General features: G+C 39.5%; 40 protein-coding genes (1 of these 40 cut by a window edge). 31 read left to right on the top strand and 9 right to left on the bottom strand.

Translation table 11 applies throughout. The annotated features are described in order from the left end of the window. Nucleotides 1–1366: 1366 nt before the first annotated feature. The 4 genes from ACS5PU_RS19090 (at nt 1367) to ACS5PU_RS19075 (ending at nt 7416) form a co-directional block, all read left to right on the top strand. Nucleotides 1367–3574: a TonB-dependent receptor gene (locus ACS5PU_RS19090; protein ID WP_439460760.1), complete on the top strand. Its 2208-nt coding sequence runs from the start codon at nt 1367–1369 to the stop codon at nt 3572–3574. A gap of 397 nt (nt 3575–3971) precedes the next feature. Further along, a complete protein-coding gene (locus tag ACS5PU_RS19085) occupies nt 3972–5606 on the top strand; it encodes a two-component regulator propeller domain-containing protein (protein ID WP_439460759.1) in 1635 nt (544 codons plus the stop codon). Between the two features lie 69 nt (nt 5607–5675). Then, complete coding sequence (locus ACS5PU_RS19080) at nt 5676–6956, top strand: erythromycin esterase family protein (RefSeq protein ID WP_439460758.1); 1281 nt, start codon at nt 5676–5678, stop codon at nt 6954–6956. 208 nt (nt 6957–7164) lie between these two features. Continuing rightward, nucleotides 7165–7416, top strand: coding sequence for a hypothetical protein (locus tag ACS5PU_RS19075; RefSeq protein WP_439460757.1), 252 nt, complete (start codon nt 7165–7167; stop codon nt 7414–7416). 41 nt (nt 7417–7457) lie between these two features. Here the strand turns inward: ACS5PU_RS19075 and ACS5PU_RS19070 are convergent, their stop codons facing one another. Beyond that, nucleotides 7458–8486 carry a S41 family peptidase gene (locus tag ACS5PU_RS19070; protein WP_439460756.1) on the bottom strand — a complete coding sequence of 343 codons (1029 nt, stop codon included), beginning with the start codon at nt 8484–8486 and terminating at the stop codon, nt 7458–7460. Nucleotides 8487–9146: 660 nt separating this feature from the next. Between ACS5PU_RS19070 and ACS5PU_RS19065 the strand changes: the two genes are divergently transcribed. From ACS5PU_RS19065 to ACS5PU_RS18990, 16 genes are all read left to right on the top strand, one after another. Beyond that, nucleotides 9147–9740 carry an RNA polymerase sigma factor gene (locus ACS5PU_RS19065; RefSeq protein WP_439460755.1) on the top strand — a complete coding sequence of 198 codons (594 nt, stop codon included), beginning with the start codon at nt 9147–9149 and terminating at the stop codon, nt 9738–9740. 66 nt (nt 9741–9806) lie between these two features. Beyond that, nucleotides 9807–10934 carry a FecR family protein gene (locus tag ACS5PU_RS19060; protein ID WP_439460754.1) on the top strand — a complete coding sequence of 376 codons (1128 nt, stop codon included), beginning with the start codon at nt 9807–9809 and terminating at the stop codon, nt 10932–10934. 117 nt (nt 10935–11051) lie between these two features. Further along, complete coding sequence (locus ACS5PU_RS19055; protein WP_439460753.1) at nt 11052–14414, top strand: TonB-dependent receptor; 3363 nt, start codon at nt 11052–11054, stop codon at nt 14412–14414. Between the two features lie 12 nt (nt 14415–14426). After that, nucleotides 14427–15842, top strand: a complete 1416-nt coding sequence (locus tag ACS5PU_RS19050; protein WP_439460752.1) for a RagB/SusD family nutrient uptake outer membrane protein — start codon at nt 14427–14429, stop codon at nt 15840–15842. Between the two features lie 7 nt (nt 15843–15849). Beyond that, nucleotides 15850–18402, top strand: coding sequence for a zinc-dependent metalloprotease (locus tag ACS5PU_RS19045; RefSeq protein ID WP_439460751.1), 2553 nt, complete (start codon nt 15850–15852; stop codon nt 18400–18402). A gap of 16 nt (nt 18403–18418) precedes the next feature. Next, complete coding sequence (locus ACS5PU_RS19040) at nt 18419–19504, top strand: redoxin domain-containing protein (RefSeq protein ID WP_439460750.1); 1086 nt, start codon at nt 18419–18421, stop codon at nt 19502–19504. Nucleotides 19505–19654: 150 nt separating this feature from the next. Further along, on the top strand, nt 19655–20926 hold the full coding sequence (locus ACS5PU_RS19035) for an amidohydrolase family protein (protein WP_439460749.1): 1272 nt from the start codon (nt 19655–19657) through the stop codon (nt 20924–20926). A gap of 93 nt (nt 20927–21019) precedes the next feature. Next, a complete protein-coding gene (gene abc-f / locus ACS5PU_RS19030; protein ID WP_439460748.1) occupies nt 21020–22654 on the top strand; it encodes a ribosomal protection-like ABC-F family protein in 1635 nt (544 codons plus the stop codon). A gap of 1098 nt (nt 22655–23752) precedes the next feature. Beyond that, entirely contained in the window at nt 23753–24754 is a 1002-nt protein-coding gene (locus tag ACS5PU_RS19025; RefSeq protein ID WP_439460747.1) for a glycoside hydrolase family protein, read from the top strand. Between the two features lie 80 nt (nt 24755–24834). After that, nucleotides 24835–26319, top strand: a complete 1485-nt coding sequence (locus tag ACS5PU_RS19020; protein WP_439460746.1) for a sulfatase — start codon at nt 24835–24837, stop codon at nt 26317–26319. A 120-nt stretch (nt 26320–26439) separates the two neighbouring features. Continuing rightward, nucleotides 26440–27027, top strand: a complete 588-nt coding sequence (locus tag ACS5PU_RS19015; protein WP_439460745.1) for an RNA polymerase sigma factor — start codon at nt 26440–26442, stop codon at nt 27025–27027. Between the two features lie 92 nt (nt 27028–27119). Continuing rightward, nucleotides 27120–28154 carry a FecR family protein gene (locus tag ACS5PU_RS19010; protein WP_439460744.1) on the top strand — a complete coding sequence of 345 codons (1035 nt, stop codon included), beginning with the start codon at nt 27120–27122 and terminating at the stop codon, nt 28152–28154. Between the two features lie 80 nt (nt 28155–28234). Then, nucleotides 28235–31420, top strand: coding sequence for a SusC/RagA family TonB-linked outer membrane protein (locus tag ACS5PU_RS19005; protein WP_439460743.1), 3186 nt, complete (start codon nt 28235–28237; stop codon nt 31418–31420). A gap of 16 nt (nt 31421–31436) precedes the next feature. Beyond that, nucleotides 31437–32837 (top strand): RagB/SusD family nutrient uptake outer membrane protein, encoded by a 1401-nt coding sequence (locus ACS5PU_RS19000; protein ID WP_439460742.1) that lies wholly within the window; start codon nt 31437–31439, stop codon nt 32835–32837. A gap of 66 nt (nt 32838–32903) precedes the next feature. Then, nucleotides 32904–33791, top strand: coding sequence for a glycerophosphodiester phosphodiesterase family protein (locus ACS5PU_RS18995; protein WP_439460741.1), 888 nt, complete (start codon nt 32904–32906; stop codon nt 33789–33791). Beyond that, a complete protein-coding gene (locus ACS5PU_RS18990; RefSeq protein WP_439460740.1) occupies nt 33791–35059 on the top strand; it encodes a hypothetical protein in 1269 nt (422 codons plus the stop codon). The genes ACS5PU_RS18995 and ACS5PU_RS18990 overlap by 1 nt, the downstream gene beginning before the upstream one ends. A gap of 98 nt (nt 35060–35157) precedes the next feature. Here ACS5PU_RS18990 and ACS5PU_RS18985 read toward each other — a convergent pair whose 3' ends face one another. Next, a complete protein-coding gene (locus ACS5PU_RS18985) occupies nt 35158–35880 on the bottom strand; it encodes a class I SAM-dependent methyltransferase (protein WP_439460739.1) in 723 nt (240 codons plus the stop codon). 91 nt (nt 35881–35971) lie between these two features. Between ACS5PU_RS18985 and ACS5PU_RS18980 the strand changes: the two genes are divergently transcribed. After that, the gene (locus ACS5PU_RS18980; RefSeq protein ID WP_439460738.1) at nt 35972–36856 is read left to right on the top strand and encodes a LysR substrate-binding domain-containing protein; all 885 of its coding nucleotides are present in this window, start codon (nt 35972–35974) and stop codon (nt 36854–36856) included. Nucleotides 36857–36886: 30 nt separating this feature from the next. Here the strand turns inward: ACS5PU_RS18980 and ACS5PU_RS18975 are convergent, their stop codons facing one another. The 6 genes from ACS5PU_RS18975 to ACS5PU_RS18950 form a co-directional block, all read right to left on the bottom strand. Then, nucleotides 36887–37129, bottom strand: a complete 243-nt coding sequence (locus ACS5PU_RS18975; protein WP_439460737.1) for a carboxypeptidase-like regulatory domain-containing protein — start codon at nt 37127–37129, stop codon at nt 36887–36889. A gap of 748 nt (nt 37130–37877) precedes the next feature. Beyond that, nucleotides 37878–38438: a DUF4256 domain-containing protein gene (locus ACS5PU_RS18970; protein ID WP_439460736.1), complete on the bottom strand. Its 561-nt coding sequence runs from the start codon at nt 38436–38438 to the stop codon at nt 37878–37880. 22 nt (nt 38439–38460) lie between these two features. Further along, on the bottom strand, nt 38461–39039 hold the full coding sequence (locus tag ACS5PU_RS18965; protein WP_439460735.1) for a YdeI/OmpD-associated family protein: 579 nt from the start codon (nt 39037–39039) through the stop codon (nt 38461–38463). Between the two features lie 38 nt (nt 39040–39077). Further along, nucleotides 39078–39458, bottom strand: a complete 381-nt coding sequence (locus ACS5PU_RS18960; protein ID WP_439460734.1) for a DoxX family protein — start codon at nt 39456–39458, stop codon at nt 39078–39080. Nucleotides 39459–39464: 6 nt separating this feature from the next. Further along, a complete protein-coding gene (locus ACS5PU_RS18955) occupies nt 39465–39929 on the bottom strand; it encodes an SRPBCC domain-containing protein (protein WP_439460733.1) in 465 nt (154 codons plus the stop codon). Between the two features lies 1 nt (nt 39930). Further along, complete coding sequence (locus ACS5PU_RS18950) at nt 39931–40260, bottom strand: ArsR/SmtB family transcription factor (protein ID WP_039476848.1); 330 nt, start codon at nt 40258–40260, stop codon at nt 39931–39933. Nucleotides 40261–40762: 502 nt separating this feature from the next. Between ACS5PU_RS18950 and ACS5PU_RS18945 the strand changes: the two genes are divergently transcribed. Together ACS5PU_RS18945 and ACS5PU_RS18940 are read left to right on the top strand one after the other, a co-directional pair. Continuing rightward, the gene (locus ACS5PU_RS18945) at nt 40763–41806 is read left to right on the top strand and encodes an NAD(P)-dependent alcohol dehydrogenase (RefSeq protein ID WP_439460732.1); all 1044 of its coding nucleotides are present in this window, start codon (nt 40763–40765) and stop codon (nt 41804–41806) included. A gap of 261 nt (nt 41807–42067) precedes the next feature. After that, on the top strand, nt 42068–42859 hold the full coding sequence (locus ACS5PU_RS18940) for a DUF4350 domain-containing protein (RefSeq protein ID WP_439460731.1): 792 nt from the start codon (nt 42068–42070) through the stop codon (nt 42857–42859). Between the two features lies 1 nt (nt 42860). Here ACS5PU_RS18940 and ACS5PU_RS18935 read toward each other — a convergent pair whose 3' ends face one another. Further along, nucleotides 42861–43427, bottom strand: coding sequence for a DUF1543 domain-containing protein (locus ACS5PU_RS18935; RefSeq protein WP_439460730.1), 567 nt, complete (start codon nt 43425–43427; stop codon nt 42861–42863). 267 nt (nt 43428–43694) lie between these two features. Between ACS5PU_RS18935 and ACS5PU_RS18930 the strand changes: the two genes are divergently transcribed. The 8 genes from ACS5PU_RS18930 to ACS5PU_RS18895 all read left to right on the top strand — a co-directional run. Next, nucleotides 43695–45410: an FAD/NAD(P)-binding protein gene (locus ACS5PU_RS18930; protein ID WP_439460729.1), complete on the top strand. Its 1716-nt coding sequence runs from the start codon at nt 43695–43697 to the stop codon at nt 45408–45410. Between the two features lie 895 nt (nt 45411–46305). Then, nucleotides 46306–49302, top strand: coding sequence for a TonB-dependent receptor plug domain-containing protein (locus tag ACS5PU_RS18925; protein WP_439460728.1), 2997 nt, complete (start codon nt 46306–46308; stop codon nt 49300–49302). Nucleotides 49303–49305: 3 nt separating this feature from the next. Then, nucleotides 49306–50925, top strand: a complete 1620-nt coding sequence (locus ACS5PU_RS18920; RefSeq protein ID WP_439460727.1) for a RagB/SusD family nutrient uptake outer membrane protein — start codon at nt 49306–49308, stop codon at nt 50923–50925. A gap of 14 nt (nt 50926–50939) precedes the next feature. Continuing rightward, the gene (locus tag ACS5PU_RS18915; RefSeq protein ID WP_439460726.1) at nt 50940–51614 is read left to right on the top strand and encodes a hypothetical protein; all 675 of its coding nucleotides are present in this window, start codon (nt 50940–50942) and stop codon (nt 51612–51614) included. Between the two features lie 10 nt (nt 51615–51624). Continuing rightward, nucleotides 51625–52665 (top strand): DUF5007 domain-containing protein, encoded by a 1041-nt coding sequence (locus tag ACS5PU_RS18910; protein WP_439460725.1) that lies wholly within the window; start codon nt 51625–51627, stop codon nt 52663–52665. A 35-nt stretch (nt 52666–52700) separates the two neighbouring features. Beyond that, nucleotides 52701–55874: a SusC/RagA family TonB-linked outer membrane protein gene (locus ACS5PU_RS18905; RefSeq protein WP_439460724.1), complete on the top strand. Its 3174-nt coding sequence runs from the start codon at nt 52701–52703 to the stop codon at nt 55872–55874. Nucleotides 55875–55886: 12 nt separating this feature from the next. After that, nucleotides 55887–57428, top strand: a complete 1542-nt coding sequence (locus tag ACS5PU_RS18900) for a RagB/SusD family nutrient uptake outer membrane protein (RefSeq protein WP_439460723.1) — start codon at nt 55887–55889, stop codon at nt 57426–57428. A 70-nt stretch (nt 57429–57498) separates the two neighbouring features. Then, on the top strand, nt 57499–57671 hold the start of the coding sequence (locus ACS5PU_RS18895; protein WP_439460722.1) for a fasciclin domain-containing protein. It continues 571 nt past the right edge of the window; 173 of the gene's 744 nt are visible here — the first part of the coding sequence; it begins with the start codon at nt 57499–57501; the stop codon falls past the right edge of the window.

The raw sequence follows: 57671 nt of genomic DNA, 5'->3' as shown, positions 1-57671 counted from the left end.
GTGACCCCTCCGTTTCGGACCAAACTGGCCGCAAATTTGATTGCCGGGCTTTGGCATAAAAGTTCCTTTCCCTCTGAACAAATATAGGCCGACGGTTTTCAAATTTCTTTCTGATGCTAAGCCTTCCAGGCTATCTCTTTTCAGAGATGTTCATCCTCTTAAATTTCAGCTAACCAAAGAATCTATCCAAAACACCTTAAAAAGTGCTTAAAAGCGTTCAAAATCGCCTCATGACCAAAAGCATAGCTGATGCTTGTGTTTTTGAACCTATGGCTTTAAACTAGCTTTAAATAAAAATGTGATCAGAAAATGCTTTGCTAAGAAAATCTGATCAAGTGATCAGCGCGGCCAGCTTGCTCCGAAACAGGCGGCCACCATGAAGCGAAACAGGATGACACTTTAAAAGCGAAACGCGCGGACATTGACATATGGAAGAGAAGATGAATACAAGAAGCCGGCTAATCTAACTTCTTGGATTTTATCTCGGCTTCAAGTGATTTAATCCGAAGATAGATCGGAAGAAAAACTACGATTAAAGTAAATAAAGGGATAAACAAGGCTATATTATCTTTTTTGTAATAAAAGTAAAAGGCAGCAACTAAGATAAAAAGCCATAATATACAGGCACCGATGAGCAGGCCTTTGAAAAAATCTCTGTTTTTAGTTAGTTTTTTGAGCTCCTGTTGGTTGGATAGTTGAGTAGTCATAATGTATGTTTTCTTAAAGGATAACTTTTATAAATCGCAGACAAATATATCAAATAGAAATAAATTATATCACAGTATTGTGGTTTAATTTATTGTTAAATTTTATCACTCCAGAAAGATAAAGGCTGCTTTAGTAACCAGATTTCTTCTCAGTACTTGCGTATCAAAATGTATGGCTTAATTATTTTTTAAAATGTCAAGTTTTTCGGTTCAAATTTTCCCGGCGAAGGTATTTTGTAAGTTATTATGGTAAAAATTTGCTGATTATTTTATAAAACCTTTCAACTTTAAATCGTCCACTATAGGTTCAATTAGCAATAAAAAGGCTTTCAAATATTGAAAGTAGTCCCGTTGATCGGTACAAAGAGTAAATTAAAAGCCTTAACATGTTGAAATTAGAGGCTTTACTCTTTTAAAAATAGCTTTAAACCATTGCAAAACCCATAATAATTGGTATGCACAGGATCACAGGTGGAAAAATTGTGTAACTGGGACTTTGTTGTGAAGCTATCACCATACATACCAATCTACCGCTATCTGTAGATGAAGAAACCATGCAGTGTCATTACTATGGAAGTTCCATTCCTGTAATATTATAGCTTCCGGTATTTGTCGCGCAGGTTATTGTTTTTTATCCGGCAATGGCTAATTTCGCAGCGATGAAAATATATTGCCTTATCCTGCTCAGCCTATTGTGTTCAGCTGCTTCTGCACAGCATCTAAAAGGAAAAATCTCAAACCCAGCTGGTTTGCCGCTTGAAGATGTATATCTGCAAAACCAACGCAGCCGGAAGCATGCCCATACCAATGAGCAGGGTCTGTTTGCAATGAAAGATGTTAAAACAGGCGATTCTATCCGCATCACCCTTTTAGGCTACCAACCACAGTTGATTGTTGTTGGAGGAAAAGACCTGAACATTGTTCTAAATCCATCCAGCTTTCAACTGGATGAAGTGGTGGTATCAGAGGGAATAAATCACCTCTCATCCGTAGCGGCAATAGATATTGCCACCAATCCTGTTAATTCTTCGCAGGAGCTATTGAGAAAAGTACCTGGGCTTTTTATCGGCCAGCATGCAGGAGGCGGCAAGGCAGAGCAATTGTTTCTGCGCGGTTTTGATCTCGATCACGGAACCGATATCAATATTTCTGTTGATGGGATGCCGGTAAATATGGTTGGCCATGCACATGGCCAGGGTTATGCAGACCTGCATTTTCTGATTCCCGAGCTTGTAGAAAAGATCGATTTTGATAAAGGTCCCTACCATACCGATAAAGGAAATATGGCAACGGCAGGTTATGTATCCTTCCAGACCAAGGAGCGGTTGGATGATAACGTGATCAGCCTTGAAGGTGGGAAGTTTAACACCTTCAAAGGGCTCGGTATGTTCAATTTGGTAAATGACGGCAAACAGTCTGCTTACTTGGCAGGGAGTTATATCAAAACTGATGGCCCATTTGAAGCCGCTCAGGATTTTAAGCGCTTAAACCTGATGGGAAAATATACCAGGACCTTTGCCAACATGGATAAAATTTCTATATCCTTTATGCATTTCAACAGTTCTTGGCTGGCATCAGGGCAGATTCCACAGCGAGCTGTTGATGAGGGATTGATCGGCAGGTTTGGGGCGATAGACAGCAATGAAGGGGGCAAAACCGCACGCACCAATGCAAACCTGCAGTTTGATAAGCTGATCGGCGAAAATACCTCCATAAAGACCAATGCCTTTTACAGCCGCTACCGCTTTGAACTATACAGCAATTTTACCTTCTTTCTAAATGACCCGGTAAATGGGGATCAGATCAGGCAAAAAGAGAACAGAAACCTCTATGGCGTTCAATCGGTGCTGAATAGAAAATTTAATACTGATGCAGCAGATTACGGTATCCAGTTCGGTGCAGGCCTAAGGGGAGATGATATAAACAACATCGAACTTTCACATACTTTAAACCGCGATGTTACGCTCGAACGTATCCAGTTTGGCAATGTGAACGAACTTAATGCCTATACCTTTTTAAATGCCGAAATCGATCTGGGCAAGCTGCTGATCAATCCTTCGCTTCGTTTAGATTATTTTAATTTCAGGTATGTTGATCATTTGAACAATGATGCAAATGCTTCAACCGGAAAAGCCACTTTAAGTCCAAAACTGAATTTCCTGTACAACCATAGCAAAGATTTACAGTTCTTTTTAAAGCTGGGTAAAGGTTTTCACAGCAACGATTCGAGAGTAGTATTGGCGCAAACAACCAAACAGATTTTGCCTGCAGCTTACGGTGCCGATCTTGGTATGAGCTGGAAACCGGTGCCACGGTTGATCTTGAATGCAGCCCTCTGGTACCTGTATCTGCAACAGGAATTTGTGTATATTGGCGATGAAGGCGTAATTGAACCCAGTGGCCGTACTGCAAGGAAAGGAATAGATTTTGGCCTGCGTTATCAGCTCAACAACTGGCTTTTTGCGAATGGCGATATCACTTATAACCATGGCAGGGCACTTGATGAGCCTACGGGTGCAAATTACATACCGCTTGCCCCGCCATTTACCTTTACCTGGGGCTTAAGTGTAAAAGATCTTGATCATTTCTCGGGAAGCCTAAAAGCAAGATACCTCGCATCGCGTCCTGCAAACGAAGACAATTCTATCGTTGCTAAAGGTTATTTTATTACCGATGCGAATGTAAACTACACCTGGAAACGCTTCACCCTGGGGCTGATTACCGAGAATATTTTCAACAGGGCCTGGAACGAAACACAGTTTGCCACCGAATCGAGGCTTCAAAATGAAACTGCCCCGGTAGAGGAGATTCATTTTACCCCCGGAACACCTTTTAATATCCGGGCATCACTTTCGGTAAGTTTTTAATTTATAGAACTTGGCTCAAGGCCCGGAGTGTGTTTTAGTTCCACCAATCTACACCAGGTAGATTGGGGTCGGACTATGCAGCTGAGGGATGAGTTCAAAAATAAGTGTATAGAGTATCCTGCAAAAGGCTACGTAATTGGAACGGAATCCGGTTTCAACTATAATTAAAATCCCACCCCTACCATAATGGCCGATTAATTACATCAATGTCAACCTAGCAAAATCAGCCTCTACACCATCCACCTGCCTTCGATAAGGCATTTAAGGCACCACGCCTAATGTCAAGGCATTATTTACAAAGTTTACATTTTTATTTACAATCCAAATTCGTTGCGGCGAAAAATATCAGGGTAGATTCGCTGAGTCAATTTTAGTAGGATCAATAAATACAAAAATTATGAGATACATACACGTATATGCTTTGTTCTTAATGTCTGCATTTCTCACTTCCTGTGGGCAAAGCCAAACAAATGTTTCAAAAGATAGTATTGGGTCGGAAATTAAAAACATTGGACCTAACATCATGGTGCGTAATATCAAAAAAGGCAGAAATGGTACCATGCTGTTTGCTGGACCGAACAACTCATCATTTGGTGATGTTTTTCGGTACGATGGGAAATCTTTTATTAACCTTAGCAATAAAATAGGTCAGCACCGATTTTGGGATGCACTGGAAGATCAAAAGGGGAATTTTTGGTTCACGACTACCGATTCAGGCGTTTACTATTACCGTACATCAGCTCCGCTCAATGCAGGCGCTAAATCCGTTCAACATTTTACTGCCAAAGATGGACTTGCCAGTAATCGGGTGATGTCTGTTTATGAAGATAAAGCCGGAATAATCTGGTTCGGCACAGGAGGGGGGATAAGTCGTTACGATGGGAAATCTTTCCGGAATTTTACCTCGCCGAACGCTCCGCTTTTTTATAAAGACGGGCATTTGAATAATGATATTACCACAATTATTGAAGATAGAACAGGAAAATTGTGGGTTGGTACTAGGGGCGATGCTTTTGTTTATGACGGGGAAAAATTTACAACCTTAACCCATAATGGCGAACCCTTTCTCGACGTTTGGGCGATAATGGAAGATAGAAAAGGCAATATCTGGCTCAGCGGTTTCAATGGCTTTAAAGTGAGCCAAACTGGTGGCTTATGGCGCTATATGCCTTCAACTTCGGCCGGCACAGGCAACGGAACTTTTACCAAGGTATCGCAGAGGGCTGCTTATGCCATTATGCAAGATAAAGAAGGAAACATTTGGACTACTGGTTCAGTAAATCCGGCTAATCCGCATACCCAGGCACTTTCCCGTTATAATGCAAAATCCTTGTATAGCGAGAAGCCCAGCGTAACCGAAATAATGTCTGGAAAAGCTTTTTTTGGGCTTTCGGAAGCTAGCGATGGAAGTGTTTGGTTTGGAGATGCTACCGGCGTGTACCGTTATAATGGAAAAACCATTACTGACTTCTATAATAAACGTGGGCAGAAAAAATATAGCATTGATACGAAGCAAAGTGCAGTGGTATGGAAAGGTTATATGGTACTTGGTGCGTGGGAGGGTTCCAAGTTAGTTAGTGATGGTTCCATAACGGGGGGCATCGATATACATAAAGGAGAATTGTTGATCGAAAACAGTCAGCTGGTTGGTGGTAAAGTTGAAGCGGACATGCATACGATTAAACTAAAATTTGATGGTGATGGGCCGCACAATAAGTTTCCTGAATTTTTCGATGTTAAAAAGTTCCCTATTGCTACATTGGTAATTACAAAGGTTGATACAGGGAATAATGGAAATGTAAAAGTGACCGGTAAGCTAACCATCGAAGGTATTACGAAGGCCGTTGCTTTTCCGGCCAATATGCAATTTAAGGATGGAATGGACGGAACTGTTGTGCTGAATGGAACGCTGATCATGAATAGAATGGATTGGAGCGTAAATAATACATTAGAGAAGTTCTTTGGTAAGTCTGCTGATCGTGCTATTGCAGACGACCTTAAACTCTTTATCAAAATCGTAGCGAAGAAATAATGATGTTTGATTTTTGTTAAATGAAGTTAAATCATTGTATAAGTAGTAAAAATAATTTTACTTTCAGTTATGCATGCTTTCTCTCCAAAGATCCAAATATTACTTCTTGTTATCTCTCCATTGTTGTGCTTTGGGCAACCATCAACCGGATTAAAAAATTGGTTAAGCAACAATGCGATAGCAGTTGGTCAGCAGGAAAACGAAAGTTTTAATTTTAACAAAGAACGTTTTAACGGAAAAACAATAATTGCTTTGGGCGAACCTACTCATGGAACGTCTGATGCACAAATTAGCAGATTTAAGCTTTTTAAATTTCTGGTAAAAAATTGCGGCGTTAAATTATTGGCACTCGAAGCTGTTTCAAACTGCGAAGTGGTTAATGAATACCTCCTCTATGGAAAGGGAACTGCAAAATCTGCCTGTAAACAACTTGGTATGTGGATGTACAATACCACAGAAACAGAAAAGCTGATCGCTTGGATTAGAAATTATAATCTTTCAAAACCAGCAGAAGAAAAAATCAAGTTTTACGGGATTGATTATGCCATGAGCAGTATCCCTGAAAGCTATTTAGCAGATTCTTTGGTTGGCAAAGGTATTTTGTCGGCAGAATCAGTAACTGCCATAATAACAGCCAACAGAAAAAGCCTCGATCAAAAAGGATTTAATGTAGAGGAGCTGAAAACCTGCAGAAATAACTTAAAAGTGGTTAGTGATAGTATTAGTCTATTAAAGCCTATCATTCAATCCAAACGCTCTGATCATTATTTTAATTACATCAGTTTTCTATGTAAAGTTGTGGCGCAAACTATTCAAGCCAAAATACTGGGTAAAAATATTACACCATACTACAGGGATAGCTGCATGGCCGAAAATGTTAGGTTTCTATCGCAAAATAATAATGAACAAAAAGTATTTGTAGGTGGGCATAATGCACATGTTAGAAAGATCGAAAATGCGACAATGGGTTTTTTCCTCAAGAAAATTTTTGGGGACAGCTTCTATAATATTGGCATTTTTACTGGGGCAGCAACATTTAATGCATTTGTTTTAAATAAGCGAGATTCACGCTATTACCTCAAAGCGAATGAAGTTCAAGATCTGCAAAAGCAATCGTTGGGGGCAGCGTTAAAATCAGCGGGCTTAAATTCTTTTTACCTAGATTTTAGTTCAGCGGATAAAAACTCAATCTATCAACAACTGTTCGTTAAGCCATCATTTAATCTTTATGCAGGATGGTTGTTTGAGCCCGAAAACCCGAAGAAATATTTTTTATGGGATATATTGGCAAAGAATTATGACGCAATACTCTATTTCAACCAAAGCTTTAGTGCCACACCGATACAATAATTAATAATGTGATTCTTGGAACCGGCTACCGTACTGCCTATAGATTTTGGGCGCTTGCCTATTTACAACCATTTGAGCCGGCAAAACAGAAAAAAGCAGATCAATGGTTTTCCTTTTTACAATAAATAAGTCTATTGTTTATATTTGAACATTGGCTCCCATAATGAATAATGCATCCAAATATTAACGTAATCACCCAATATTGAACATGGAACAAAAAGCACTAGCCGAACTAACAGACGAAGAGTTGCTGCAGGAAGCAAAAAAAATGAAATCAGCGGCCATCATGAATGGTTTCTTGATCGGTTTTCTTGCAGGCGTTATATTTTACAGCGTTATTAAAAACACCTGGGGCTTCCTTACCATAATTCCATTATTTCTTATTTATAAGCTGGTTAATCAACCGAAATATAAAAGCGAAGAATTAAAAAGTATGTTAAAAGTGCGGAATCTGAAGTAAGCTATCTCCGAAGATGCCAATTGCATACCAAACGGATTTCGCTATCCAGCACGCATAATAAATTTGATGGCCTCTTGAATATTTTTGTCCAGCAGCAGGTCATCAAAATTATCTTGTTTAGAAACAGCAATATCTGGAATAAGCTGTTCGTAATAATCGCCATTCCGATCACAGTCGTAAGAACTGGTCAGCGCCATGGTACTATCAAAAGGTAAAGGCCAAGAAATATTTCCAGTAGTAAAGCCAGCAGTATTTTCTCCGATGAAAGTAGTATTGGGACGGCCCTTGAATGCCATTGCCGTTACCTCTCCTGAGCTTCCGGTTAATACACCGGTAATTAGAGCAACCTTTGAGGTATCCAGCAATGCTCCATTAGGGGTAATGTACGATATTGATTTCGCATTGTCGATATACTGCCCCTTACTTAATTTAATTTTATTTACCTGCCTTTTATTTACATTTAGCGAACCGCCAATATCATGGTCTCCTAAAAAATCGTATAAGGCGAGCAACATGGGCCATGAGTTTCCACCTGTGTTAAAACGCAAATCAATAATCCATCCTTCAATTTTATTTTTGGCCTTAATCTGCGCAATCTGATCGTATAGGGGCTGCGCTATTTTATGGATGTTATCTGAACTTGTATCGAAAAATACCATACCCGGCATTAAAATATAGCCATACTTTCCATCAATTACTTTGGCTTCAAAACCTGGCTTGGTATCATATTTCTCTTTCCACTGCTCGCTGTAATCATCTTTCGATATGGTTTTCCGCGTTGCAGAATATTTATCCTGTTTATGGTATACCAGGCAATGGTTCGCTTTTATCTTGTCAAATAAAGGCTTTATTTCATTTAGCGAATTTTTAAAACTGCTGTATTGTGTTAGGTTTTGTTTAGTTTCCGATTCAACAACTCGCCAGTTAACCGCTTTTTTATGTAAATACCCAATTTTTAGTGCAGAGAAAAGCTTGTCGTAAAATACTTTTATACTATCCTGAGTGGTAATTTTTTGTGCATTCGTGGTAAAGGTTAATAAAACAAATAAAAGCAGTAGTGGATATTTCATGGATAGGGTTTTTATTAGGATGCAGATTTTGGGTCGAAGGTTGCAAAGTGATAAAATAAAATCATTAATTAGGACATTGGCCATTCATCACCAAAAGCATTTTTGAATTAGCAATCAATAAGTATAAAACAAGTAAGAGGCCCTTAATTGCCATTTAAAAGTAGCTCTGAAGATCAACTTAGTGCTCAGGGTTACGAAAAGGTATCTAAGGGGTAGGTGAGCGGAGCTTTTAGGTTCGCTCGCGAGGCTTTCAGGTAGGTCAGCGATGCTAATAGGTAGGTGAGCGGAGCTTCTAGGTTCGCTGGCGAAGCTTTTAGATAGGTCGACGGTACTTAGAGGTAGGTGAGCGGAGCTTTTAGGTTCGCTCGCAAAGCTTTTAGGTAGGCCGACGGTGCTCAGAGGTAGGTGAGCGGAGCTTTTAGGTTCGCTCGCAAAGCTTTTAGGTAGGTCAGCGATGCTTCTGGCTTCGGCGACGGGGTTAGAAGGTACAAAAAGGTATCTCGGAGCTAGATTGGCGATAGTTTTAATAGGAACTATTCAATAAACCGTGTCAGAAATTGTTGAATTACATTAAATAGGTGTAACAATTATGTTAAATATTTCTATTTTTGATTATTCATCTACCTATCCCTAACTATTTGATACTTTTTAACCCCTGAAATGACCAATACTGGCATCTCATACGCAAATTTAACCGACGATGATCTTTTACATCATTTAAAAAATGATGATCATGCAGCATTTACCGAAATATTTAACCGGTATAGCAATTTATTGTACGCACATGCTTTCAATAAACTTCGGAACGAGAGCGATTCGCGCGATGTGGTTCAGGAAATGTTTATGAAAATCTGGCATAAACGCGAAACCATCGAACAGGGGAATAATTTATCGGGTTATTTATTTATTGCACTGCGCAACAGCATTTTCAACCTCATTAAGCACAAGAATCTGGTAAACGCCTATGCCGATCATTTTTCGAAAGCAAATGCCGATAGCGGAATTTACACCGATACGCTGGTACGCGAAAAGCAGTTTGCAGCAATGATAGCGGCAGAAATTGCCAATCTTCCGCCCCGTATGAGGGCCGTTTTCGAATTGCGCCGGCACGAAAATCTATCCAATAAAGAAGTGGCCGCCCGCCTGGGCATTACCGAATCTACTGCGGCCGATCAAATGAAAAAGGCATTACGGATACTAAAAAGTAAAATTGGATTAATACTAATCGTTGTACATTACCTTAATGTAAAATAATTTTTAATTCTATATCCCCAATCTGTCTTTCACAGTTGTATTACTTATATCAAGCTTAATACTCAAATGGAAGAAGAAAAATTCAGGCAGATTTTAGATCGGTATATTGCAGGCGAAGCTACTCTTGAAGAGGAAGCCTGGCTGGAGTCGGCCTATATTAACCTGAACAGCAAGAAACTTCCAGCGTATACGGAGTCGTTCTTAGCTACTGAAACGCAGCAGATCTGGAAATCGGTAGAAGCCAATACCAAACCGGCCCGGAAAATAAAATTACACCCGCTGTTTTATGCTGCAGCTGCGCTGCTGGTTATTTCTTTGGCCGGTATTTTAATTTACAATCAAAACCATCAATCATCCTATCTGGCTAGTCTTCCGGCCAGCAAAGATATTAAGGCAGGTAAAGACCGTGCTATTTTGGTGCTGGATAATGGGAAGCAGATCGACTTGGATCAAATTGATAATGGCCGTTTGGCCGATCAGGCCGGGGTTAAAATTTCGAAAACTGCCGATGGACAAATTGTTTACGAAATGCCCAACCAACCGGTTGTTGGCAACAAAATAGCCTACAATACCATTCAAACGCCTGCCGGTGGCCAATATCAGGTTAACCTGCCCGATGGAACCAAGGTGTGGTTAAACGCATCATCATCGGTAACTTTTGCCACTTCTTTTGCAGCCGAAAGAAGTGTTAAACTTAAAGGTGAGGCTTATTTTGAAGTAAGTAAAATATCTGTTGAAGACAGGAGGGTACCGTTTACTGTAGAAACCGAAAATCAGAAGATTGAAGTGCTGGGTACGCATTTCAATGTAAACGCTTACGCTGATGAAATAACAACGAAAACAACCTTACTGGAAGGGAGTGTTAGGGTAAACAATGCCGTAATGTTGAAACCGGGCCAGCAAGCCCATGGAAATGGCGAAGCGGTAAAGGTTTTAAATGTAAATGCGGGCAATTTTATCGACTGGAAAAATGGTGATTTTATTTTGGAGCACAACGATTTTAGATCAATTATGCGAAAAATAGCCCGCTGGTACGATGTGGAGATTGTTTATAGTGATGATGCCCCTAAAAAGTTAAATCTTGGCGGTTGGATTTCGAGATCAAAAAATATTTCTTCCGTTTTAGAAGTAATGGAAGAAACTGGAAAAGTTCACTTTAAAATTGAAGGAAGGAGGATCACGGTAACCAGATAACACCAAATTATACGTGGCCCTAAAATAAAAAAACCAGGGGTGGTGGAACACCTCTGGCTAAAGATTTTTAGTGCTAATAAATCAATCGACTGACTATTCAACTTAAAAACCAAACAAATGTACAAATTTTACCCAAACAAACTGGGTGGGTCTTCCGGCCGTATCCCAAAAATTCTGCTGATTATGCGTGTAACTACGTTTTTATTATTGGCTGTAATGATGCAGGTAAGTGCAGCAACACTTGCTCAAAGGGTTACAATTAATCAAAAAAATGCAAATTTAACCGATGTATTCAAAACCATAAGAACACAAACTGGTTACGATTTTATATACGACCAGGATTTAATTGCTAAATCTTTTCCGGTGAGCATTAATGTGAGCAATGCCGAGCTTAGCGAAGCGCTAAAGCGTTGTTTATCTAACCAATCGCTTACTTTTATTATTGAAAACAAAACGGTAATTATTCAGGAAAAAAGCTTTCTGGACAAGGTTACCGGTTATTTTGATCATATTACTGTTACTGGTACTGTGCTTGATGAAAGGGGCCAGCCTTTTCCGGGGGTAAGTGTAAAAGTCAAAGGTACCAACCGATCAACTGCTACAGGGAACAACGGTAAGTTTTACATTTCAGCCACTGACGAAAATCCGACGCTTGTCTTATCATACGTTGGTTACAAAACCATTGAAGTTACAGCAACAGCTACGTTAACAGTTAACATGGTTTTGGATCCGGCTAAACTTGATGAAATAATGGTAATCGGTTATGGAACAACCACACGCAGGTTAAGCACCGGTTCGCAGGTTGGCATCAGCGCAAAAGATATCGAAAAACAGCCTGTTACCAACGTATTGCAGGCCCTTCAAGGCCGCATGGCTGGTGTAACCGTTGTACAAACCAATGGTTTGCCGGGCGCAGGCATTAATGTTCAAATAAGGGGTGCAAATGCAATTGGCCTAAACGGTGTGAAGCCGAACCGCCCACTTTATATTATTGATGGGGTTCCGTATTTATCTGAGCCTATCAATACAGCAGCTTTTGCTTCATCGCAATCAGGCGCTGCCTTACCGTCTGCTGAAGGTAACACAAGTCCGATGAATACCATCAATCCATCCGATATTGAAAGTATCGAGGTTTTGAAAGATGCAGATGCAACAGCCATTTACGGTTCTAGAGGAGCAAATGGTGTGATATTAATTACCACCAAAAAAGGCAAGCCCGGTAGAACAAAATTTAATGTAAATGCTTCAACCGGTGCATCAAATGTATCTCACTTTGTAGAAACGGTGGGTACCGAGCAATATCTGGCATTAAGAAGAAAAGCTTTTGCCAACAATACCACAAACCCGGCAACACCAACGGCTACTTCAGCTCCCGACCTGTTGGTTTGGGACCAAAATGGTTATACTGATTTTCAACGTTATATGTTGGGCAATACAGCACATACCAACGATGTAACGGCCAGTTTATCGGGCGGCAATGAGTTAACGAACTTTTTCTTAAGCGGAACTTACCACAAAGAGGGCAATGTTTTTCCAGGCGATCAGGGTTATCAACGCGGCGGCGGTAAGTTAAACTTAAACCACGCTTCGCTCGATCAGCGTTTCAATTTAGCGCTAAGTGCTATTTATTCAACCGATAAAAACAACATTTCTACCACTGATCTGGCCACGTGGGCTTATAGCCTTGCACCAAATTTTCCTTTGTATAAAGCAGATGGTAGCTTAAACTGGGATGGTTTTACCAATAATCCATTGGGATATTTAAGCCAATCAAATGATAACCGTACTTCGAACCTGTTAACCAATTTAGCCTTAAAATACAATGTACTGAAAGGTTTGGATGTTAAGGCCAGCATAGGTTATAGCAAAACAGATATGAACCAGGTGGTTACAAGGCCTTTGTCTTCGTTAAATCCGAATTTTAACCCAACATCGGGTACGGCAAACTACACTTACAATTATACCAATAACTACATCGTAGAACCACAGATTACCTATACCAACAGAATCTGGAAGGGTACACTGAATGCTTTGGTGGGTGGAACCTATCAGTTTAAACAGTCTAAATTGCCTTATAGCACAAGCGCATCGGGATTTACTTCTGACGATTTTTTAAGAACTGTTACCGCGGCTTCGATAGTAAGTACAACAAGCAGCTCTGTTGATTATAAATATGCATCGCTGTTCGGCAGGGTAAATTATAATGTGGCAGATAAGTACATCTTAAACGTTAATTTTAGAAGGGATGGTTCTTCGAGGTTCGGGCCAAACAATAAATTCGGTAATTTCGGATCGGTTGGTGGTGCATGGATCTTCTCAGAAGAAAAATTACTCAAAAATAAATTCAGCTGGTTCAGTTTTGGTAAACTTCGGGGCAGTTACGGGGTTGTGGGTAGTGATGACATAGATAATTATGGCTATTTGGATACTTATACGGCTTCAACTTATGTTTATGCAGGTTCAACAGGGTTAAATCCATCGCGTTTGCCCAATCCTGATTACAAGTGGGAACAGACCAAAAAGCTCGATATTGGTTTAGATTTGGCTTTTTTCAATGACCGTTTATCTTTAAGTGCTTCTTATTACCGCAACAGAACAAGCAACCAGTTAATTAATTTAACAACCAGTGCGCAGGCAGGTTTTACCGGCTACCAGAGTAATTTGCCGGCAACAGTTCAAAACTCGGGCTGGGAAATGGCTATAACAAGTACAAACATCAGAAATAAAGATTTTTCATGGAGCTCTTCATTTAATATCAGTCAAAACCACAATAAATTATTGTCGTTTCCTGATATCGAAAAATCATCCTACTTCGCTACTTATGTAGTTGGTAATCCGATTAGTTCATACTATTTATATCAATATGCAGGCATAAATCCAGCAACCAACTTACCATCGTTTACCGATTTTAATGGTGTTGGGGGTATCAATAATCCAACAACAGGTTTTGCCGCAACAGGCCGCGGCGACCGTTATTACGCAGGCACTTCTTACCCTAAATTTTACGGTGGTTTAACCAACACATTTAGTTATAAGAAATTAACACTTGATTTTACCTTCCAGTTTGTAAAACAGCAGGGCAGAAGTTTACTCTCTTCATCATTCTATCCTCCGGGTTATTTTAGCAATGCAGCCTTAAGTATTGTAAATGATTATCTGGCACTGGGTTCTCAAGATTATTTGGTTACTGCAGGCACACGTGGTACAGCAGGTTCTGCAGCTTATTTGGCCTACAGTTATTATTCTGGTTCGGATGCTTCGTTGGTTGATGCTTCATTTATCAGGTTGAAGAATGTAAGCTTATCTTATGTATTGCCAACTAAATGGATTTCTAAAACCAATGCGCCAAATATCAGGGTATATGCACAGGGACAGAATTTATTTACCATCACCAATTATGAAGGGTTCGACCCAGAATCGCAAGGCGTAGCCACTCCGCCATTGCGCACATTAATTGCTGGTTTACAGTTCACTTTTTAAATCCGGATTATCATGTTAAAATCAAAATACAACATCATTATTTGCTCGCTGGTTTTCATGGTGATGGCCAGTACAGGGTGTAAAAAAATTATCGAAATCGATGCACCATTAAATCAGGTTACAACTGATCTGGTATTTGCATCAGATAAGTTGGCCACCAGCGCCCGTTCAGGCCTGTTCAGCAGTTTATCGCAAGCCTCCACCCAATCGACAAACCTTACTGTTTATAGTTCATTACAGGCTGATGATCTTTTGTACCTTTCTACCGTTGGGGGGTTGCAAGAGTACAATAATAACAGCTATAATGCATTGAGTACGGGGCAGGCCAGTATCTTTTCTGAATGGTATGCCATTATTTATCGTGCAAATGCCATCATTAATGGTCTCGAAACTTCTACGGGAGCTTCGGACGCAATTAAAAAGCAATATATAGCTGAGGCTAAGTTTGTAAGGGCTTACTGTTATTTTAACCTGGTAAACACCTTTGGCGATGTGCCTTTGGTTTTGGTTACCGACCCAACTATTACAGCCTTTCAACCCAGAGAAAGCACAGCAAATATTTACACCAAAATTATTGCCGACCTTAGTGATGCAAAGGCAAACCTACTGGTTGATTACAGTGCCACAGCTGGCGACCGCATTGGCGTAAATAAATTTGTAGCCACGGCGTTTTTGGCCAGGGTATACCTGTTTACCGGTAATTATGCTGCGGCCGAGAGTAATGCTTCGGAAGTGATTGCATCAAGTTTATACAGTTTAATTCCGAGGGCAACCATGGGTACCGGCCTGTTTATCAAAAATAGTGCTGAAAGTATCTGGCAAATGTCGCCACCGATAGTATCCACAAACCAGTATACCAACGAGGCGGCTGCTTTTATCCCAAGTACTACCACTACGGTAACCAGTTTTGTTTACCGCATCGATCCAAGGTTTACGGCGCTGTTTGAAACAACAGATTTAAGGCGGATTAACTGGATGAACCACACCACACTTTCGGGTACGGTTTACACGCTACCCTTTAAATACAAATACAGAACCAATGCCCTGGCAGTAACAGCTGGTGTAACCGAACTTCAAACTGTAATTAGATTGGCCGAAGTTTACCTGATCCGTGCAGAAGCAAGAGCAAGAACCGGAACAAATTTAACAGGTGCCCTGAGCGATTTGAATGCCATACAAACAAGAGCTGCGGCAACATTAAGCACTTCTACCATTCCTGCTACCTTATTAAGTGATATTGCACTCGAAAACAGAAAAGAACTTTTCTGCGAGCAGGCATTCCGCTGGTTCAATTTAAAGCGCACCGGTGAGGCCGATGCTGTTTTAAGTGCAATAAAAACAGGTTACACACCTAAATCAAAGCTTTTACCCATTCCACAGGCGGCTCTCGACGCTAATTATACTTTAACTCAAAACCCAGGTTACTAAAACACAAATGAACACAAAAAACCAATTTAATGTCAGGTATTTTTACCTGGCATTAGCCATCGGCATGCTCGGTGCAACCGCACAGTCGTGCAGTATTTTAAAAAAGAAAAAGAAAGCTCCTGTAGCAACAGCTGTTGCGCCTAAGGCTAAACCAGATTCGTTAAAAAATCCAATAAAGCCATACAGTGAGGTAATTACCGCAAAGGCGGTAACCCAAAAAGGCCTGTTTACAGTCCATAGAATAGCGGATAAATATTTCTTTGAAATTCCGAATACCTTGCTTAAGAAGGAGATTTTGGCGGTAAACAGATTAAGTAAATCAACACCTGGGGCCGGAAATTACGGTGGGGAAGAAGTTGGTGCCCGCATCGTGTACTGGGAGTTAGGACCAAGCAATAAACTGTTCCTAAAAGTTTCGGCAACGGTTAGCATTGCCGATTCTACCGATATGATTTCAAAAGCGGTGGCCAGTTCTAACTTAAATCCGATTATGGCCGCTTTCCCGATCAAGGCAAAAAGCAAAGATTCATCATCGGTTGTAATTGATGTTACGGATTTCTTGATCAGCGAAACGCCCTTATTATCTTTCGATGCAGAAAATAAAAAAGCATACAATTTGGGAGCGCAGGCAGCCGACCGTTCTTACATTGAAAGTGTAAAAAGTTTTCCAATCAATACCGAAGTAAAAAGCATCCGTACATATAATTCTGTTGGGGGCCGTTTGCCTGCTGCCAGCGAATCTGGTGCCATTACTTTGGGCATGAATACCTCTTTTATAATGCTTCCGGAAAACCCGATGAGAAAGCGGATGTACGATGCCCGGGTGGGTTTCTTCGCCAGCGCAAACATCAGGTATAAAGATGATCAGCAGAAAGTAGAGCAAGAGGCCTTCATCCACCGTTGGAGATTAGAACCAAAGGAGGAGGATATTGAAAAATTTAAAAGGGGAGAACTGGTAGAGCCCAAAAAACAGATTGTTTACTATATCGATCCGGCGACGCCAAAAAAATGGAGACCATTCCTCATCGCTGGCGTAAACGATTGGCAAAAAGCCTTTGAACAGGCGGGTTTTAAAAACGCAATTGTTGGTAAAGAATGGCCAGAAGCCGATACAACCATGAGTTTAGATGATGCGCGCTTCTCTGTAATCCGCTATTTTGCATCACCTCAGCAAAATGCCTACGGACCAAATATTGCCGATCCACGTACAGGCGAAATTTTGGAAAGCCATATTGGCTGGTACCACAATGTGATGAACCTGGTGCACCGTTGGTACATGATCCAGGCTGGTGCAATAGATCCGAAAGCCCGCAAAAATAAATTCGATGATGAACTGATGGGGCAATTGATCCGGTTTGTTTCCTCACACGAAATAGGCCATACATTAGGCTTACGCCACAACATGGGCGCAAGTAGTACCGTGCCGGTAGAAAAATTAAGAGATAAGAAATGGGTGGAGGCACATGGCCACACACCATCAATTATGGATTATGCGCGATTTAATTATGTAGCACAGCCAGAAGATAACGTTAGCCAGGCCGGAATTTTCCCGAGAATTAACGATTACGATAAATGGGCCATTCAATGGGGTTATAAGCCGATTTTTGGTACGGCAAATGCTGCGGCCGATAAAAAAATACTGAACAAAATTACCATCGATAGTTTGGCATCCAACAAAAGACTTTGGTTTGGCGGCGAGGGCAAAGATTATGATCCACGTTCTCAATCAGAAGATTTAGGAGACGATGCGATAAAAGCAAGTCAGTATGGCATTAAAAACTTAAAGCGTGTAGTTCCACAGTTAATTTACTGGACCAGGGAAGACGGCGAAGATTATACCGATTTGAAAGAAATGTATAAAGAGGCAGTTGGGCAGCTTTCTAAATATGCTTATCACGTAATTAAAAATTTGGGAGGTGTTAACGTAACTGAAAAAACTTACGAGCAGGCAGGTGCCGTTTATAAACCTGTTAGCCTGGCCAAACAGAAAGAGGCGATTAAATTTATTAACGATGAAATTTTTACCACGCCAAAATGGTTGTTAAACGAGCAGATTTTAAATAAGATCGATCCTAAATATGGTTTTGGTGAAGTGGAGAATTTGCAATCGGGCGTTGTTGCTTCGGTTACTTCTCAAAGCCGTTTATTCCGTTTAATGGTTAATCAACGCGATTATGGCAAAGGTGCCTATTCGCCTCAGCAATGGTTAAATGATCTTAAAAACGGTATTTTTTCGGAAATAAAAACCGGAAAGGCTATCGATTCTTACCGCCGCAGTTTACAGAAAATGTATGTGGGCAGTATCATCACCATGTACAATAAACGCTTTGCCTTACAAGGTTCGTTAGATAATATTCTGGCAGGCGTTACACCAACTGAAATTCTGCTTTACTCCAACGTGAAACCGCTGGCATACGCACATTTGAAAGACCTCCGCAAGGATATTGGCAGTGCAATTGGCAGAACGAATGATGCGGACAGCAAAATACACCTGGCTTATTTAAAACAGATGTTGGATAAGATTTTAACAGAATCGCCAATACCTGGATTAAACTACTAATATTTTAAAACAGATTATGATGATGCTACGAAATATCAAAAACATTGCATTACTGGTATTGATGATGGTATGTTCTGCTGGGTATGCGCAACAATTTGCGCATACCACCGGGAACATAGCAGGTTTGGGAAACGGATGGGTTAAATTTTCTTACGAGCTTGATGATACCCTGTACCAGGATTCTGTTACCACAAAAAATGGCCTCTTCTCCAAGAAAATGCGGGTGGTGGAATCAGTACTCTGTACCCTGTCGAACTCGGTTAACCAGCAGATCAGGATATTTATTCTCGAACCTGCAGAAATCAAATTCAATGGAGAGGTAACTAAATTCTACAATCTGGAAATCGATGCCGGTAAGGAAAATAAGCTTTACCAGCAATATCAAAAGTCATCTGGGGCAATAATTGGGCAAAAGCCGAGCCCAACCGGAGATGAAGCTATGGACAAAAAGCTGAAAACAAGTTTTAGCGCTGGCTTAAAAGTTCTGAGAGACAGTTTAGCTAACGATTTTGTTAAAAAGAATCCCAATAGTGTCGTTTCAGCCATAACCATTTTCAATAGGTATGTTACGTATCCCGATAGAAACAGGGCAGATATTTTGTATCAATCACTTTCTCCCCAGATAAAAAAGGGCGAATATGGCAGGCGCATTAAAACATTTATAGATGCACAGGGCAATACCTCTGCCGGTGCAATGGCTCCAGGTTTTTCTCTTGCCGATGCAAACGGTAAAATGGTTTCCCTTAACGATTTTAAAGGGAAATACGTGCTGGTTGATTTTTGGGCAAGCTGGTGCGGGCCATGCAGGTTGGAAAACCCCAACTTAATTAAAGCCTACCAAAAGTTTAATGGGAAAGGGTTTACCATAGTAGGCCTATCCATGGACAGTTCAAAAGAAAACTGGCTAAAAGCTGTTGAGCAGGATAAACTTTCCTGGGTTCAGTTAAACGATCCTAAAACAACCAATGGAAAGGTAGCTGAGCTGTATGGTGTAAAAAGCCTGCCAGCAAGTTTTTTAGTCGATCCAGCGGGCAAAATTGTTGCTAAAAATTTAAGGGGAAAAGATTTAGAAAAACAGCTCGATAGCATATTTAACAAATAATTAATGAAAAGATAAGTCATTACAGACTTGAAAATTAACAACTGAGTAGAAGCAGTTGATGTTAATAGTAGTTAGATAATGGTGCAGGATGACGGATGTCTCCTGCATTTTTTATGATGATAATTTAAATTTTATTCAAACCATCCTAAAATGAAAATAAAACCTAGTGCAATGCGCATATCCGCGCTTGTATTTTTATGCTTTTGTACTCTGCCGGCGGTGTTTGCACAACAAAAGAAAGATGCCGTTTACCTTAGCCTGAAAAACGTAAATATTGTTGATGTAGAGAAAGGAAAGGTAGATACAGGCATGACAATCCTGATCAAGAATGATCGGATAGAAGCTATTTTTCCGGCTAAGCAAAATAAAACCAAGGGTAAGATAATCGATCTACAGCACCGGTTTATCATTCCCGGACTGGTTGATTCGCATGTCCATGTAAGTAGTATTAGCGGTTCCCCGATTGAAAGGTCCTATCAATACCTGGAGTATTTGCTCAAGCACGGCATTACCACCATCAGGGATCCTGCCGCAAATGGACCAATTCTGCAAAAAGTTCAGCAGGATGTTAATTCGGATATTAGGCCCGGTTCGGATGTTTATTATGCAGCTTTTATGGCTGGCGATTGGTATTACAACCGCGACATGAACATTAGAAAAGAGCCTTATCACCCTTGGGAGCAATGTTTAAAGCCAGGCACTAACTTGGACAGCGCCATGCAGGTGGCTAAAAATTTTGGTGCCACAGGTGTAAAACTGTACCATTCTTTTGATGCAGCCTTTTTAAAGGAAATTGCTGCTGCGGCCAAAAGAAACCACTTACAGGTTTGGGGGCACGCCATGATGTATCCGGCAAGGCCCTTGGAGGTAGTTAGGGCAGGGGTTGAGGTAATTTCTCATGCCAGTATGTTATCTGCTTTAATAAACGATCCAAAAATGAATTACCGCAAAGTTGCGCAGGCCTATAAAGACAGTGTTGGCGGCAGCATTGATGTAAGCGAACTGGCAGCAGAAATGAAGAAACGTAATGTGATACTGGATGCCACCTTAAGTGTTTCGGAGGTAAAGGAACAATGGATTTTTGAAATTGTAAAAAAGCTTCACCTTTTGGGTGTTAAAATTTCTGCGGGAACAGATAAAATCACGGTACTCACCAATCCATATCCACATTTGTTGGATGAGCTTAACTATTTTGTGAACAATTGTGGGTTCACACCTGCAGATGCTTTAGCGGCTGCAACAATTATTTCAGCTGAAACGGTTGGACAAGAAAAAAACATAGGAAGTATCAAGGTTGGTAAAAAAGCAGATTTTGCGGTGATTGATGGAAATCCGTTAATTGATATCAATAAGCTAAAAAATCTACAAATGGTTATTAAACACGGTAAAGTAGTAGCTGATAAAGCTTCGTCAGCTTTTTAACCTATTTTCTGGCTCCTTTTCAATGCTTTTATTTCGATCCTTATTTTCCGGTGTGTTTCTCCTATCTTTGCAGCAATTCAATATTCCCATACTGTGATTAATGTAAATAACATCTCCGTTTCATTTGGCGGAACTACACTGTTTAGCGACGTAACCTTTTCGATAAACGAGAACGATAAGATTGCCCTGATGGGTAAAAATGGCGCGGGCAAATCAACAATCTTGAAAATTATTGCCGATGTGGCCAAACCAACTACGGGTAATGTAACTGGTCCGAAAGAAGCTGTAATAGCTTATTTGCCCCAACATTTGCTTACCCAGGATAAGGTTACCGTTTTCGAAGAAACGATGAAAGCTTTTGAAGAGGTAAACCAGATGCAAAAAGAGCTTGATGAGCTGAACGAGCAGCTAACTATACGTACCGATTACGAAAGTGATGATTACATGAAGCTGATCGAACGCGTATCCGAGCTAAGCGAGAAGTTTTATTCGATAGAGGAGACCAATTATGATGCTGAAGTAGAAAAGGTGTTAAAAGGTTTGGGTTTCGAGCGTAAAGATTTTACCCGTCAAACTTCTGAGTTTTCGGGCGGATGGCGCATGCGTATAGAACTGGCTAAAATTTTATTGAAGAAGCCCGATCTTATCTTATTGGATGAGCCTACCAACCACATGGATATTGAGAGTATTCAATGGTTGGAAGATTTCCTCATCAACTCTGCAAAGGCTGTTATGGTTATTTCCCATGATCGTGCCTTTGTAGATAACATCGCCAACCGTACCATTGAGGTTACCATGGGTAGGATATATGATTATAAAGCTAAATATAGCCACTACCTACAATTGCGTGCCGACCGCCGCATACACCAGTTAAAGGCCTATGAGGAACAACAACGTTTTATTGCCGATAACCAGGAATTTATAGACCGTTTTAGGGGAACTTACTCTAAAACTTTACAGGTGCAATCGCGTGTAAAAATGCTCGAAAAGCTTGAGGTGATCGAAATTGATGAGGTAGATACTTCTGCATTAAGGTTGAAATTTCCACCATCGCCACGTTCAGGTCAATACCCGGTAATGGTAGAAGAGCTAACCAAAACTTATGGCGACCATGTGGTATTTGAAAAAGCATCGATGGTGATTGAGCGGGGAGAAAAGGTTGCTTTTGTGGGTAAAAACGGTGAAGGTAAGTCGACCATGATCAAAGCGATTATGAGCGAAATCGATTTTGATGGAACCTTAAAGGTTGGTCATAATGCCAAAATAGGGTACTTTGCCCAAAACCAGGCAGCTTTATTGGATGAGAGCCTAACCGTGTTCGAAACCATCGATCAGATTCCATTAACAGATGGTACGATAAAAATTAAAGACCTTTTAGGTGCCTTTATGTTCAGCGGCGATGATACCACCAAAAAGGTAAAAGTACTGTCGGGAGGGGAGAAAACCCGTTTGGCCATGATTAAGTTGTTGTTAGAGCCTGTAAATGTGCTCATTCTGGATGAGCCAACCAACCATTTGGATATGAAAACCAAAGACATTATCAAAGATGCGCTGAAGGATTTTGATGGAACACTGATTTTGGTATCGCACGATCGGGATTTCTTGGATGGATTGGTGAACAAAGTATTCGAATTTGGTAATAAACGCGTACGCGAGCATTTTGAAGATATTAAAGGATTCTTGGCCTACAAAAAAATGGATAATTTAAAAGAAATTGAGCAAGGCTAAATGCAGGTAATCTGAGTTAAAAAAGAAGTTTTATAATAAATTGGCTTACCCATGGTCTGTGTCTTCACAGACCATTTTATTTTTTATCTGTGTTCATCCAATTTATCTGTGGTTAATGGCCACGGAGACACGGATTAACACGGAATGTCTTTTTGAGTTTAATGGGGTCCTTCGACAGGCTCAGGATGACAATCCTTAATTACCCGCCATGGTTTGTGTCATTACGGACCATTTCTTGCCATGGTCTGTGTCTTCACAGACCATTTTATTCTTTATCTGTGTTCATCCAATTTATCTGTGGTTAATGGCCACGGAGACACGGATTAACACGGAATGTCTTTTTGATTTTAATGAGATCCTTCGACAGGCTCAGGATGACAATCCTTAATTACCCGTCATGGTTTGTGTCATTGCGGACAATTTCTTGCCATGGTCTGTGTCCCCACAGACCATCAGTTATTTTTATTTTTATCTGTGTTCATCCAGTTTATCTGTGGTTAATGGCCACGGAGACACGGATTAACACGGAATGTTTTTTTGATTTTAATGAGGTTCTTCGACAGGCTCAGGAAGACAATCCTTAATTACCCGCGATGGTTTGTGTCATTGCGGACAATTTCTTGCCATGGTCTGTGTCCCCACAGACCATCAGTTATTTTTATTTTTTTATCTGTGTTCACCCCGTTTATCTGTGGTTAAACACGGAATGTCTTTTGAGTTTAACGAGGTTCTTCGACAGGCTTAGGATGACAATCTTGAATTACCCGTCATGGCTTGTGTCATTACGGACTATTTCTTGCCATGGTCTGTGTCCCCACAGACCATCAGTTATTTTTGTTTTTTATCTGTGTTCATCCAGTTTATCTGTGGTTAATGTCCAAGGAGACACGGATTAACACAGGCTAAAGATGACAATCTACAATTACACAACTTAGTTCAAGTCACAGTATTTTATCATTATAAAGGATGAAATAGCGAAAATTGCAATTGAAAATGTCGATTTTGAGGTTTAATTTCAAACTTAGGAAGGAATTATCCTTAGAAATTATGATCAAAGCATTTAATCTTTTTCTGTGCACCGTATTTTTTACATGCTTTATGGCCAAAGCACAAACAGACAATTTGATACTGGGTAATGAGTTAACACCGATTACTGAGAAAAACTTTTTTAAAACGGAAGGTTATTACAATTGGTGCCCCTCTATTATTAAAGGAAAAGACGGCTTATACCATCTCTTTTACTCGCGCTGGAAAAAGGCTTACAGCTTTCAGGGATGGTTGCCCTTATCAGAAATTGCACACGCCGTTTCCAATACTCCTGTTGGACCATGGACATTTAAAGAGACCGTATTGACCGGAAGGGGTAAAGGACATTGGGGCGCCATTGGGGCACATAATCCTAAAATTGAGTATTTTAACAAAAAATATTATCTCTACTATATCAGCAATAATTATGGAGAGCGGGATTACACGCAGGATGATTTAATTGAGCTGGCCAAAACAGGTTTCAAGCATAAAGATTGGATGACATTGCGCAACAATCAGCGAACTGGTGTTGCAGTAGCCAATTCACTTAATGGACCATGGATGCGGTTAGATCGCCCAATTATCGAACCATCTGGCCCTATTACGAGGTTAACTGTAAACCCCGCCATTGCCAAAGGACCAGATAACAAATTCTATCTTGTTGTAAAAGGCGATAAGCCCGGCGAAACCCGTTTTATCCGCAATCAGGCAGTAGCAATCGGTAAAACGCCTATAGGCCCTTTTGTTTTGCAGCCCAAACCTGTAATCGATTATATAGATACAGAAGACATGTCGATATGGTACGACCAGGGTAGAAAGCGGTTTTATGGCATTTTTCATGCGCCTCAGGGATTTCTCGGATTGATTACATCTGCTGATGGCATTAACTGGGATAAGGCCAATGGCTATGTTATTAACCATAAGGAGATTGTTATGGCCGATGGGAGTACACTAAAGCCCGAAAGAGTAGAGCGGCCATACGTTTTTGTAGAAAAGGGCAAACCTGTGGTATTGGCTGTTTCGGTTAAACAGGGTAATGAAAGCTGGAATATATTTATTCCCATTAAAAAGTAAAGTATATTCGGCAGTTTATATCTTGTTGTACTTATAAAAAAATGTTTGTGAAAAAGATAAGCTTGATCATTATTTTAACAATGGCTTCACTATGTGCCATTGCACAGCAAAAACCTAACATTGTATTGTTTCTGGTAGATGATATGGGCTGGCAGGATTGTGCAGTACCCTTTTGGACAAAAACAACTGAACTGAATAAACGTTTCCATACGCCCAACATGCAACGGCTGGCGCAGGAAGGCATTAAATTTACCAATGCATACGCATCGCCTGTTTGCTCGCCTTCTAGGGTAAGTTTAATGACGGGTATGAATGCGGCAAGGCATAGTGTAACCAACTGGACTTTACGCAAAGATGCCAGTGTTGATGTGGTAGATTCGGTATTAAAACCGCCACTTTGGAATGTGAATGGGATTTCGCCCGTACCAGGAATTAACAATACGGTTTATGCTACACCGCTCCCTGTACTTTTAAAAGATGCCGGTTATTATACCATTCATTGCGGAAAAGCACATTATGCAGCCATGGGTACGCCCGCCGAAGATCCTTTGAAAATTGGTTTTGATATCAACATTGCAGGGCATGCTGCAGGTGGACTAGGAAGTTACCTGGGCGAAGAAAATTATGGAAATGATAAAAATAAGCCTGAAAGTCCATGGGGTGTTCCGGGTTTGCAAAACTACCATGGTACTACCACATTTCTAACCGAAGCCCTTACCATAGAAGCTTTAAAGGCTTTGGAAAAACCCGTAGCGGATAAAAAACCTTTCTTCTTGTATATGTCGCACTATGCAGTTCACATACCTTATGGTGCAGATAAGCGCTTTATTCAAAAGTACCTTGATGCTGGCCTTCCCCAAAAAGAAGCAGAATATGCCGCTATTGTAGAGGGAATGGATAAAAGTTTGGGCGATATCATGGATTATTTGAAAGAAAAGAACATCGATAAAAATACCATTATCATTTTTATGAGCGATAACGGAGGCTTTAGTCAGGCGCCGCGTGCAGGAAAGCCCCATACTCAAAATTTACCACTGAAAGCTGGCAAGGGCTCTGTGTACGAAGGAGGCATCCGCGAGCCAATGCTGGTTAAATGGCCGGGCGTGGTAAAGCCAGCAACTTCAACAGATCATTACCTGATTATAGAAGATTTTTTTCCTACCATACTCGAAATGGCAAAAGCCAAAAGTTATAAAACGGTTCAACCTGTTGATGGGATCAGTTTTAGTAGGCTTTTAAAAAATAACAGGCTTAGCCATGATACAAGGCCGTTAATTTGGCACTTTCCCAATAAATGGATAGCAGATGATGATGCCGGAATTAACTATAGAAGCGCCATACGCCAAGGCAATTGGAAACTGATTTACAACATGAAAAGCGGTAGTAAGGAATTATATAACCTTAAAGATGATATTGGTGAAGAGCACGATCTTTCTGTTAAATATCCTGATAAAACGATGCAATTAGCTAAACTGCTCTCCCAACAACTGAAAAGTTATGGTGCACAAATGCCTGTGTATAAAAAATCAGGTAAAACAGTCCCGATGCCGTATGAAAATTTATAACAGTTTTTGATTTTACAGTCTTATTTTTTTAATTGATAACTCATGCAGGTGCCTCTATGTTAACATTTTATTAATATAAGTTTGATAGTTTTGCTTAAATTAGTTTAAAATATAAATAAATTGGAAACACTTTTTGCCGGAAACCTATCTGTCGATAAGCTTAAGTTTGAGCAGCTATATAAAAGCTACTGCCAAGCAGTGTATGCCAATATATTTAAGCTGGTAAAAGACGAAATCGTTGCAGAGGATATTCTCCAAGAAGTGTTTTATAGCTTTTGGAAACATCGGTTCGAAATGAAATCAGATAAGTCTCCTGCAGGGTGGCTTTTTGTAGTGAGCCACAACAAATCGTTAGATTTTTTAAAGAAAAAAATAAAAGAGTCAATTACCTATGTTGAAGATTATCAGCCTTTTTTATCCGTAGAAGACCATACTCCCCAAGTTGATGAAGATATTTTTGAAGCACAATTGAGTACTTTGGAAGAAGCTGTTTCAAAACTTTCCCCGCAAAAACAGAAAGTATTCAGGCTCTGTAAATATGAAGGTAAATCACTTGATGAAACTGCCGAACTAATGGGGCTTTCTAAAGAATCGGTTAAAGATTACCTTAAACAGTCTAAACATTTTATTAAAGGCTATATCCTAAAAAAAGAAACGCTAGAAGGTACATTGGGTATCTACATCGTTTTTATGCTTTCAAATATCTAGTCAGAGGTGTTAATGATACGTTAATAAAATTTTAATCATTTATTAACCTTAAAGGGCACCCCCTTATTTATCATTTGTAGTATTTAGTATAAATGAGCACAGAAAAACTTATAGCAGATTTTTGGGAAGGTAAATTATCATTACATCAGAGGCAACATTTGATGGAAGTGCTTAATGATGCCGAAAATGGATTAGAATCTGCATTAAGAAAAGCATATGACGATTTACTAAACGTTGATGATGCTCCAAAGTTATTGTCACCTTACAGGGCTGAACACATTTTCGATAAATTGGATGCCCAGATTTCTGCCGAAAAAGCGAAAAGGGTTTACCTCAAACCTAGCTGGCTGGCTATGGCCGCAATGCTCTTGGTAAGCATCTCTATCGGATTGATTTTATTGATAAGCAACCAAAAACAAGAACCTGCCCCAGTAATAAATACGGCATCGGTAGTAAAGGTTTACCGCAATGAAACCAATGCATTAAAAATGTTTTCATTGCCAGATAGTTCATTGGTTACACTTTCGCCAAAAAGTTCATTTACTACAAATCAGTACTTTGGTAAGTTAACCCGCGATATTTATTTGAACGGGAAAGGTAAATTTGAGGTTCATAAAGATAAAAAACACCCTTTTACTGTTTATTGCCAAGGCGTAAGCACCACAGCCCTCGGAACCATTTTCACAGTGGATGGTGCAATGAATAATCAGGTAAAGGTGGCTTTGCTAGAGGGAAAAGTAGTTGTAAAGGCCAAAAATAACCACAATGGTAAAATAGATAGTTTTTATCTCTTGCCGGGTAATGTTCTACTGGTTGATAAAAATACCAGCGAGGCAAAATATCTTTCGGCAGAAAATAAGGTAAAACCTAATTTACCAAATAGTGAACCAAATAATCAACAGGGGATGGATTTCAAACAGCATCAACTAGCCGAAGTTTTTGATCAATTGGCTATTTCCTACCATGTTACTATAGATTATAAAAATGCTCAAAAAGTAAATAAAATTTTGTTTACCGGCGATTTCAAGCGAACACAAGATTTAGAAGTAATACTTAACACCTTATGCACAATGAACGGCCTTACCTATACAAGGCGAGATAACCAAATATTCATTAAAGAAAAATAAACCAATAAAATCATTGCTCTGGTGTATCGCTAAAAGGCGGTATGGGCAGCGCCTTGCAAAAAAAAACAAACTAAATAAAAATGAAACGACAAAGATTAACAACCAAAATGCTGTTTCTCTGTATTTTGATTCTCCTTGTTCGGCCGGTAATGGCGCAGCAAAAAGAACAGATTAGCGGTAAAACGGTAGATGAAAAAAATGAAACACTGGTGGGTGTAACCGTGCAGCTTATCGCCGCAGATGGCGGATCCCCCTTAACTACGGTTTCTAACGATAAAGGAATGTTCAGTTTTTCTGGTCTGAAAAATGGGGCAAAATATACTTTAAGAGCTTCTTACGTTGGTTATCGAAGATATGAAGAAGCTGGTTTTGTAGTAAATAACAATCAGAGCAGTTCCATATTAATTAAACTGGAAGAAGAAGGCGCAAAGCTATCAGAAGTCGTAGTAGTGGGGTACGGTACCCAACAAAAAAAGTTTGTTACAGGTTCGTTAAGCAGTGTAAAAGGCGAACAATTAGGCACATATGCCGGAAGCAATTTCGCTCAGCAGCTTTCAGGAAAATCAGCGGGCGTAGTTATAAATGATATCTCTGCACAGCCTGGCGCCGACCCAAAAATCATCATCAGGGGAATTGGTACACTAACTGCAGGTACAAATCCGCTGATTGTGGTAGATGGTTTTCCTTTAAGCGAAGGAAGTTCCCTAAACAGCATCAATCCTAACGATATCGAAAGTATGGATATTTTAAAGGATGCTGCTTCAGCGGCCATTTACGGTTCAAGAGCAGCCAATGGTGTTATTTTAATCACCACTAAAAAAGGAAAAAACGAACAGACCAAAATCTCTTTAGATGTTTATACCGGTTTTCAGCAAAGGGCAGATCAGGTAGAATATGCCAATGCTTATGAAGCGGCCAAATTTTTAACCAGCGCAAGAGACAATGGCTATATCACAAAATCGCCATCAAATAGAAGTATTACTGATGATAGGGCTACCAGATTGGCCAAGGGTGCATCTTTAAGAGAATTAAGGTTAAATTATTTACAGCCCTATTTGGATGGCGTACCAGGTTTAACCAATACCAATTGGCTTGATGAAATTTTCAGAACCGCACCAATGAGCAGTTATAACCTATCCTTTGCCGGAGGAAATGCCAAAACCAATTTTTATGGCTCGGCCAATTACCTTAATCAGCAGGGATTGGTCATTAACAACGGTTTACAGCGCTATAGCGTTAACTTTAAGGTCAATTCGAAAATTTCTGATCAATTGGATTTTGGCTTCAGTATCAATCCATCTTATAATCTCCAAAAAGTTTTCGATAACAACGGCGGTTTTGATGATCCATTGGGTGCCGCTGCGGCCATGTATCCTTTCTTTAGCCCTTATAACAGTGATGGGAGCCTGGCAATTAGTCAGCAGATTATTGCCAATACCTCTGAAGATGGTGCGTTGGTAGAAAATCCGGTTGCAAGTTTAAACAGGATTAAAAATAACCGCACCTTTACGCGGGTATTTGGAAATACATTTATCAGTTATAAATTTTTTAAAGATTTAACCTATAAATTATCTATAGGCGGCGATTATTCATCCAAATACTTTGATTACTATAACCCTACAGATGTTGGGGCATACCGTACCGCTGTGGTAAACAAATTAGCTTCAGCATCAGAAACCAATGGTGCCATTTGGAATTACCTGATTGAGCATACCCTGAATTATGCCAAAATATTGGGTAAGCACGATTTTAATGTGCTGGGAGGCTATACTTTTCAAAAAGAAAATGGAACCAACACCATTATTAACGGTACCAATATAGCCGATGATAATATCAGGAACATCAATGGGGCAAGTTCCTTTGCACTGGATCCAAGCTCTGGCAAATACCGCTGGACGCAGATTTCTTATTTTGCAAGGCTACAGTATATGTTTAATCAGAAATATATTGCCTCTTTAACTTTCCGTACAGATGGCTCTTCCCGTTTTGGACAAAGTAACCAATGGGGTACTTTTCCTTCTGTAACCACGGGGTGGATATTTAGCAAGGAAGAATTTTTTCCGCAAAACTCCTTTATCTCCTTTGGAAAATTAAGGGCAACATGGGGAAAATCAGGCAACAATCAAATTGGTAATTATGGTTCTAAGGCACTTGTAACGGGAGGGGCCTCCTCAAATTATGTTTTTGGCAATGTTTTGGCCCCAGGTTTTTCTGCGGCTACCACAGCCAACACCAACCTTTCCTGGGAAACAAAAACTTCTTACAATTTAGGACTAGATCTCGAAATATTGAGAAAGGTTAACCTTACCGCCGAGTATTACAATACGGAAACCAAAGATTTATTGTTAAATGTGCCTATCCCTTATCAAAGTGGTTTTAAAACCTCGCTACAGAATATTGGCAAAATGCGTAACAATGGTTTTGAGCTGAATATTAGCGCCAACCATATTAAACTGGGCGAAGTAAACTGGGATATTAACGGCAACATGTCGTACAATAAAAATAAAGTTTTAGCCCTGGCACCTGGCCAAACTCAAATTATAGCAGGTACCGTAGCCAATATTATTACAAAAGTTGGGCAGCCCCTTGCCGAAATTTATGGCTACCATGTAACCGGCGTATTTAAAACCCCAGAACAGTTAAACAACCTGCCTAAGTTGCCTGGAACCTTGTTGGGAGATTACATTGTAGAAGATACCAATGGCGATAAAATAATAGATCAGAACGATTGGAGGCCTATGGGGAGTTATTTTCCTAAATTTTCTTATGGCTTGAGCAACAATTTTACCTGGAAAAATTTCAACTTGGGTTTTTCAATTTCTGCCATATCAGGCCGTACCATTTACGCCTACGAACTGGCTACAAGAGAAGAGTCGGGCGAAGGTTTTACACTGCCTAGCAAATATTATTACGACAATGCCTACGATCCTGTAAATAACCCTAGTGGCACCTTGGCCCAGCCTAATTTCGGTAACTTTTCTCCTGCCAGAAGGTCTACACGCGCTTCTGACGTTTTTTACAAAAGTGGTGATTATGTACGTTTAAGAGATGCCCAGATTGGCTATACATTTTCAGATAAATTACTGAAGAAGGTAGGTATAGCCAGTGCTAAAATTTATATCAGTGGCAATAACTTAATTACCCTTAATGATTTTAGGGGTTTTAATCCAGAGGGTTCTCAGGAATCCATTCTGGCCAGTGGCGAAAACAGTAACAATTATCCTGTTGCCCGTACATATCTCCTTGGTTGCAACATTACATTTTAAGCTTACACACATGTTAATGAAAAATAAAAAATTACTGCAGATTATGGTTATGGTGTGCAGTTTATCAATCATTTCCTCTTGCTCAAAACAGTTGGATCAAAATCCTATAACAGAAAAAGTGCTCAGCAACTTTTTAACCAACGAAAAAGAAACCGAAGAATACATTGTTTCCGTTTATGGGGGCCTACAATCAACAGGATTGTATGGGCTTTACCTTCCGGCTATGGCCGAAATCCCCTCTGATAACAGTTATGATGAGGTTCCGGCAAACGATGGAGGCGTATATGGTGATCTGGATCAGTTTAAAACCATTTCTACAAACGATATGATAGAAAGAAATTGGTTAGATAGTTATATCACTATACAACGTGCAAACGTGGTACTTAACCGGATAAAGGATATCAGCTATACCAATGCAGCCACTAAAAATGCACGTGTTGGCGAAATGGAGTTTATCCGCGCACTTCTTTATTTTAATTTGGTGCGCTTATATGGCGATGTACCGCTAACCACAACCGAAACTACCAATCCCAATCTGTATTTTGGAAATGGCCGGGCGCCGGTTGCAGCTGTATACCAGCAGATTATTGCCGACCTGAAAAACGCTGTTAATCATCTTCCATCTACAACAGCTCAACAAGGTAGGGTAATTAAAACCGCTGCACAAACACTGCTTGGCAAAGTTTACCTTACACAGGGAGAATATAGCTTAGCTAAAGAACAGGTTGATGCCGTTATTGCTACCAATGTCCACACTTTGGTTCCTATCGAAACCCTGTTTGATCTGAATAATGAAAACAACAGGGAAATTATTTTTTCGGTTCAGTTTGCATCGGGTATAAACGGCAATACAGAAGGTAGTACCATGTTTCAGCAATATAGCCCATCGGGTACGGTTAGTGGCGCTAAAGGCCATAATTTACCTACAAAAGAATTGTACAATCAATACACCAGCACCGATAAACGCAAAACGGTGTATGTAGATGTAACTTCAAGTGGAATCCCATTTAATAAAAAAATGAAAGCACCAAGCAACGTTGCAGATGGGGCAAGTAATTTTGTGGTATTGCGTTATGCCGATGTATTGCTGATGAAAGCCGAGCTAGAAAATAGATTGGATAATATAAGCGCAGTAGCTGGTCCATTAAATGAGGTTCGAAACCGCGCTGGTCTACTAAACACTACCGCTGTTACCAAAACCCAACTGGCAACAGCAATAGCATTGGAAAGAAGACTGGAATTGATTGGGGAGGCAGATAGGTGGTTCGATCTGTTGCGCAATGGCAACGCCGTTGCTACGATGAATACCTGGTTCAGCAATCAGAATATCCCGATTACCATAAGCGATAAAAATCTGAAACTGCCTATACCACAGTCTCAGATCAATACAGACCCTAGTATAAAACAAAATTTTTAAAGTTCACCAAACCATCATGATTTTCAGGTTATCGTTGATCATGATGGTTTCTAAAAAAAAATAGCAATGAAAAAAATATTGATCTCAAGTTTATGCCTTTTAGCAAGCCTATCGCTCTATGCGCAAATAGCCGCAGTAAATAGCTATGTAGTTCCGCCGCATAAAATAATGGTGGTAGCGCACCGGGGCGTTTGGACTTATGCACCCGAAAATTCTTTAAAGGCTATTCAAAGATGTATTGATGTAGGAGTGGATGTAGTAGAAATCGACGTGCAGAAAACAAAAGATGGTCAATTGGTACTTATGCACGATAAAACCTTAGATCGTACCACCAACGGTACCGGGAAAGTGAGCGATCATACTTTAGCCGAAATTAAAAAATTAAGGCTTAAAAGCAACTGTGGTATTAATTGGAAACAGCAAGAAGTGCCTACTTTGGAAGAGGCCATGTTGTTGGCCAAGAATAAAATTAAAGTTAACCTGGATAAAACGCTTGATGTACTATTTGCTGAAGCATTTCAGGTAATTAAGAAAACCGGAACTTTGGATCAGACCATTTTTAAAGGGCACAAAAGCCGGGCAGAAATGGTTGAGAAATTTGGAACCAAAATGGATAGTGTTAAGTATATGCCCATTTTTAACCAAAATACACCCAACGCCGATGCTTACCTATCAGGATACTTGAATAGCAACCATACCGTTGGCGTTGAGTTGGGTTTTGATACCGAAAAAGCAGCTCCCTTTACTGCTATAAAAAAAATAACCCAAACAGGTAAATTTGCCCTTGCCATTTCGCTTTGGGCTGAGCTGGTTGCTGGCCATGATGATGAAATGGCCCTATTGGATGGACCTGAAAAAAGCTGGGGCTGGCTAATTAAACAAGGTGTAAGCGGTATCATGACTGATCGCCCCGAAGAACTTATTGCCTATCTGAAAACAAAAGGGATGAGATAATGACGCGCTTAAAACTGGGTATGGTAGCATTGTGGTTGATCTGTACCATTCCATTTATGGTAAAAAGCCAACAGAAAGAAAATAAATTACCAGCTTGGCAACCTGGTAATTTTGACATCCATTTTATAGAAACCGGACGTGGCAATGCCAGTTTTATGGTATTCCCCGATGGAACAACCATGCTGGTAGATGCAGGTGATTTACAGGCAGAAGAATTTTCGAAAAGAAATGCACCGTTAAAGGTAAGTCCCGCCCTGCCAAATGATAAAAAACGGCCAGGAGAATGGATTTGTAACTACATCACCCAGGTAATGCCAATGGGTAGAAGGCCAACAATTGATTATGCGCTGATAACCCATTATCATGAAGACCATTATGGAAGTGTTAATGATAAAACACCATTTGCACTTAACGCGGCCTATCAATTATCAGGTATTGCTGATGTTGGAACATTAATCCCCATCCATAAACTTTTGGATAGGGGTTTTGACTTTCCGGTTGATCTGAAAACTTATTACCAAAACAACAGAACATTCAGCAATTATGTCAAGTTTATTGACGCACAGGAAAAACGAGAGGATTTTATCCACGAAACATTAAAGGCAGGTAGCAGTTCTCAGGTAAGTTTACTATTTCAGCCCAAAACATATCCTAATTTCGCTGTAAGGAATATAAAAACAGCAAATAAGGTATGGACGGGAACAGGTGAAAGTTATTTAAGCTGTTTCCCGGATAACTCCATGTCAAAAAATGGTTTTAACGAAAATCCACTTAGCAATGCCATTAAAATTACATACGGCTCTTTTAGCTATTACACTGGGGGCGACAATACTGGCTACGAAGGTGCTGCATTCCCCGGACTAAAAAACGTTGAAGCAGCCATTGCCAAGGCCGTGGGTAAGGTATCGGCTATGTCGCTAAACCATCATGGTAACCGCGATGCAAACAACAATGATTTTATTAATGCACTAGCACCCGATGTGGTGATACAACAGAGTTGGTGCTCAGATCAGCCGGGGCAGGAACTTGCTTTTAAACTGATTGGAAAAAATACCAAGGGAGATAGCATTAAGGTATTTAACACCCACATGTTGCCCGAGAGCCAAACTTATTTAGGTGCTTGGATTACTCAGGCATTTAAAAGCTTAAATGGACATGTGGTAATTAGGGTATTAAATGGAGGCAAAACCTATATGGTTTATGTTTTGGACGAAAGCAGAGAAAAATTAACAGTTCTGAAAACGTTTGGTCCGTATTTATCTAAATAAAATTGCAATTAACTGAGCTGTTGCATGATAAATAGGTTGGTTTATCATGCAACAGCTCTTTACTGTGTTCATTTAAGGGTTAATTTTATTCCTATACACTATTTAATCGCCCCAAAAGCAGCGAAATAAGAGTTTTTGTGGAGGATCTCGGTAACGCTAAAGCCAACTTTTTGCAACAAACCAAGCTGATAATTTATGGAGCGTGGGGTATCTTCATATTCAATATAATCGAATACTTTTTGTTTGTAGGCCACACCACCAAGAGTTTCGAGGTATGCCCCATAGTGATCCTGAAAAAGCTGATCAATTAAGGCCGAATCGTGAGCAATAAGGTCTGATATCCAGATGCTGCCACCCGGTTTTAATGCTTTGTAAACTTTGGTAAAAACAAGCTCCCAGTCTGCATCGGTGCGTAAATGATGGAAAGTTGCTGCGGCCAGTATAATATCGAAGTGGTTATCGGGTAAATCAAGGTTGCGCATATCATCCTGTATCAGGATTACTTTTCCGCTGGTTTGGGCCGATACCCTTTCCTTTGCGCGTTCGAGCATCGGTAGGCTCAAATCATTAAGCGTACAGTTTAGGTTTGGTATTTTACTGAGCATTTTTAAAGTGTAATTTCCTGCCCCACAGCCAATATCCAATAGCGCTTTGGCATCTGGATTAATGTATTTTGCTGCTCCGGTGCACAGTTCCATGGTAAGTGGCGCATCAATGGTGGTCTGTTGACCGCTTTCCAGATCAGAAAAACGCTCTACATCATGGTCAAACCTGGTTCTAATCTCTTCGTTCGTTGCTTTTTGCGAATAGTCTATGCTCATAACTTAATTTTTTGATAAAGTTATGCGGATTAATCATATTTGTAAAATATCAATTTTTGCATTAATTGATACTTATCAGGTATTATAAATTATGGAACTCAGGCATCTTTTATACTTTAAAACCGTAGCCGAAGAACTTCACTTCACCAAAGCCGCCACAAAACTTTTTATTTCGCAGCCACCTTTAAGCCGGCAGATAAAAGAATTGGAAGAGGAGCTCGAAATAAAATTATTTGAGCGTAGCAATAAGCATGTGGCATTAACACATGCAGGAAAGTATTTTAAAAACGAGGTAGATGAAATGTTTGCCAAATTGGAAGAAAGCAAGGCTGTTGCCCGTAAAATACATGCTGGGGTTAGTGGCGAATTAAAAATTGGTTACATCAGTTCGGTTTACCAAACGCAGCTCGCAGAAATCCTGAAATTGATGCAAAAGGAATTTCCTTATCTAAAAACGAGTTTGTTTGAAGTGCCAACGCTTACACAGATTAAAGAACTGGAACAGGGTACGCTTGATGCAGGCATTTTAAGGGCCCCGGTTTTATCCGAAAAACTCACAGTACATTCTCTGTTTTTTGATCCCTTTGTAGTGGTTGTTCCCCAAACAGTGGAAAAGTTTAATGATAAAGATGACCTGGCCGGTTTTTTGAAAAAGAGTCCTTTTATTTTTTTTAACAAAGATTTTGCTCCTCAATACAATCAAAAACTGATCGAGATATGCCAGAGAATGGGCTTTTCGCCTGATATTACCCATGAGGCCAATAACGTGCATTCCATATTGCAGCTGGTTGAAGCAGGACTGGGCGTATCAATATTGCCTTTATCATTAAAAAAACAATATGCCCAGTTAAAGCTATCATTTATTGCGTTAAACGATATCCCGGTAAATACAGAAGTGGTACTTGCTTTTAAAGAAATGAATAAAAATCCGGCATTGGAGTGGTTTATCAAGCATTACACCCAATTAAAAGCTTAGGGCAGAAGTTATGTTTCTTCTAATTAAAATCTAGATAAACGGGAACGTTAGTTCGCAACCCCTTTCTAAATTAAGGGTCTCAATAATATTGAGTACGGGCCTCTCACAGGTTACGGTAACACCAGGTAAGGCTAAACCTGCCTCATCGGTTACTGTGCCGGTTATAGTTTTAGTTTGCTGTGCCCTTGCCTGTTGTGCCATCAAAATAATGGTAGCTGCCATAAGAAATAGGAGATATTTCTTCAAGGGTTTGCCTAGGTATAGTTTAATCATAATTGATTTATATTTGGTTTGTTCAAATATTGGAATTAGCATAAAGTTAAGCGTTGAAAAACTGTTCTAAAAGGTTTGAAAATTGACCTGTTTGTTTTAATTATCTGATTATTAGTTTTTTATAACGTGTATTTGGTTTCTTATCGATCCGTTTTTTTTAATACAGTTTACCTGATATTTCAATTTCGATCAGCCGCTTTATATGAAAAGAGACCTATTGATCGTTTTAAGCGAACAGCATTCTTTTTGCATCATTTGTGGTGATGTATTCATTTGCGTAAACGCTATCCTAAATAAAAAGGGAAAGTGAAAGTCTGTGTTGAATTTGAGTAGATACTATGCTCAGTAGTTTTGCGGTTTTAAACTTTTAGCCGAACAACTCTGTATCTAAAATTAACAAGGGGATGGTACTTTAAGCTAACCTAAATAACAACTGCTATTTTAACAACAGGGTGTGCAAACTTTTAATGTTGCAAGGGTATTGTGTAGTGTTTTACTCATGGTACTATAAAATGGTTCGGGACAAATATAATTATTAGTCTATAAAATACATAGATTTAGTATTTATTTTTTAAATACGCATAAGATGACTTGCCAGCATAGATTTTGACCCACTAAATCTTTCTTGATCAGTGGTTTTTTTGACTAAGAACTGGTTGTTATTCTGCTCAGAAAAGTTAAAGTAAGCCCCTACAATGATGATCACGCTTGGCGGCTGTTAGTTGTAGAGGCTAATTGTAAAATGTGGTTAAACGCGTAGTGAACCGCGGAACCCTCTGGCCGCGTAATAAGATTCTGCACCATTGTGGTATAAAAAAACGGTGCCATAGCGGTAGTCGCAAAAAAGTGCACCACCAAGTTTTCTGATGTTGGCAGGCGTTTGTATCCAACTAGAGGTTTTGGTGTCAAACTTTCCGAGTTGTTGCAGGGCACGGTATTCTTCTTCTGTTAAAAGTGTTATGCCCATATTGGCTGCCATGTTCGTGGCACTGTCTTTTGGTTTATTTTCTTTTCTCGATTCGAGCGCTTCACGGTCGTAGCAAATGCTTCTACGGCCTTTAGGACTCTCTGCAGCACAATCATAAAATAGATACTCGCCTGTTTTTTCATCATAACCAACCACATCTGGTTCGCCTTCGGTAATTTCCATTTCGTTTAACGACCACAGCTTTTCGGCATTGCTTTCGAGCTTGTTGCGTACTTTGCTCCACTCGATGCCTTTGTGGCGGTCGATGTTTTTTTCAAATCGGGTTTGTAAGGTGCTTAATAATGCTTCGCGTTGTTCGGGTAAAAGTTCTTGTTTTTTCATGTTTTAGGGAGATAAGTAATGATTAGTCGTCCAAACCTTTGCCATCCATAATTTTAGGCATACATTTTTCTACCCTGGCTTCGCGGGTTTTGCTTTGTTTAGCCTGCGAAAAATAAAACAGGTAAGCCCTTTGCCGGCCAGGGCTTAACGCTTCGAAAGCTGTTTTTAAATCGGGAATATGATCCAGTTTATGTTGAAATTCTGCCGGAACAGTAAAATCTGCAGTCTTTTTAAGTGCTACTTTTAGCCCCGCTTTTTCTACTTCAATGGCCTTTTGGATATAATTCTTCAGTGTGGCGGTCATTTCAACAATGTCGAGTACATTGGTAAAACGGATCTGGCGTGCCGATTGTACGTTTTCTGTTTGCTGGATTAAGATATGATTCGGATCGCTCATTAAAGCGCCTTTAAAAAACAGAAAAGCACAATAGGTTTTGAATACATGTATTAAAACAATGTTATTTTGTTGATAAGTATAACATGGGCATCCCCATTTCAGCTCTTCGGTAAGGCCGCAATCCAGCGCAATTGCTCTCATTTGTTCAGTTGCCGCCTGCCATTTTCCGGCTTTGTTAAAGTAAAAATCAACTTTAGGGTTCATGGTTAGATTTTCTTTTGATGGTTAAAGCTCTTGGATAATTATACAGTTGCCATAATTTTTCTGTCCGAAGGTCTAAAATACCAAGAAACTACTGTAAGTACCAACAACAGGCTTGGCCCGAAAAAATCTTTAGCACCATCGCCCACCGCCAAATGAGAAAAAATAGCGCCCGACATAGCCAAAAAGAAGCCGGCATAGGTCCACTCTTTAAGCAGAGGGAAATTTGGGATTAGCAGGGCTACCACACCCAAAATTTTCCACACACCTAATATCGTTAAGAAATACAGCGGATAACCCAAATGTGCCATCATTACGCCTTCTTCTTTTATTTTCAGTAATTGCACTATACCGGTAGAGGTCATACCCAGTGCAAGCCAAATGGTGGCAATCCAGTAAATGATTTTGTTTCTCTTGCTCATAATTGTTTATTTTAGTTGGTTTACAATTTGTTGTAGGCGGTTGTGTGCCATGTTTATACCTTGGGCAAAAGGCATGGCCAGGATCTGATCCCGTACTTCCACCGACCGATATACCACATGCATTTTCAGTTTACTGGTGGTATCCGTAAGTTTTTCAAATTCCAGATACTCGAGTTGTACGCCAAAGGGCGTATTTTCCATTTCAAATGTCCTTGTAATTTTTTGGTCAGGCGTAAACTCATGTATTGTTCCATTAAAACCGTGTTTATTTCCCCGCGGGTCGGTGGTTTTGAATTGGTAACTGCCATGTTTACGGTTGTCGAGTTTTACTACTTTGGTGCCCATCCACTGTTCTACAATTTCGGGTTCGGTATAAGCTTTAAAAAGTAAATCTACCGGAAGGTCGAATTCTCGGATAATGAATATTTCCTGTTTGCCGTTTTCGGCCTCAATTTTTGTTTTTTGTTCCATGTTAGTCTTTCTTTTTGGCTTGATAGGCTTTCATTACCGATTCAAGCTTGTTAAAACGCTCATCCCACATTTGGCGGAAGGGTTCAATAAAATCGGCTACTTCTTTCATTTTTTTAGCGTTGATGTAGTAGAAAATTTCCCTGCCGTTCTGCTTTTGTTCCAATAGCTCACACTCGGTAAGGATCTGTAGGTGTTTAGAAACGGTTGGCCGGGCCGTATCAAAATTAGCGGCTATTGCACCGGCAGTCATGGCCTGACTGGCTACCAACAGCAGGATAGCACGTCTGGTAGGTTCGGCGATCGCCTGAAAAACATCCCTTCTTAAATTCATTGCGTAGTTATTTGACTACAAATATATATATGTAGCTATTTAACTACGCAAATATTTTTTGAGATTTTTTTAAAACTGCGGGTTTTGTAAGGGGAGTAGCAAAGGGATATCAGTATCTAGAACTTTAAGTGGGACCACGGAAGCATGGATTACACGGAATTACTTTTTCATCTGCGTTTCTTTTCAGCGCAATCTGCGAAATCAGCAGGAAACCATGCGTATTATTTCCCCGCAGATATAAAAAGATAAAAGCCCAAGATTTTCGTAGACATGAGATGGTCATTTACATTAATTTTCATCCATACAAGGCTATCGGTAATGTTCGGATTGCCACTGCTATGATGCTAAAATGATTATGCTTAACATATGGCAATTGATGAAAAAGCACCAATAACCGCGTTATAAATTGTTTGAATTTTATAATCAATTATTTGAATTGCGTAATTATAAAAAACAACTACCACTTAGATTTGTAATGGTATAATAATTTAAATATAGAAGTATGATAACAACAAAAGGATATGCGGCGCAAAGCCCAACAACAGATCTTGCACCATGGAACTTCGAACGTAGGGAAGTTGGTCCACATGATGTGCAGTTCGAAATACTTTTTTGTGGAGTTTGCCATTCTGATCTCCACCAGATTAAAAACGATTGGTTCCCTGGAATCTTCCCAATGGTGCCCGGCCACGAAATTGTTGGCCGTGTAGTTAAAGTTGGCGATCATGTAACGAAATTTAAAGTTGGCGATATTGCAGGAACAGGCTGCATGGTAGATTCGTGCCAGGTTTGCGAAAACTGCAAGCAGGATTTAGAGCAGTATTGCCTTGAAGGAAATACACAGACTTACAATGGCTTAGAGCGTGATGGTAAAACCCCAACCTATGGTGGTTATTCTGATAGCATTGTAGTTAGGGAAGAATTTGTATTAAAAGTATCCGATCAATTAAACCTTGCAGCGGTAGCACCATTGTTATGTGCAGGCATTACCACTTATTCGCCTTTGCGTTACTGGAAAGTTGGTAAAGGGCATAAATTAGCTGTTTTAGGCCTAGGCGGCCTAGGGCACATGGCCGTAAAATTTGGCGTGGCCTTTGGGGCAGAAGTAACTGTTTTAAGTACTTCGCCTAAAAAAGAAGAAGATGCCAAGAAATTGGGTGCACACCACTTTGTGGTAACTACCGATCCTGAACAGGTAAAAGCTGCAAGGGGAACCTTCGATTTTATATTGGATACGGTTTCTGCCGAGCACGATTTTAACATGTACCTTTCACTGTTAAGAACAAACGGAACCCACATTTGCGTAGGCGTACCACCAAAACCGGCAGAAATTGCTGCTTTTAGTTTATTGGGCGGTAGAAAAAGCCTGGCCGGATCGGGTATTGGTGGAATTAAAGAAACTCAGGAAATGCTCGATTTTTGCGCCGAGAACAATATTGTTTCGGATATTGAGATGATTGATATCAAAGATATCCACAAGGCTTACGAACGCATGGAAAAAGGCGACGTACGTTACAGGTTCGTAATTGATATGGCAACTCTTTAAAAATGTTGTTTAGAGTTGTCAACTTTCTAGCAAACTGGCTATTAAGTTGACAACTCTTTTTTGATCACCTATCCAATTTTTTGAATGAGGGATAGCAGAAATACCTTAAGTAAAGCAACTTGATGTGTCGAAATATTGGTCAGGGTATAAAATCACCTCTAATTGGGGGTAAAATTCTATCAATTAGATCGAATTAATGTAAGGGGGAGTTGGTTTGTGGTATAAATTTATATTTTTGGTTTTCTAATCACATACTCCTTTATGAAATTACTTTTTAGATTTTGCTCAGTTGGACTTTTGATGGCTTCCTCTTTTGTTGCCAGTGCACAAACCGTAACGCTCGATTATTTCTTTAACCGCGAAACCCGCAAAGATAAACAGGGAAAGGAAATCCGCTTTCATTACCTGTGGAATGAACGTGCAAATAGCGGTTTTTCAATTTTTGGGAATGTGTTTAAAAGTGAGGGCTTTAAGCTCGATTCGCTTGAAACAGCGCCCACACTATCAAATTTAAAGGGGAGCAATGTATATTTAATTGTAGACCCCGACAGGCCAAAGGAAAATCCGAAACCAAATTATATAGAACAGGCCCATATCTATGCCATAGCTGGCTGGGTAAAGCAGGGCGGGGTATTGGTATTGTTTGCCAACGATAGTGCAAATGTAGAACTGCCGCATTTTAATAAACTGGCCAATGTGTTTGGCATGCACTTTACCGATCAGATGCAAAACCATGTAATTGATGATGCACATTTTGAGGATGGGGGCATTATAATCAAGAACAATCCCGTATTTAAAACAGCAGCTAAAATTTTTATGAAAGATGTTTGCAGCATTGATACAAAAGGTGCCGCAAAACCTGTTTTAAAAAATGCAGCCGGTGCAACTGTTATTGCAACGGCCAAATATGGCAAAGGAAATGTAATTGCCATTGCCGATCCGTGGTTGTACGATGAATATGTGAATGGCCGTTTACCAAAAGAGATGGGATTCGAAAACGATAAGGCAGCAGTCGACTTAGTGAAGTGGATAAAATCCCTGGCCAAAAAATAAATTATAGTTTATCGAGTTTGAAATAACCAAGGTGTATCTCATCTTCAGGTTGGCCGCTCGATTCGGCAATGTCGATCATATACTTTTTTTTGGCCGCAGTACTTAAAATATCTTCAATCTTATAAATATCATCAACGTCAATTCCATATTTTTCATCAATATGCGAATTGGCGCCTTTGATGGAATTTGTTTTGAAAAAAACAGTCTTCTTTGCATCCTGCACAGCCTGCGCACGTTCATCGTGTACCGATAATACAATATAATGCTGTTCGTAAAGTTTTCCGGATTGATAGCCGCCCAGGTTAATGAAAAAGAGTTTTTTTGAACTTGGGGGTTGATTATTTTCCCGCAGAACGATTTTAATATCATAACCCTCAACGGTATTTACCTCGCGCCAGCCATCTACGTGGATGCTATTGCCAGCTTCCGGCCAGAAAGCCTTAATTTCGGGTACCAGTTCTTTTAAAGAGTGCGCAATTCCGAAAAAATAATCGTGCTGTTCCACATTTCTTTTAGGTGCCTTCGATCCCAATAAAAGCATATATAATTTGGGCTGTGCTATCTCCATTTTTAAAAATTAATTGTAATCGTCTATTATTTTAACAGCTGTGTTTACAATTGGTTCTGGCTAATATTAATTATTACGGGCAACCGTCAACCTGAACTTGTTTGAGTTCCTTATAGTCAATCGTTATCCTGAACTTGTTGCAGGATCTACATTAATAATGCGATGCATGAGTACGCACAGCATTATCTGGTAAAAAAGGAAAACAATTCTTAATTTTTATGATTATATGAACCAGATAACTAGTGTAAAAAAAATCCTCGAAAATAAATGGTTACTCAAACAGCGAAAAAAAAGATTGCAATTATAGGTGGCGGGCCAAGCGGTCTATTTATGTATAAAAGGCTGGTTGAATCCAAAAAGAAAGATTTTGAGATTACCATTTTTGAACGCAAGGGCTATTTGGGCGCGGGTATGCCGTATAGCGCTGAAGGGGCGAATGAAGAGCACATTACCAATGTTTCGGACAATGAAATTCCTGTTTTTTATAATTCAATAGCCGATTGGGTAAAAATTGCGCCCAAAAAAGTGTTAAAGAAATTTAATATCAACAGCGAAAATTTTAATGAGTATAAGGTATTGCCAAGGCTTTTTTTTGGTGAGTATTTATCTGCTCAATTCGGCCTACTTCGGGATTTTGCTGCCAAAAAGGGGATTGTAACAGATGTTCACCTCAATTGTATTGTTGGTGATGTTATCGATCATCCGGTTGAGAAAAGGGTTGAAGTTAAGCTGCAGGACCGCAAATCGTTCAGTTTCGATCACATTATCATCTGTACCGGGCATAACTGGCCAAAAAAATACGAAGGCAAAATTCCGGGTTATTTCGATTCACCTTATCCGCCAAAAAAACTGTTGATGAAGCTTAATCATCCGGTTGGCCTAATCGGCTCGTCGTTAACTGCAATTGATGCCGTTAGAACCCTGGCCAAAGGAAATGGAAAATTTAAGGAAGAAAAAAATGGTAAATTAACTTACATACTTGATAAGGGAAGCAGGGATTTTAGGCTGGTTATGCACTCGAGAAACGGACTTTTGCCTGCGGTACGTTTTCATTTACAAGATTCGCATTTGGGTAAGGATAAAACCTTAAGTAAAACTGAATTTAACCAGCATATTAAGCAAAACGGTGGTTTTATCAGCCTAGATTTTGTATTTGAGAAAAATTTTAAGGAAATGTTTATTGAGGAAGATCCTAAATTTTATCAAAAAATAAAAGACCTCTCGCTCGAAGAATTTGTAGCGGGTATGATGGCCAAGCGAGAAAATGCAGAACCTTTTGAGCTTTTTAAAAAAGAATATGTAGAGGCCGAAAAATCTATCGAAAAAAAAGAATCGATTTACTGGAAAGAGGCGCTTGCCATTTTAAGTTTTGCCATGAACTACCCGGCAAAATATTTATCGGCAGAAGATATGCAACGTTTACAAAAGGTGCTAATGCCCTTAATTTCTATAGTAATTGCGTTTGTTCCCCAAAGTTCGTGCAGGGTATTAATGGCTTTGCACGAGGCTGGTGTTTTGGATATTGTTACCGTTGGCGATGATAGTAAAGTTAAACCGGTTAAATCAGGCGGTGCCGATTACCATTATACTGATGAGCAGAACAAAAAAACGATCAAACATTTTGATACCATGGTTGATTGTATTGGGCAGCCACACCTTGCCTTTAAGGATTTTCCCTTTAAAAGTCTGGTTAAACAAGGTACCATCAGTCCAGCTAAACTGGCCTTTAAATGGGCTGCTGTGGCTAAAAAAGAAAAAGAAAGCGGTAATAAACTTATAGAAACAGATAAAGGCAGTTACTATTTACATGTACCCGGAATTACCATAAGCGATCGTTTTGAGGTGGTTGATAAAGAAGGGGAGGCCAACAATAGGATTTACATTATGGCTGTGCCCTATATTGGAGGCTATAATCCCGATTATTCCGGAATCGACTTTTGCGAGGCCGCATCAGCGGTAGTGGTTAAAAGTATTATGGCTTAAGCATATCCAGCCATTTTGATCGCTTATTTTCTCTGGTAAAATAAAATACCTACTCATCAGATGATTAAAAAAATTTTTAAGTATAATTTTTAATCATCTGATATATAGTGTATTAACTTATTTTTTAAAATGTGTTTTGCTAAAAAAACAAACGTTTGCGCTAAGTTTGCGTTAGTTTTTTTTATCAAAAATTCTGGGAAACCCTGCTGTAGCTAAAAATCTATAGGTAAGCAGTATATCATTGCAAATTGTATCAACGATGTTGTAGAAATTGCCAATCCTGGCATAATGATCAACCTTACTTATTCGGAAAAAGAATATCTTAAATAAAACTGCTCCCATTTCATTATTCCATATTGATGATCAATTGGTTTGCATGTTTTTAAATCAATTTTTTGCGCATTTTTTAAGCAAACGTTTGCGTTAAGAAAAATAAAAATGGCCCTTTCTTAATCTATATCTTGCATTAACAAAACTATAACGAGCCAATATTTTATTACGTATACGAGCAAAGATTTCTTGCCAACCAACAAGAAATCAATAATTAACGAAGCAGAATAAAATAAAATTTAAACCCTCTAACCAAGGAATAACAAACAAACAATAACCAACAGTTCTTGGTGCGGCTTTTCCGCAACAGGGACTATAACTAATCATTCTAAACCATATCCCATGTTCAAAAAGCAATTCTTTGTCCCCAGGCATTGTTGTGCCTAAACGTACCGAAAAACTACGCCATTAATCAACCCTAAACCATATCGCATGTTCAAAAATTTTACGCTTTACCCTCAGGCATTGTTTTGCCCCAAAAAACCCAACCAAAGTAATTATTATCCCTCATTTTAATCATCAGGGATTTACTCTTTAAACTTTAAAACTTAATTAAACTAATAAAATGGTTAAAATTTATACAAGCATTTGTATTGCCTTGTTTTTATCTGTTTTTGGATTTCAATCTTTAAATGCTGCCGAGGCAGGGTTTAAAACGGCCAGTAAAAGTTATTTTGTTTTTCAACAGGATACCACCAAGGCTAAAAAAGATTTATCCCCTTACTCGCCTAAAACCGATACCATCGGGCAGATGATTAAGGCCTTGCAGAAATTTAAAGCTATACGGGATACAGTTAACATCCGTTCATCTACACCTGTTCCAAATTTATCGTTACAGCAGATTATTAAAGGTAACCTGGCTGGCGTTTACGTGCAGGAGCCTAACGGCGAGCCAGGAACCGAGCAGAGTATTATTATACAAGGTACCTCAGGCTTACTTTTTAATAAGAAAGATATTTATGCTTTGCAGCCTGCTGTTTATCTAAATGGTGTGCCTTTGGTAGCAGATAATCCTTTTGCCTTTGATGTGCAAAAATATGATTATAACAGAATCGGTCCGGCAACTAATCTTTTATCACAGGTGGATATTAATAATATTCAGTCTATTACCGTAATTAAAGATCCTTTCGAGTTGGCCAAGCTTGGTCCAAATGCAGCTAATGGAGCCATATACATTACGACTAAAAATGCAAGGGCGGCCGGACTGAGGGATATCAGTGCCAACGCCTATTTCGGTTATGTTACCGCTCCGCAGGTAAGTACGGTTAATGGTGTTTACGAGAACAACTTTAGGAGTCAATTTTATAAAAAATATAATCCCACAGGTAGCCCGGCCTCTTATTTAAGGGACTCGACAAACGTGGCTTACTTTGGTCCATCAAACTGGACGGATTTATATTATCAAAATACCCCTACTTTTTCTGCGGATCTGGGTATTACCGGTGGATCGGAAAGAGCCAATTTTAGATTTTTTGGTTCGGGCACCAAAAATGCCGGAAATGCCGATAATACAGATATTAATAGGTATAATCTATTTTTCGGAATTAATATGGCTCCGTTTAAATGGCTTACCGTATCCAGTACAGTTAATACAGCCCGTTTAGACCGTACCAGGAACAAAAGTTTACGCGATCGCTTTGCTGAAACGCGTTACATTCCTGATTTGAGCAGCCCGCTTTCACCAAATGCTGATTCATACGCTAACTATTTAGCTGAAAATGATAGGAATGTAGATAACAATAGATCGACAGTTTTAAATGGGAGCCTTTCATTAACAGCTAAGGTTAATAAGTTCGTAATTACAAGCAGTGGATTATTTAACTATAACGAAGGTATACGCGATTATTTTATACCATCATCATTATTGGCAGGCGTAAGCTATATATCCAATTATTTTGGCTACAGTCAGCGGGTTTCGCTTAACAACAGTATCGGCTATAAATATGAGATCAATAAAAATAATACCATTGATTTTGAACTCGGACAGAGCTTGCAGGGAGATACCTATAAATACAATTATGCAAGAGCCTATAACGGACCAAATGATTATGTAAAGTTATCTTTTGTTGATGCAAGGCAAACGATAAGCGGTTTCGATAATCCGGACTATTTAAATGTGCTGGCTAAGAATGATTTTTATGTTTTCAGGTACATTGATAAAGAACGCAACAATTTAATGTCGTTTTACGGTTCGGCAAAATATGCCTATAAAAATTTATTAACGCTTAGTGCTTTAATTAGAAGGGATGGTACTTCAAACGGTCAGCCAGATAGCCGTTGGGTAACAACACCGGCCTTTAACGCCAACTTCAATCTTAAAGAGCAGTTCTTAAAAGACGATAAAGGGGTAGATGCTTTGCATCTAAGCGCATCGTGGGGCAGAACATTAAGGATTTTCCAGGATGACCGTTTTGCTGCCGGCCCACAATACCGTTCGGAAAACGGATGGGAAGAGGAGCCTACAATACCAGGATATGGTGGTTTGCTGGGCATTAACCGTCCTTATAATAGTGGGTTTATTGGTTACAATATCAGCTTACCTTTTGCTGATAGAACCAGTGTAACTTTAGATGCCTCTTTTTTAAACAGCCGCTTAAATACAGCTGTTACTGTTTACAACCGTAACGATAAAAATAATGTGATTGGTTTACCTGTAGCGGTAGAAACCGGATATTCTACCGAGTACAAATCGGGTATGGATATCAATAATAAGGGCATTGAGCTATTGGTAAATGGATCTGTTTTACAAAAGCAAAATGGCTTAAGCTGGAGTACAGGCTTAAATGTGAGCTACAATAAAAATAAGCTATCGGCTTTACCGCAAGGAGTAAATGAATTAATTTATCAGAATGACAATAAGCTACAGGTAGGTAAATCTGTTGGTAGCTATTGGTTGTATACCAACGAAGGTATTTACAACACTGATGGAGAAGTACCTGCAGGCAGAACCTTTAATGGTATCCCACTAAAGGCTGGCGATCCGAAATGGGTTGATTACAATGGCGACAACAAAATTGATAGTAAAGATAAAGTATTAACAGGTGATAGACTGCCTAAGTTTATTGGTGGTTGGAACAATACCCTGGCGTACAAAAATTTCGATCTAAACTTCAATTTTATTTTTGCTGCGGGCCAGAAAGCCATTAATCAATACGAAGCTACACGTTACGGCTTTATTAACCGCGAGGCCGGAAACGATATCAATTCGGTTAAAGAAGTATCGTCTTGGCAATCTTTCGATAACCAGAAAAACTATCCAATATATAATCCTTGGAGTCCTGTAGATGCCTACCGAACCGATCAGGACCTGTTTTTAGAAAGTGCTTCTTATGTGAAATTAAGATCAGTAACCCTTGGTTACGACTTTAGTAAAGCAGGTTTCCTTAAGAAAGCGGGTGGAAAATTGAGAAGAGCATATTTATATGCTACGGCATTAAATGTATTTACACTAACCAACTTTTCGGGTGTTGATCCGGAACTGATCAACTACAACGGTATTTACGATGGTGCAAACATCACTATCCCAAGAACATTTGTTGTTGGCTTCAAACTGGATTTATAAAATATGACCATTATTAATATGAAATATTCTAATTATAAAATTAGTATCTGCCATAAAATTACGCTTGCTTTAATATTAAGCTTAATTGGTATTGGCAATTTCTCCTGTAAGAAAATTGATGATACGCAATCAGTAAGATTAGCTACAGAAGAAAGCAACTGGAAAACTTTAGAAGATGCAAGGGCCAATTTACTATCTGTATATGGCCTGTTGCGTTCTGCTACAGTTTCGGACAATACACACTGGTTGATGGGCGATTTACGCCAGGGAGATTTTGCAATTACCAATAGGGCCGATCTAAAATCGATTGTTGCGGGACAGTTAAATGCGCAATACCCTGTAATTAACCGGATAACCAACTGGCGTAGGTTTTATGCAGCCATTAATGCCGCAAGTTTATTTATCGAACGTTCGAAAGAAATAGTGGGTAAAGATCCACGCTATACCCAGATAAACAATAATGTAGATATCGCCCAGGCCAAAATGCTAAGAGGCTTTGCCTATTTTTATATGGTAAGGATTTGGGGCGATGTGCCTTTGCTTACGTCTTCTCATGATGGTGATTTTGTAAAACTGCCAAGAACAAGCAAAGATAAGGTACTGCAATTTGCAACTACTGAGGTATTGGCTGCGGCGCAGGTAGTTCCTTTTAGGTATGGGGGTACAGATCCAATATTACCTGGTTTATATTATGGTGGAAACTGGCCAACTTGGAATGGTATTATATTTACCAGATTATCGGCCTATATCATTTTAGCCCATATAGCCGCATGGCAGGGTAATTACCTGGATGCTGCAAATTATTCAAAATTTGTATTGGATAATCAATCAACCCAATATTACGTAGACGGTGCCAATCCATTAGATTATATCGATATGGATGCACTTACCAATAACGTTAACTATTATAGCCCCTTCGCCTTTAAACGTGCAACTTTAATGGTGGGTTTTCCTTTCGAGGCAGGTAACGGTTTATCTACAGCCAATGGGCATATCGAACAGCTTACTTTGGCCGCCCCTTTTATACCGAAAGAAACGCCCGAAATGTTTGTACCTAAGGATAGTATTTTGAAAATATTTACTAGTCCACAGGATTTAAGATTTAGTATGATTGGTAATTCTGGGTATTACAGAACCAACTATTTTACAAACTTCGCATCCGAACAACCAATCTTCAGCAAAATTAAAGTGGTGGGTACGCAGGCAGAGACCCAGGGAAACTTTACATTTTACAGTTCTTCTATGGTATTCAGCCGTTTAGAAGAAATTACTTTGCTTAGAGCTGAGGCTTGTGCAGTACTGGGCCAACGTACCGAAGCCATTAATGCCTTAAACAGAGCTGCAAATTTAAGAGGACCGATTGTATATGATCCTGCATCAGGCAAAGATTTAATTGATGCCATTTTCGAAGAAAGAAGAAGAGAATTGATGGGCGAGGGCTGGAGATGGTACGATATAGTGAGGTATAACCGGATTAAAAATTCAAATGGAACATTTATTAAGAAAAACGGTACGCCGCTCACTTTTAAACAGTTTGAAAATGCTGGGGGCATCTACTGGCCTGTATCTCAAGATGTAATCAATGCCAATTCATCGGTTACCCAAAATCCATACTGGCAATAACTATTAAGAAGATCATGAAAAAGAAATTATATAAGAGTAGCTTATTATTGCTGTTAGTGGTAATGGGCGTTTATTTAAGTGCTTGCAAAAAAAGCGATTCGGCTTATTACGATTATACCAATACGGTACAAACGTTTAAAGGTACCGCTATGGATTACCTAAAATCGAAGCCCAATACTTTCGATTCACTATTAGTGGTGTTAGACCGTTTTCCATTTGTAAAGGATTCTTTAACCAACCAGAAGGTAACATTGTTTGCTCCGGTAAATGAAAATTTTGCTGCATCGATAAAATATTTAAACCAAACCAGAAAGGCTGCAGGAAAAGCACCGGTTTATTTGAAGACTGCAGATCCAGCTCAACTTTTGTATATGCTTTGCAAGTATATCATTAGGGGTAACAGAACTACCGATGCTTATATCAGTAGTGTTGATGGCATTGCACTAAATACCATTGGCATAAATTATCCTATGCACATTAAAGCTGTAAAATCAAATGCCTCAGGCTATGTAGGTGGTGGTGCTACAACACTCGAATACAGTGATATGTACGGTTCAACAATAAAACTAGCTTGGATAACAACTAAAACCAATGCCGTCAACATTAAAGCTGATAATGCTACCATTAATATTTTGAGTCCGGTACACAATTTCGGATTTGATGAATTTACAGCCAGATTAGACCAATAGCCTTATGAAGATGAAAACGAATAAATACATCCTTGGTGTGGGTATCATGCTATCAAGCCTTATGCTCTTGCTAACATCGTGTAAGAAAAATTTACCTGATAATAGATTGTCTATTGCAGGTGATAGTCAATATACCCAATACCTTTATCAGCCTACTTTGGGTCGGAATACGCTGTTCACCAACAATTTTACCTACGGTAACTCCAGCCGTCCTCTGGATTTTAAAATTGTGAACATGCGCACTTTTGGTGGTGAGCCAGCTCCAGAGTTAACTAAACTTTATCCTGTAAAAGTGTGGAAAACCGCTTACGATGGAACAGAGAAATCGCTTGCCGAAATTGAAGCCAAGCGGGTAATCGAAAACCATCCGCTTTTCGAAGTGCGTCCGCATTCTGGCGAGTTTTTAATGTGGGCAGAAGCCAATTCAAATATGGTTAAAGCCCAGCCAGATTCAGGTTATGTTTTCGATGTGGAAATGTCTAATACCGGAGGTAGAAAATATTTTCAGAATATGCGCCTTATACCGCTGCGCGAACGCCCATATGAACCCTCACCTTTAGATCCGATTACCGGGCAGGGAACTGCTACTTCCGTTAGTCCATCCGGGATATATATCACTGGCGCCAAAACCAATCAGTTTTTATCATCAAGTGATGTAAAGGTTACCTTCAATAAACTTCCTAAAGGTTTACCGGGTTACTCAGGTCGCAGTATCAGTTTCAAATTTGTGGATACGCTGGCACAAACTATCGATCCAAATAAGTTTGCGCTAACCGATTGGGGGAATCTTGTACATGGCTTTAACATGATTAAGGATGCTACAAAGGTAAAATTCGATGTAGCCTATCCAATTCCTTTAACTGCATATCCAACAAAATACACCACCACTGATGGCAGTGCTGCCCGGGTAGTATTCAGATTTGACAGGCAGGCCTTTGGAGCCGTTTTACTTCACTGTTATGTTGCATTAAATTTTAAGATTTATGAAGAAGGCGATTGGGAAATTATTTTTCAGTTCAAGAACGATAAACCAAAATTTGATAACGACTGATGGAACTAACTAAATCAAAACAAAATATATTTCCAATGAAGTATTTTTACAGTATAGTAATTTTATTGATTTTTGGTTTGCACAATCTGGCCTGGTCACAACAGCTAATTGCGGTTTCAGGTACAGTTTATGATGGCGAATCGAAAAAGAAAGAAACTCTGCCAGGCGTAAGCATTTTAAGTGGCGGTAAGGTTCTAGCGCAAACAGATGCTGATGGACGCTATAGGGTATCTGTAGCCTCGAACGCTGAAATTACCTTTAAATATTTAAGTTATGTAACCCAAACGATAAAGGTAAATAACCGTACATTAATTAATTTAACCCTACAGGGTGATAATACCACACTTAAAGAGGTAACCGTAACTGCTGGTTACCAAACCAAAACAAGAACCCTAACAACTGGCTCTACAGTAACCATTTCGGGAAAAGATATCCAGGGTCAACCGGCAAGTGATGTAATGTCGCTTTTGCAAGGTAAAGTAGCTGGTTTGAATATCCAGAACAGTACAGGTGCACCGGGTTTTAGAGGATCTATCACCTTACGTGGTATTTCGAATATCAATGTTTCAGGTTCGGGCAGTTCTAGTTTCTTAACACCTACTTCACCATTATTTGTAATTGATGGTGTACCTGTTGATGATAACACGAACTACTCTTATGGTTTCCAGCAGGCTGGTCCAGGTGTATCGCCAATTTCTCAGATACCGCCAGAAGATATAGAAGATATTACAACTTTAAAGGATGCTGCCGCCACTGCGCTGTATGGATCGAGAGGTGCTTATGGGGTAATTTTGGTTACAACCAAACGTGGTAACTCAAAAGTGCCTGTGGTTCGCTACACTGGCGCCTCATTTTTCTCACTGGTGCCTCAACTGCGCACTGTAATTGGTGGTAGGGGAGAAAGGATGTTGCGTATTTCGCAGATTTTGCAAAATGATAGTACCTATAATCATGCAATAGATTTAATTAACTCATCGCCAATTCTGGCCGATAGTTTAAACGCTTACTTCAATAATTCTACCGATTGGCAATCTTATTTTTATAGAAATACCTTTAACCAAAGCCACAATGTAAATATATCAGGTGGTGATGTGGCTTTCAATTATAAAGTGGGCTTAGGTGCTTTTGATGAGACTGGTATACAGGAAAATACAGGATATTCTAGATATAACCTGAATATGAACATGCAGTATAACCCTACGCCAAAGTTTAAATTGGTTGGGCAACTACAAAACTCCATCCAAAAAGTACAAACAGGGAGTGGTAACGGGTTGTTAAATAGCGGTTTGGCAACTACAGGTACCGCATCAACATTACTGCCATCACCATCATTATATTCATCGCAAAGTGGTGTTTTGGCACAGCTCGAAACCGACAATGATAATAAATCGCTGCAAACTTTTGCAACGATTAACGCCGAGTACGAAGTTTTTAAAAATTTCAGGATCGCAACTTTCTTAAACTATACCAATAACTCCAATACAAAAGACAATTTTTCGCCAGCGGCTTTAAATGGTAATCAATCGCAATATTATACTTATAACGATCGGGCAACCAAATTGTATAACCGTAACCAGTTTTCTTACGTTTATGGCTTGAAAGATGCTGCCGGAGAGGATTCGCATACCTTCAATTTATTCGCATTTACCGAGATCAATTCGAGCTTTTTTAAGGCCGATGCCATTTTGAACCAAAAAGGCGTAAACGATCAGTTAAGAGGTCCTTTAACCAATATGACTGATTATCTTACCTCATTGGGTGGTACCATTGATTATAGAGATGATAGAAGTGTAGCTTTTGCAGGTGCATTTTCTTATAACTACAGACAAAAATATGTTTTAGACATTAACTATCGTTTAGATGCCAATTCTGCTAACGGAGAAAATGCCCGTTATATAGCTAATCCATCTGTAGCGTTAAAATGGAACTTTAACAAAGAGAAATTTATGGAAAACATTAAATGGGTTGATTATGCTGATATCCGTTTGAGTTATGGTTCTAATATTCAGCCTGTTGGTGGTATTTTTGATGCCTTTGGTAAATATGCCGGAGGTCCACGTTACAATAACAGCAATTCGATACTTTTAGATCTGGAAAGGCTGCCTAATTTAGACCTACAGCCAACTAAAGCTACTACTTATAACGCTGGTGTTGACTTTAGCTTATTTCAAAACCGTTTTTCACTAAATTTTGATACCTATTATAAGCAAAACGATAATATTTTCAGGTATAAAAATATCTCGGGTACCAACTCATTCTCCACTATTGCCTCAAACGAAATTAGTAACGTAAACTATGGCTGGGAGTTTCAGGCAACTGCCCGTCCATTAAACCCAACCAGTCCTTTCAAATGGACAATATCGGGTAACTTTGCCATTAACAGAGAGGTTTTGGCCCAACTGCCTGATGGTTTAAGGGACTTCATTTATTATGATAGAGATTTAGGCCAGGATATTTATTACCGTTTAGGTACCAATTCGCTTTCTAATTACCTGTATAATACCAAAGGGGTATATTCTACCAATGCGCAGGTACCTGTTGATCCCAACACTGGTTTACCTTATCGGGTAGGTGGTACCGGGAGGTTAAATTATTTTAGGGCAGGAGATCCTATTTTTACCGACTTAGATGGTAACTATGTACTTGACGGTAACGACAGGGTTATTGCAGGTAACTCTCAACCGCAGGTTACAGGTGGATTTTATTCGTACCTGCAATGGAAAAACTGGAGTTTAGAGATTAATACCTCATTTACTTTAGTGCGCGATATTATTAACAACCCTTTAGCAAAGCAGTTCCAAAATTTTAGTTCTCCGGCATACAATAATCCGCTAAAATCAGGAAGTTTAGTGCCTTTAGATCAGCTTAACTACTGGCGCACCGCTGGTGATGTTGCCACTTACGGTAATCCATTGGATTTTGTACGAGCTGGGATTATCGATCCGTACAGGCTTAACCAAACCGTGTTTCAGGAAGACGGTTCGTATTTTAAGCTAAACTCAATAAAAGTTTACTACATCTTTAATAAAAGCTTTACCAGCAAATTCGGTATGAACAGGGTAAGTATCAATGCTACAGCGGCTAACCTTGGTTTTATTACACGTTACAGCGGTCCAAATCCTGAAAATGTAACCAGTTTAGGTAGAGATGATTCGGGCGGTTACCCTTCGCCCAGACAGTTTACATTAGGTTTAAATATTGAGTTTTAAAATTGTAAGAAAATGAAAAATATTAAATATATAATCCTGTTTGCTGCGGTGGTATTTACCACGGCCGGGTGTAAAAAATTCCTCAATGTAACACCAATTGAAGCTCAATCAGGTAATAATTTTTGGAAAACACGAGAAGAGGTAGAGGGCTTTACAAATGGCATTTACGCCCGCTTAAGATCAAAAGTAGCAGGTACACCTCAGTTTTTTAGTGGGGATGACCGTGCCTTTTTTCCCGCATTGGAAATCCGTGGCAATAGTGTAAATGTAATCAGTATTGATAACGACGGAGCCAATACCTTTAATGCCTTAATAGGTAACAATATGAAGTTTATCATTTCCAGCAATAAGCGTTACGATAATTTGATGAAAAAAATTATGAGCTGGAAAGAGTGGTACGATGTGATAGCGGCGGCGAATATTATGTATTTCGAAATTGATAAGGTACCGTCATCCAGCTTACCAGATGCAGATAGAAAGCGGTACAAAGCAGAAGCTGTGTTTTTGCGTAACCTAAGCTATATGTTTATCTGCAAGTTATTCGGTGATGCGGTCTACTACACGGAAGCTTATCACAGTACGCCATTGGCCAGAACCCCACAGGTAGAAGTAATGAGAAAATGCATTGCTGATATGACAGCCGCTAAGGCAGATTTGCCCACTACATACAACGATGTTTCATCAAATGGTTTTAGACCTACCAAAGCAACAGCAGTTGCCCTGCTAATGCATTTAAATATGTGGGCTGCAGCATGGGATACCGCAGATAAGACAAAATACTATGAAGCGGTAAAAACATTGGCTGCAGAAATGGATACTTATACCAACTATAAGCTTTTACCCATTACGCCAGAAAATACCTTGAAAATTTTTAAAGGGCGGAGTACAGAAAACCTATTCGGCATATTACAGGATTTTAACTATGGTGAAGGCTTCTCCTTACCGGCGGGTTTCTCTTATTATTTTTCTCACTACCCTTATCGTGGTACGATAACCAAAACGGCAAGCTCTATGGCTTACAATAAAGATTACATCAGTAAGCTATATCCAGCTGGTATACCAGATGCCAGATTAACCACTTGGTTCGAAAACTATGATTCAGGAACAGGTACCTTTCAGTTTAAAAAGTTTGCAAATATTTATGCAACTGGTTCTGGTACAGCAATATCGGTTACTAGTGATGATAGTGCCATCATTTTCAGGCTACCTGATTGTTATTTATTAACGGCCGAAGCACTTGCTGAACTTGGTGATGAGGGCGGGGCAAGAAATTTTGTCAATAGGGTAAGAGAAGCCGCTACAGCACCTCCAATAGTTTTGGGCGGGCAGGACCTAAAAGATGAAATTTATAGAGAAAGATGCAGGGAGCTGATTGGAGAAGGACAGTTCTTTTTCGATCTGGTAAGAACAAAGCGGGTTGTAAATTCGGATTTTACGAAATCACCAATTTCTGTAGCTAACCTAAATGCAGGTGCGTGGACCTGGCCTTTAACCATTAGCGCTGATGAGCGTAGTGCAAACCCGTATTTAATAGGTAATAATTTTTGGAATTAATAGATATGGTGCAACTATCGGCAACAATTACAGCTGCCGATAGCATCATTAGCTTTTAAAATATAAGACAATGAAAAATAAAGATAAAATGCTATTATTTTCCCTAATCTGTATGCTATTGGCATTGGCCAGTTGCAAAAAGTACTATCAGGAAACAGGGGTTCATGAGGCAAAGTATAATGGAAACATACTGCAATACATGGAAGATAAAAAGCCCTTTTTTGATTCTACCTTAACTGTAAT

Origin of the sequence: Pedobacter sp. GSP4 (assembly GCF_051857575.1) — a bacterium.
GTDB lineage: Bacteria > Bacteroidota > Bacteroidia > Sphingobacteriales > Sphingobacteriaceae > Pedobacter.
This window is presented reverse-complemented; position numbering and strand designations above follow the sequence as displayed.

What these genes read in the sequence shown, in the direction of transcription:
- ACS5PU_RS19090 (WP_439460760.1), top strand. Translation starts at nt 1,367, where the DNA reads ATGAAAATATATTGCCTTATCCTGCTCAGCCTATTGTGTTCAGCTGCT.
- ACS5PU_RS19085 (WP_439460759.1), top strand. Translation starts at nt 3,972, where the DNA reads ATGAGATACATACACGTATATGCTTTGTTCTTAATGTCTGCATTTCTC.
- ACS5PU_RS19080 (WP_439460758.1), top strand. Translation starts at nt 5,676, where the DNA reads ATGCATGCTTTCTCTCCAAAGATCCAAATATTACTTCTTGTTATCTCT.
- ACS5PU_RS19075 (WP_439460757.1), top strand. Translation starts at nt 7,165, where the DNA reads ATGGAACAAAAAGCACTAGCCGAACTAACAGACGAAGAGTTGCTGCAG.
- ACS5PU_RS19070 (WP_439460756.1), bottom strand. Translation starts at nt 8,486, where the DNA reads ATGAAATATCCACTACTGCTTTTATTTGTTTTATTAACCTTTACCACG.
- ACS5PU_RS19065 (WP_439460755.1), top strand. Translation starts at nt 9,147, where the DNA reads ATGACCAATACTGGCATCTCATACGCAAATTTAACCGACGATGATCTT.
- ACS5PU_RS19060 (WP_439460754.1), top strand. Translation starts at nt 9,807, where the DNA reads ATGGAAGAAGAAAAATTCAGGCAGATTTTAGATCGGTATATTGCAGGC.
- ACS5PU_RS19055 (WP_439460753.1), top strand. Translation starts at nt 11,052, where the DNA reads ATGTACAAATTTTACCCAAACAAACTGGGTGGGTCTTCCGGCCGTATC.
- ACS5PU_RS19050 (WP_439460752.1), top strand. Translation starts at nt 14,427, where the DNA reads ATGTTAAAATCAAAATACAACATCATTATTTGCTCGCTGGTTTTCATG.
- ACS5PU_RS19045 (WP_439460751.1), top strand. Translation starts at nt 15,850, where the DNA reads ATGAACACAAAAAACCAATTTAATGTCAGGTATTTTTACCTGGCATTA.
- ACS5PU_RS19040 (WP_439460750.1), top strand. Translation starts at nt 18,419, where the DNA reads ATGATGATGCTACGAAATATCAAAAACATTGCATTACTGGTATTGATG.
- ACS5PU_RS19035 (WP_439460749.1), top strand. Translation starts at nt 19,655, where the DNA reads ATGAAAATAAAACCTAGTGCAATGCGCATATCCGCGCTTGTATTTTTA.
- ACS5PU_RS19025 (WP_439460747.1), top strand. Translation starts at nt 23,753, where the DNA reads ATGGCCAAAGCACAAACAGACAATTTGATACTGGGTAATGAGTTAACA.
- ACS5PU_RS19020 (WP_439460746.1), top strand. Translation starts at nt 24,835, where the DNA reads ATGGCTTCACTATGTGCCATTGCACAGCAAAAACCTAACATTGTATTG.
- ACS5PU_RS19010 (WP_439460744.1), top strand. Translation starts at nt 27,120, where the DNA reads ATGAGCACAGAAAAACTTATAGCAGATTTTTGGGAAGGTAAATTATCA.
- ACS5PU_RS19005 (WP_439460743.1), top strand. Translation starts at nt 28,235, where the DNA reads ATGAAACGACAAAGATTAACAACCAAAATGCTGTTTCTCTGTATTTTG.
- ACS5PU_RS19000 (WP_439460742.1), top strand. Translation starts at nt 31,437, where the DNA reads ATGAAAAATAAAAAATTACTGCAGATTATGGTTATGGTGTGCAGTTTA.
- ACS5PU_RS18995 (WP_439460741.1), top strand. Translation starts at nt 32,904, where the DNA reads ATGAAAAAAATATTGATCTCAAGTTTATGCCTTTTAGCAAGCCTATCG.
- ACS5PU_RS18990 (WP_439460740.1), top strand. Translation starts at nt 33,791, where the DNA reads ATGACGCGCTTAAAACTGGGTATGGTAGCATTGTGGTTGATCTGTACC.
- ACS5PU_RS18985 (WP_439460739.1), bottom strand. Translation starts at nt 35,880, where the DNA reads ATGAGCATAGACTATTCGCAAAAAGCAACGAACGAAGAGATTAGAACC.
- ACS5PU_RS18980 (WP_439460738.1), top strand. Translation starts at nt 35,972, where the DNA reads ATGGAACTCAGGCATCTTTTATACTTTAAAACCGTAGCCGAAGAACTT.
- ACS5PU_RS18975 (WP_439460737.1), bottom strand. Translation starts at nt 37,129, where the DNA reads ATGATTAAACTATACCTAGGCAAACCCTTGAAGAAATATCTCCTATTT.
- ACS5PU_RS18970 (WP_439460736.1), bottom strand. Translation starts at nt 38,438, where the DNA reads ATGAAAAAACAAGAACTTTTACCCGAACAACGCGAAGCATTATTAAGC.
- ACS5PU_RS18965 (WP_439460735.1), bottom strand. Translation starts at nt 39,039, where the DNA reads ATGAACCCTAAAGTTGATTTTTACTTTAACAAAGCCGGAAAATGGCAG.
- ACS5PU_RS18960 (WP_439460734.1), bottom strand. Translation starts at nt 39,458, where the DNA reads ATGAGCAAGAGAAACAAAATCATTTACTGGATTGCCACCATTTGGCTT.
- ACS5PU_RS18955 (WP_439460733.1), bottom strand. Translation starts at nt 39,929, where the DNA reads ATGGAACAAAAAACAAAAATTGAGGCCGAAAACGGCAAACAGGAAATA.
- ACS5PU_RS18950 (WP_039476848.1), bottom strand. Translation starts at nt 40,260, where the DNA reads ATGAATTTAAGAAGGGATGTTTTTCAGGCGATCGCCGAACCTACCAGA.
- ACS5PU_RS18945 (WP_439460732.1), top strand. Translation starts at nt 40,763, where the DNA reads ATGATAACAACAAAAGGATATGCGGCGCAAAGCCCAACAACAGATCTT.
- ACS5PU_RS18940 (WP_439460731.1), top strand. Translation starts at nt 42,068, where the DNA reads ATGAAATTACTTTTTAGATTTTGCTCAGTTGGACTTTTGATGGCTTCC.
- ACS5PU_RS18935 (WP_439460730.1), bottom strand. Translation starts at nt 43,427, where the DNA reads ATGGAGATAGCACAGCCCAAATTATATATGCTTTTATTGGGATCGAAG.
- ACS5PU_RS18930 (WP_439460729.1), top strand. Translation starts at nt 43,695, where the DNA reads ATGGTTACTCAAACAGCGAAAAAAAAGATTGCAATTATAGGTGGCGGG.
- ACS5PU_RS18925 (WP_439460728.1), top strand. Translation starts at nt 46,306, where the DNA reads ATGGTTAAAATTTATACAAGCATTTGTATTGCCTTGTTTTTATCTGTT.
- ACS5PU_RS18920 (WP_439460727.1), top strand. Translation starts at nt 49,306, where the DNA reads ATGACCATTATTAATATGAAATATTCTAATTATAAAATTAGTATCTGC.
- ACS5PU_RS18915 (WP_439460726.1), top strand. Translation starts at nt 50,940, where the DNA reads ATGAAAAAGAAATTATATAAGAGTAGCTTATTATTGCTGTTAGTGGTA.
- ACS5PU_RS18910 (WP_439460725.1), top strand. Translation starts at nt 51,625, where the DNA reads ATGAAAACGAATAAATACATCCTTGGTGTGGGTATCATGCTATCAAGC.
- ACS5PU_RS18905 (WP_439460724.1), top strand. Translation starts at nt 52,701, where the DNA reads ATGAAGTATTTTTACAGTATAGTAATTTTATTGATTTTTGGTTTGCAC.
- ACS5PU_RS18900 (WP_439460723.1), top strand. Translation starts at nt 55,887, where the DNA reads ATGAAAAATATTAAATATATAATCCTGTTTGCTGCGGTGGTATTTACC.